The 56370-nt window shown below is 61.8% G+C and carries 54 protein-coding genes and 1 other RNA gene (1 of these 55 only partly in view); 28 read left to right on the forward strand and 27 right to left on the reverse strand.

All coding sequences use genetic code 11. The annotated features are described in order from the left end of the window. From dnaA to FY550_RS00045, 9 genes are all read left to right on the forward strand, one after another. Complete coding sequence (gene dnaA / locus FY550_RS00005) at positions 1-1506, forward strand: chromosomal replication initiator protein DnaA (RefSeq protein ID WP_070980264.1); 1506 nt, start codon at positions 1-3, stop codon at positions 1504-1506. A gap of 83 nt (positions 1507-1589) precedes the next feature. Further along, positions 1590-2693 (forward strand): DNA polymerase III subunit beta, encoded by a 1104-nt coding sequence (gene dnaN / locus FY550_RS00010; protein ID WP_070980267.1) that lies wholly within the window; start codon positions 1590-1592, stop codon positions 2691-2693. Between the two features lie 103 nt (positions 2694-2796). Further along, on the forward strand, positions 2797-3900 hold the full coding sequence (gene recF / locus FY550_RS00015; protein ID WP_149054264.1) for a DNA replication/repair protein RecF: 1104 nt from the start codon (positions 2797-2799) through the stop codon (positions 3898-3900). Between the two features lie 16 nt (positions 3901-3916). Beyond that, entirely contained in the window at positions 3917-6331 is a 2415-nt protein-coding gene (gyrB, locus tag FY550_RS00020) for a DNA topoisomerase (ATP-hydrolyzing) subunit B (RefSeq protein ID WP_149054265.1), read from the forward strand. 133 nt (positions 6332-6464) lie between these two features. Next, positions 6465-6860 (forward strand): MerR family transcriptional regulator, encoded by a 396-nt coding sequence (locus FY550_RS00025; RefSeq protein ID WP_070980269.1) that lies wholly within the window; start codon positions 6465-6467, stop codon positions 6858-6860. Continuing rightward, the gene (locus tag FY550_RS00030) at positions 6832-7251 is read left to right on the forward strand and encodes a carboxymuconolactone decarboxylase family protein (RefSeq protein WP_070980271.1); all 420 of its coding nucleotides are present in this window, start codon (positions 6832-6834) and stop codon (positions 7249-7251) included. The genes FY550_RS00025 and FY550_RS00030 overlap by 29 nt, the downstream gene beginning before the upstream one ends. Positions 7252-7418: 167 nt before the next feature. Continuing rightward, complete coding sequence (locus tag FY550_RS00035) at positions 7419-7646, forward strand: DUF2835 family protein (RefSeq protein ID WP_070980273.1); 228 nt, start codon at positions 7419-7421, stop codon at positions 7644-7646. Between the two features lie 113 nt (positions 7647-7759). Further along, positions 7760-8965: a CaiB/BaiF CoA transferase family protein gene (locus FY550_RS00040; RefSeq protein WP_070980275.1), complete on the forward strand. Its 1206-nt coding sequence runs from the start codon at positions 7760-7762 to the stop codon at positions 8963-8965. Next, entirely contained in the window at positions 8962-9687 is a 726-nt protein-coding gene (locus tag FY550_RS00045; protein ID WP_070980277.1) for a glutathione binding-like protein, read from the forward strand. Before FY550_RS00040 ends, FY550_RS00045 begins: the two co-directional genes overlap by 4 nt. Here FY550_RS00045 and FY550_RS00050 read toward each other — a convergent pair. Continuing rightward, on the reverse strand, positions 9684-10841 hold the full coding sequence (locus FY550_RS00050; protein WP_084388205.1) for an MFS transporter: 1158 nt from the start codon (positions 10839-10841) through the stop codon (positions 9684-9686). The genes FY550_RS00045 and FY550_RS00050 overlap by 4 nt on opposite strands. After that, positions 10838-11404, reverse strand: a complete 567-nt coding sequence (locus tag FY550_RS00055) for a TetR/AcrR family transcriptional regulator (protein WP_070980280.1) — start codon at positions 11402-11404, stop codon at positions 10838-10840. The genes FY550_RS00050 and FY550_RS00055 overlap by 4 nt, the downstream gene beginning before the upstream one ends. 396 nt (positions 11405-11800) lie before the next feature. Here FY550_RS00055 and FY550_RS00060 point away from each other — a divergent pair, with 396 nt between their 5' ends. The 3 genes from FY550_RS00060 to gabT all read left to right on the forward strand — a co-directional run bounded on the left by FY550_RS00060 (position 11801) and on the right by gabT (position 14941). Further along, positions 11801-11995, forward strand: coding sequence for a hypothetical protein (locus FY550_RS00060; protein ID WP_149054266.1), 195 nt, complete (start codon positions 11801-11803; stop codon positions 11993-11995). Between the two features lie 173 nt (positions 11996-12168). Next, positions 12169-13596 (forward strand): APC family permease, encoded by a 1428-nt coding sequence (locus FY550_RS00065; RefSeq protein WP_070980282.1) that lies wholly within the window; start codon positions 12169-12171, stop codon positions 13594-13596. A 73-nt stretch (positions 13597-13669) separates the two neighbouring features. Next, positions 13670-14941, forward strand: a complete 1272-nt coding sequence (gene gabT / locus FY550_RS00070) for a 4-aminobutyrate--2-oxoglutarate transaminase (protein ID WP_149054267.1) — start codon at positions 13670-13672, stop codon at positions 14939-14941. A 68-nt stretch (positions 14942-15009) separates the two neighbouring features. Here the strand turns inward: gabT and FY550_RS00075 are convergent, their stop codons facing one another. The 4 genes from FY550_RS00075 to FY550_RS00090 all read right to left on the reverse strand — a co-directional run bounded on the left by FY550_RS00075 (position 15010) and on the right by FY550_RS00090 (position 17723). Continuing rightward, the gene (locus FY550_RS00075; RefSeq protein WP_070980286.1) at positions 15010-16056 is read right to left on the reverse strand and encodes an oxidoreductase; all 1047 of its coding nucleotides are present in this window, start codon (positions 16054-16056) and stop codon (positions 15010-15012) included. Between the two features lie 97 nt (positions 16057-16153). Then, positions 16154-16570 (reverse strand): carboxymuconolactone decarboxylase family protein, encoded by a 417-nt coding sequence (locus tag FY550_RS00080; protein WP_070980288.1) that lies wholly within the window; start codon positions 16568-16570, stop codon positions 16154-16156. A 140-nt stretch (positions 16571-16710) separates the two neighbouring features. After that, positions 16711-17043, reverse strand: a complete 333-nt coding sequence (locus FY550_RS00085; RefSeq protein ID WP_070980291.1) for a hypothetical protein — start codon at positions 17041-17043, stop codon at positions 16711-16713. Between the two features lie 59 nt (positions 17044-17102). After that, a complete protein-coding gene (locus FY550_RS00090; RefSeq protein WP_070980293.1) occupies positions 17103-17723 on the reverse strand; it encodes a flavin reductase family protein in 621 nt (206 codons plus the stop codon). Between the two features lie 127 nt (positions 17724-17850). On the opposite strand from FY550_RS00090, the gene FY550_RS00095 reads away from it, so the two are divergent. Continuing rightward, entirely contained in the window at positions 17851-18417 is a 567-nt protein-coding gene (locus tag FY550_RS00095; RefSeq protein WP_233350237.1) for a nucleotidyltransferase family protein, read from the forward strand. An 83-nt stretch (positions 18418-18500) separates the two neighbouring features. Next, positions 18501-19238, forward strand: coding sequence for a polyphenol oxidase family protein (locus FY550_RS00100; protein WP_084388207.1), 738 nt, complete (start codon positions 18501-18503; stop codon positions 19236-19238). Between the two features lie 60 nt (positions 19239-19298). Here FY550_RS00100 and FY550_RS00105 read toward each other — a convergent pair whose 3' ends face one another. From FY550_RS00105 to glyQ, 7 genes are all read right to left on the reverse strand, one after another. Then, a complete protein-coding gene (locus FY550_RS00105) occupies positions 19299-19838 on the reverse strand; it encodes a DUF924 family protein (protein ID WP_199287825.1) in 540 nt (179 codons plus the stop codon). Between the two features lie 8 nt (positions 19839-19846). After that, positions 19847-21064 (reverse strand): FAD-dependent monooxygenase, encoded by a 1218-nt coding sequence (locus FY550_RS00110; RefSeq protein ID WP_070980300.1) that lies wholly within the window; start codon positions 21062-21064, stop codon positions 19847-19849. A 38-nt stretch (positions 21065-21102) separates the two neighbouring features. After that, positions 21103-21678 (reverse strand): D-glycero-beta-D-manno-heptose 1,7-bisphosphate 7-phosphatase, encoded by a 576-nt coding sequence (gmhB, locus tag FY550_RS00115; RefSeq protein WP_070980302.1) that lies wholly within the window; start codon positions 21676-21678, stop codon positions 21103-21105. Positions 21679-21791: 113 nt separating this feature from the next. Next, positions 21792-22844: an SDR family oxidoreductase gene (locus FY550_RS00120; protein ID WP_070980304.1), complete on the reverse strand. Its 1053-nt coding sequence runs from the start codon at positions 22842-22844 to the stop codon at positions 21792-21794. A gap of 141 nt (positions 22845-22985) precedes the next feature. Then, entirely contained in the window at positions 22986-23534 is a 549-nt protein-coding gene (locus FY550_RS00125; RefSeq protein WP_070980306.1) for a GNAT family N-acetyltransferase, read from the reverse strand. After that, positions 23531-25609, reverse strand: coding sequence for a glycine--tRNA ligase subunit beta (gene glyS / locus FY550_RS00130; protein WP_070980309.1), 2079 nt, complete (start codon positions 25607-25609; stop codon positions 23531-23533). Before glyS ends, FY550_RS00125 begins: the two co-directional genes overlap by 4 nt. Then, positions 25609-26571: a glycine--tRNA ligase subunit alpha gene (glyQ, locus tag FY550_RS00135; protein ID WP_149054268.1), complete on the reverse strand. Its 963-nt coding sequence runs from the start codon at positions 26569-26571 to the stop codon at positions 25609-25611. Before glyQ ends, glyS begins: the two co-directional genes overlap by 1 nt. Positions 26572-26759: 188 nt before the next feature. On the opposite strand from glyQ, the gene rfaD reads away from it, so the two are divergent. After that, on the forward strand, positions 26760-27713 hold the full coding sequence (rfaD, locus tag FY550_RS00140; RefSeq protein WP_070980311.1) for an ADP-glyceromanno-heptose 6-epimerase: 954 nt from the start codon (positions 26760-26762) through the stop codon (positions 27711-27713). Beyond that, entirely contained in the window at positions 27706-28743 is a 1038-nt protein-coding gene (waaF, locus tag FY550_RS00145; RefSeq protein ID WP_149054269.1) for a lipopolysaccharide heptosyltransferase II, read from the forward strand. Before rfaD ends, waaF begins: the two co-directional genes overlap by 8 nt. Positions 28744-28789: 46 nt before the next feature. Here the strand turns inward: waaF and ddlA are convergent, their stop codons facing one another. From ddlA to FY550_RS00170, 5 genes are all read right to left on the reverse strand, one after another. Further along, entirely contained in the window at positions 28790-29896 is a 1107-nt protein-coding gene (gene ddlA / locus FY550_RS00150) for a D-alanine--D-alanine ligase (RefSeq protein WP_070980480.1), read from the reverse strand. Between the two features lie 107 nt (positions 29897-30003). Further along, positions 30004-31038, reverse strand: coding sequence for a glycosyltransferase family 4 protein (locus FY550_RS00155; RefSeq protein WP_149054678.1), 1035 nt, complete (start codon positions 31036-31038; stop codon positions 30004-30006). A 54-nt stretch (positions 31039-31092) separates the two neighbouring features. Beyond that, the gene (locus FY550_RS00160; RefSeq protein WP_070980313.1) at positions 31093-31902 is read right to left on the reverse strand and encodes a glycosyltransferase family 2 protein; all 810 of its coding nucleotides are present in this window, start codon (positions 31900-31902) and stop codon (positions 31093-31095) included. A gap of 10 nt (positions 31903-31912) precedes the next feature. Further along, positions 31913-33805 (reverse strand): DUF3413 domain-containing protein, encoded by a 1893-nt coding sequence (locus FY550_RS00165; protein WP_084388209.1) that lies wholly within the window; start codon positions 33803-33805, stop codon positions 31913-31915. A 10-nt stretch (positions 33806-33815) separates the two neighbouring features. Continuing rightward, positions 33816-34583 carry a 3-deoxy-D-manno-octulosonic acid kinase gene (locus FY550_RS00170; RefSeq protein WP_325062970.1) on the reverse strand — a complete coding sequence of 256 codons (768 nt, stop codon included), beginning with the start codon at positions 34581-34583 and terminating at the stop codon, positions 33816-33818. On the opposite strand from FY550_RS00170, the gene FY550_RS00175 reads away from it, so the two are divergent. Genes FY550_RS00175 through waaA form a run of 3 tightly spaced genes read left to right on the forward strand, consistent with a single transcriptional unit; the run spans position 34543 to position 38376 of the window. Beyond that, positions 34543-35640 (forward strand): glycosyltransferase family 9 protein, encoded by a 1098-nt coding sequence (locus FY550_RS00175; protein ID WP_149054270.1) that lies wholly within the window; start codon positions 34543-34545, stop codon positions 35638-35640. The genes FY550_RS00170 and FY550_RS00175 overlap by 41 nt on opposite strands. Continuing rightward, complete coding sequence (hldE, locus tag FY550_RS00180; RefSeq protein ID WP_149054271.1) at positions 35637-37067, forward strand: bifunctional D-glycero-beta-D-manno-heptose-7-phosphate kinase/D-glycero-beta-D-manno-heptose 1-phosphate adenylyltransferase HldE; 1431 nt, start codon at positions 35637-35639, stop codon at positions 37065-37067. Before FY550_RS00175 ends, hldE begins: the two co-directional genes overlap by 4 nt. A gap of 4 nt (positions 37068-37071) precedes the next feature. Next, positions 37072-38376 carry a lipid IV(A) 3-deoxy-D-manno-octulosonic acid transferase gene (gene waaA, locus FY550_RS00185; protein ID WP_233350238.1) on the forward strand — a complete coding sequence of 435 codons (1305 nt, stop codon included), beginning with the start codon at positions 37072-37074 and terminating at the stop codon, positions 38374-38376. Between the two features lie 10 nt (positions 38377-38386). Here waaA and FY550_RS00190 read toward each other — a convergent pair whose 3' ends face one another. After that, complete coding sequence (locus FY550_RS00190; RefSeq protein ID WP_139148731.1) at positions 38387-38737, reverse strand: hypothetical protein; 351 nt, start codon at positions 38735-38737, stop codon at positions 38387-38389. Between the two features lie 321 nt (positions 38738-39058). Next, positions 39059-39742, reverse strand: coding sequence for a ribose-5-phosphate isomerase RpiA (gene rpiA / locus FY550_RS00195; protein WP_070980320.1), 684 nt, complete (start codon positions 39740-39742; stop codon positions 39059-39061). Between the two features lie 234 nt (positions 39743-39976). Here rpiA and ilvA point away from each other — a divergent pair, with 234 nt between their 5' ends. Then, the gene (ilvA, locus tag FY550_RS00200; RefSeq protein WP_070980322.1) at positions 39977-41488 is read left to right on the forward strand and encodes a threonine ammonia-lyase, biosynthetic; all 1512 of its coding nucleotides are present in this window, start codon (positions 39977-39979) and stop codon (positions 41486-41488) included. A gap of 235 nt (positions 41489-41723) precedes the next feature. Here the strand turns inward: ilvA and FY550_RS00205 are convergent, their stop codons facing one another. The 3 genes from FY550_RS00205 to FY550_RS00215 all read right to left on the reverse strand — a co-directional run bounded on the left by FY550_RS00205 (position 41724) and on the right by FY550_RS00215 (position 42946). Beyond that, on the reverse strand, positions 41724-42395 hold the full coding sequence (locus FY550_RS00205) for a 5-formyltetrahydrofolate cyclo-ligase (protein WP_084388210.1): 672 nt from the start codon (positions 42393-42395) through the stop codon (positions 41724-41726). 3 nt (positions 42396-42398) lie between these two features. Continuing rightward, positions 42399-42582: non-coding RNA, 6S RNA (gene ssrS / locus FY550_RS00210), on the reverse strand. Between the two features lie 49 nt (positions 42583-42631). Continuing rightward, the gene (locus FY550_RS00215) at positions 42632-42946 is read right to left on the reverse strand and encodes a cell division protein ZapA (protein WP_070980324.1); all 315 of its coding nucleotides are present in this window, start codon (positions 42944-42946) and stop codon (positions 42632-42634) included. Positions 42947-43135: 189 nt separating this feature from the next. On the opposite strand from FY550_RS00215, the gene FY550_RS00220 reads away from it, so the two are divergent. The 3 genes from FY550_RS00220 to FY550_RS00230 all read left to right on the forward strand — a co-directional run bounded on the left by FY550_RS00220 (position 43136) and on the right by FY550_RS00230 (position 46296). After that, complete coding sequence (locus tag FY550_RS00220; protein WP_070980491.1) at positions 43136-43726, forward strand: UPF0149 family protein; 591 nt, start codon at positions 43136-43138, stop codon at positions 43724-43726. Between the two features lie 29 nt (positions 43727-43755). Continuing rightward, complete coding sequence (gene ubiH / locus FY550_RS00225) at positions 43756-44991, forward strand: 2-octaprenyl-6-methoxyphenyl hydroxylase (protein ID WP_070980326.1); 1236 nt, start codon at positions 43756-43758, stop codon at positions 44989-44991. 78 nt (positions 44992-45069) lie between these two features. Next, positions 45070-46296: a UbiH/UbiF/VisC/COQ6 family ubiquinone biosynthesis hydroxylase gene (locus FY550_RS00230; protein WP_149054272.1), complete on the forward strand. Its 1227-nt coding sequence runs from the start codon at positions 45070-45072 to the stop codon at positions 46294-46296. Between the two features lie 35 nt (positions 46297-46331). Here the strand turns inward: FY550_RS00230 and FY550_RS00235 are convergent, their stop codons facing one another. The 3 genes from FY550_RS00235 to gpmI all read right to left on the reverse strand — a co-directional run bounded on the left by FY550_RS00235 (position 46332) and on the right by gpmI (position 50739). Further along, the gene (locus FY550_RS00235; protein ID WP_149054273.1) at positions 46332-47708 is read right to left on the reverse strand and encodes a S41 family peptidase; all 1377 of its coding nucleotides are present in this window, start codon (positions 47706-47708) and stop codon (positions 46332-46334) included. Positions 47709-47808: 100 nt separating this feature from the next. After that, the gene (locus FY550_RS00240) at positions 47809-49056 is read right to left on the reverse strand and encodes a murein hydrolase activator EnvC family protein (RefSeq protein WP_168201471.1); all 1248 of its coding nucleotides are present in this window, start codon (positions 49054-49056) and stop codon (positions 47809-47811) included. 126 nt (positions 49057-49182) lie between these two features. Beyond that, entirely contained in the window at positions 49183-50739 is a 1557-nt protein-coding gene (gene gpmI / locus FY550_RS00245; protein WP_149054275.1) for a 2,3-bisphosphoglycerate-independent phosphoglycerate mutase, read from the reverse strand. Positions 50740-50996: 257 nt separating this feature from the next. Here gpmI and FY550_RS00250 point away from each other — a divergent pair, with 257 nt between their 5' ends. From FY550_RS00250 to poxB, 4 genes are all read left to right on the forward strand, one after another. Next, a complete protein-coding gene (locus tag FY550_RS00250) occupies positions 50997-51419 on the forward strand; it encodes a rhodanese-like domain-containing protein (RefSeq protein WP_070980497.1) in 423 nt (140 codons plus the stop codon). A gap of 54 nt (positions 51420-51473) precedes the next feature. Then, the gene (secB, locus tag FY550_RS00255) at positions 51474-51959 is read left to right on the forward strand and encodes a protein-export chaperone SecB (protein WP_070980329.1); all 486 of its coding nucleotides are present in this window, start codon (positions 51474-51476) and stop codon (positions 51957-51959) included. 4 nt (positions 51960-51963) lie between these two features. Next, entirely contained in the window at positions 51964-52698 is a 735-nt protein-coding gene (locus tag FY550_RS00260) for a 16S rRNA (uracil(1498)-N(3))-methyltransferase (protein ID WP_070980332.1), read from the forward strand. A 140-nt stretch (positions 52699-52838) separates the two neighbouring features. Beyond that, on the forward strand, positions 52839-54575 hold the full coding sequence (poxB, locus tag FY550_RS00265) for a ubiquinone-dependent pyruvate dehydrogenase (protein WP_149054276.1): 1737 nt from the start codon (positions 52839-52841) through the stop codon (positions 54573-54575). A gap of 83 nt (positions 54576-54658) precedes the next feature. Here the strand turns inward: poxB and FY550_RS00270 are convergent, their stop codons facing one another. Continuing rightward, on the reverse strand, positions 54659-55792 hold the full coding sequence (locus tag FY550_RS00270; RefSeq protein WP_070980334.1) for an alkene reductase: 1134 nt from the start codon (positions 55790-55792) through the stop codon (positions 54659-54661). Between the two features lie 198 nt (positions 55793-55990). Here FY550_RS00270 and gshB point away from each other — a divergent pair, with 198 nt between their 5' ends. After that, positions 55991-56370, forward strand: the beginning of a protein-coding gene (gene gshB / locus FY550_RS00275; RefSeq protein ID WP_070980336.1) for a glutathione synthase. 577 nt of this gene lie beyond the right edge of the window; only the first 380 of its 957 coding nucleotides appear in the window; its start codon is at positions 55991-55993; its stop codon lies off the right edge, out of view.

The raw sequence follows: 56370 nt of genomic DNA on the forward strand, positions 1-56370 counted from the left end.
GTGTCGATCGCACTCTGGCAACAATGTCTTGAGTATCTGCAGGACGAAATCAGTTCGCAGCAGTTCAATACCTGGATTCGTCCGCTCCAGGCCGAGGATGGTGAAGACGCCAACGAGCTGTCGTTGCTGGCGCCCAACCGCTTCGTGCGCGACTGGGTCAGCGACAAGTATCTCAAGCGCATCAACGAGCTGATGCGTGAGCTCTCCAGTGGTGGCAAGCCGCCTCGGGTCTCGCTGGGTATCGGCAGTCGGCGGACCGTCTCCAATCCGCGCCTGGCGCCCTCGGCGAAAGAGCGCAGTGCGCCGGCGGAAAATCCGGCTCCCACACCACCCGCTGCGCCGACCGCCCCGCGGGGTGACTATCGCGATGAGCGGGAGATCGATTCCTCGGCCACCCCGCGACGCAGCAGCACGAACACGGCCAGCGCCAACAGCAGCAACGGTAGCGGTGAGCGTCAGGTGCAGGTCGAGGGCAGCCTCAAGCACCAGAGCGGGCTCAACCCCAACTTCACCTTTGATACCTTCGTTGAGGGCAAGTCCAACCAGCTGGCCCGTGCAGCTTCGCGCCAGGTGGCAGAGAACCCCGGTGGCGCCTATAACCCGCTTTTCCTCTATGGCGGGGTAGGTCTGGGCAAGACCCACCTGATGCATGCCGTAGGCAATCAGCTGGCCGGACTGCGCGAAAATGCCCGGGTGGTCTATCTGCATTCCGAGCGCTTTGTCGCGGACATGGTCAAGGCGCTGCAGCTCAACGCCATCAATGACTTCAAGCGCTTTTATCGCAGTGTCGATGCGCTGCTGATCGATGATATCCAGTTCTTTGCCGGCAAGGAGCGCTCCCAGGAGGAGTTCTTCCATACCTTCAATGCCCTGCTGGAAGGCGGTCAGCAGATGATTCTGACCTCCGATCGCTATCCCAAGGAGATCAGCGGTGTCGAGGAGCGGCTCAAGTCCCGCTTCGGCTGGGGGCTGACGGTCGCCATCGAGCCGCCGGAACTGGAAACCCGGGTGGCGATCCTGATGAAAAAGGCCGAGCAGTCGAAGGTTGATCTGCCGCACGATGCCGCCTTCTTCATTGCGCAGAAGATTCGCTCCAACGTGCGTGAACTGGAAGGGGCACTCAAGAAGGTCATCGCCGACTCCCACTTCATGGGGCAGCCGATCAATCAGGAGTTCATTCGCGAGTCGCTCAAGGATCTGCTGGCGCTGCAGGACAAGCAGGTTGGGGTGGACAACATCCAGCGCACCGTAGCCGAGTATTACAAGATCAAGGTGGCCGACCTGCACTCCAAGCGCCGTTCGCGCTCGGTGGCCCGGCCGCGTCAGATTGCCATGTCGCTGGCCAAGGAGCTGACCAATCACAGCCTGCCGGAAATCGGCGACGCCTTCGGCGGGCGCGACCACACCACGGTGTTGCACGCCTGTCGCAAGGTAGGCGAGCTGCAGGAAGAGAATGCCGATATCCGCGAAGACTACAAGAATCTGATGCGGCTGCTGACCAGCTGAGCCGATCGGGCCGGCGCCACCATTGTGCGGCGCCACCGTAGTCACGACAATGAACCGAAGACGTGCCCGAAAGAGTGGAGCCCATGAAACTTGCCATCACGCGTGAAGCCCTGCTGCGCCCGCTGTCCCTGGCAGCAGGCGTGGTCGAGCGCCGTCAGACCCTGCCGGTGCTCTCCAATGTGCTGCTCGAGGTCAGCGGCAACGAGCTGTCACTGACCGGTACCGACCTTGAGGTCGAACTGATCGGGCGCGTCGAGCCGTCGAGCGTCGAGGAAGAAGGCTCGGCTACCGTACCGGCGCGCAAGCTGATGGATATCTGCAAATCGTTGCCGGATCAGTCCGAGATCACGCTTTCTGTCGAGGAAGGGCGGGCCCTGCTGCGCTCCGGGCGTTCGCGTTTCACCCTCTCGACCCTGCCGGCGGCCGAGTTTCCCAACATCGAGGAGAGCGAGCAGCGCAGCGAGCTGACGCTGAACCGCGGGACGCTCAAACATCTGATCGACTCAACCTCCTTTGCCATGGCGCAGCAGGACGTGCGCTACTATCTCAACGGCATGCTGATCGAGCTGCGCGAGGGGCTGGTCCGCACCGTGGCGACCGACGGTCACCGGCTGGCGGTCTGCGAACGCGAGGTCGAGCTCGAAATGAGCGAGCCACAGCGTCTGATCCTGCCGCGCAAGGGGGTGATCGAGCTGTCGCGTCTGCTCGATGATAGCGAGGAGCCGATCACCCTGCGCCTGGGGACCAATCATCTGCGGGCCAGTACCGGTGCCTTCACCTTCACCTCCAAGCTGGTCGATGGCAAGTTCCCCGACTATGAACGGGTGATTCCGAAGGGCGGTGACAAGTTGGTGATTGCCGAGCGCAGCGAGCTGCGTCAGGTCCTTTCGCGTACTGCGATCCTTTCCAACGAGAAGTATCGTGGCGTTCGCCTCAATCTCGAGGCCGGCAACCTGCGTGTACTGGCCAACAATCCCGAGCAGGAAGAAGCCGAGGAGAATGTCGGCGTCAATTATGACGGCGCGGGGCTGGAGATCGGCTTCAATGTCGGCTACCTGGTCGATGTGCTCAATGTGCTCGCCACCGAGCAGGTGCAGATCACCCTGTCGGATGCGTCAAGCAGTGCCCTGCTGGAAGCCCCCGGTGGTGGCGACGCCCGCTACGTGGTCATGCCGATGCGGCTGTGAACCGGCTACCGCCGCCTTCCGAAGCCCGGTGGCCTGAAAAGGCCGCCCGGCGTTTGCTTTCGTGTCACTGGCGCCGGGCCTGAAGCCTGTACTGCGGAGTCGCATGTCGCTCGAACGTCTTCAGCTGGTCAATCTGCGCAATCTTGGACGTCTCGATATGGCGCCCGGTGCCGGGGTCAATCTCGTCACGGGTGCCAACGGCAGCGGCAAGACCAGTCTGCTGGAAGGCATTCATATCCTTGGGCTGGGGCGCTCCTTTCGCACGCGCCAGCTCAAAAACGCCATCGCTCATGAGCACGAAGGACTGACGGTCTTCGGTCGTCTGGCCGGTAATCCGCCGGTACCGCTGGGTGTAGAGCGCCGCCGTGATGCTGATGGCCTGACCATGCGACTGGCCGGTGAACGGGTCGATCGCATTGCCGAGCTTGCGCGCCGCCTGCCGCTGCAGCTGATCAATCCCGATGCCTTTCGACTGATCGAGGGTTCCCCCGCCGCCCGCCGCGAGTTTCTCGATTGGGGCGTGTTTCACATGAAACATGACTTTTTCGATGTCTGGCGCCGCGCCAGACGGGCGCTGAAACATCGGAATGCCCTGCTCAGACATGATAGAATCGAGGATCGAACACTGGCGCTGTGGAGTCATGAGCTGGCGCGCTGGAGCGATATGCTTGATGCCTATCGTCGCGACTACATGGCGCAGTTCGTACCGGTATTTGAAGCCACGCTCGCCGAGCTCATCGATATCCCGGAAATGACGCTGCGCTACCAGCGAGGCTGGGATCGGGAGCGTTCACTGGGCACTCTGCTGGAAGAGAATCTGGCAACCGACCGGCAGATGAAATTTACCCAGCAGGGGCCGCAGCGGGCCGATCTTCGCCTGCGTGTCGGCCGCCATCCCGGTGTCGAGGTGCTCTCACGAGGGCAGCAGAAGCTGGTGGTCAGCGCCATGAAGCTGGCCCAGGGGCGACTGCTGGAGCAGCAGGACGAGCAGCGCTGCATCTATCTGATCGACGACCTTGCCGCCGAGCTGGATGACCAGCATCGTCGGGGATTCTGTCGACTGCTCGAACAAATGAACTGTCAGACCTTTCTGACCAGCATCGACCCGGATGCCCTCGAGGGCTACTGGCACGCTGATACGCCAATCGAAAGGTTTCATGTGAAACAGGGACAGCTGGAACACGCCAACGGCGACCGGCCAACCTGACGACCAGGGGCAAGCAATGAGCGAACACGCCTACGATTCATCGAGTATCAAGGTCCTGAAGGGGCTGGATGCTGTCCGCAAGCGTCCGGGCATGTATATCGGGGATACCGATGATGGTACCGGCTTGCACCACATGGTTTTCGAGATCGTCGACAATTCGATCGACGAAGCGCTGGCAGGGCATTGCAGCGAAATCCGGGTAGTGATTCATCCCGATGAATCGATCACCGTCTCCGATGACGGTCGTGGTATTCCCACCGATATTCACTCGGAGGGGGTTTCGGCGGCCGAGGTGATCATGACCGTGCTGCACGCCGGCGGCAAGTTTGACGATAACTCCTACAAGGTTTCCGGGGGCCTGCACGGCGTTGGGGTGTCGGTGGTCAACGCGCTCTCCGAAGAGCTCAAGCTGACCATCTGGCGCAACAACCAGGTCCATGAGCAGACCTATCACCATGGTGTGCCACAATCACCGCTGTCGGTGGTTGGCGAGACCGAGCAGTCCGGGACCCAGATCAACTTCCGACCCTCCAGTGAAACCTTCGCCAATATCGAATTTCACTACGAAATTCTCGCCAAGCGTCTGCGAGAGCTGTCGTTTCTCAACTCGGGCGTGGCGATCCGGCTGCTGGACGAGCGTGATGGCCGCGAAGAGCTGTTCCACTACGAGGGCGGTCTGCGTGCCTTTGTCGACCATCTGAACAACAACCGTTCGACCATCAACCCGGTTTTCCACTTCAATGTGGAGCGCGATGACGGCATTGCGGTCGAAGTGGCAATGCAGTGGAACGACACCTTCGTCGAGAACATCTACTGCTATACCAACAACATCCCGCAGCGCGATGGCGGTACGCACATGGCGGGCTTTCGCGCCGCGCTGACCCGTAGCCTCAACAGCTATATCGAATCCGAAGAGCTGCAGAAGAAAGCCAAGGTCGCGACTTCCGGTGATGATGCCCGTGAAGGGCTGACGGCCATCATCTCGGTCAAGGTGCCCGATCCCAAGTTCTCCTCGCAGACCAAGGACAAGCTGGTCTCCTCCGAGGTCAAGACGGCGGTCGAGCAGGAGATGAGCCGACAGCTTTCCGATTACCTGCTGGAGAATCCCAACGAGGCCAAGGCGATCGTCAACAAGATGCTTGACGCCGCCCGGGCCCGTGAAGCCGCCCGCAAGGCGCGTGAAATGACGCGACGCAAGGGTGCACTGGACATCGCCGGCCTGCCGGGCAAGCTGGCCGATTGCCAGGAGAAGGACCCGACGCGCTCCGAGCTTTACCTGGTCGAGGGTGATTCCGCTGGCGGTAGCGCCAAGCAGGGGCGGGATCGGCGTACCCAGGCAATCCTGCCGCTCAAGGGCAAGATCCTCAACGTCGAGAAGGCACGCTTTGACAAGATGCTCTCCTCGGCGGAAGTCGGCACCCTGATCACCGCGCTGGGGTGCGGTATCGGCCGGGAAGAATTCAACGCCGACAAGCTGCGCTATCACTCGATCATCATCATGACCGACGCCGATGTCGACGGCTCGCACATTCGCACACTGCTGCTGACCTTCTTCTTCCGTCAGATGCCGGAGCTGATCGAGCGCGGTCACGTGTTCATCGCCCAGCCGCCGCTTTACAAGATCAAGCGCGGCAAGAACGAGATGTATCTCAAGGACGAAAACGCCCTGATCAATCATCTCACCAGCACGGCGCTGGATGGGGCGCGACTGCACGTCAACGAAAACGCCCCGGGTATCGCCGGCGAACAGCTCGAGACCCTGGTCAGTCAGTATCGCGGCGTGATGGATCGCCTTGATCGCCTTGCCCGGGTTTACCCGGTCGAGGTGCTGCGCAAGATGATCTACATCGAGCCGCTCGATGAGGCGAAGCTGGGCGATCGCGAGACCATGACGCGCTGGAGCGAGGAGCTGCAGGGGCAGATGGATGCCCTGGTGGCCTACGAAGGGGGCCCGCGTTATGAGATTTCGCTCACTTTCGATGAGGAGCGCAGCTTCTATCTGCCGAAAGTGGTGCTGACCGCTCACGGCGTCGCGACGGATTACGCGCTGGGCGCCAACTTCTTCCGCTCCGCCGACTATGGCGCCATGCTCGAGCTGGGCAAGCGGCTGAACGGCCTGCTGGAAGAGGGCGCCTATATCGCACGAGGCGAGCGCACCAAAGCCATCAACAACTTCCACGATGCGCTGACCTGGCTGATGAATGAAGCCAGCCGTGGCTTCAGCATTCAGCGCTACAAGGGGCTCGGCGAGATGAACCCCGATCAGCTGTGGGAGACCACCATGGACCCCGATAGCCGCCGCATGCTGCAGGTGACCATCGAGGACGCGATTGCCGCTGACATGATGTTCAACACGCTGATGGGCGATGAAGTTGAGCCGCGGCGCGACTTTATCGAGCAGAACGCGCTGGTGGCCAATCTGGATATCTGATCCGGCCTGTAAGGCAAATGAGAGGAAGGCGGCCTGCGGGCCGCCTTTTTCATGTCGGTACTCTTGAAAGTGCTTGACCTGGAGTGCGCTCCAGGCCGTAACCTGGAGATGATCGGAACATGGAGAGACGACCGTGAGGATTGGAGAACTGGCGCAGTGTACGGGGTTATCGGTACATACCATTCGCTATTACGAGCGAATCGGCCTGCTGCCGAAAGCGCCGCGGGATGGTGCTGGCCAGCGCTTTTACAACGCCTCTGTCCTGAGCTGGATCGAGTTTCTGGGGCGATTGAAAGCCACTGGCATGCCGATTCGGGAGATGGTGCATTATGCCGCCCTGCGTGAGCAGGGCGACAGCACTCTGGCGGAACGGCGTGAAATGCTCGAAGCGCACCGTGAGCAGGTTCGCCAACAGCTGCATGTCCTGCAGGAAGCACTCCATGTTCTGGATACCAAGATTGAAGGTTATGCCGATATGGAAGCGAACAGGAGCCCGACACATGACACACGATCCAGTAAATTGCAGTGAAAGCCGTTTGAGCCGGGGCCGGCGTGCATTGGCCCGCATTGATGGCGAAGCCGGCCAGCATGTGGTTGATGCCTTGAGCGACATTGCACCGGATTTCGCCACCTATCTGCTCGAGTTTCCTTTCGGGGATATTTACTCTCGTCCGGGGCTTTCATTGCGCGATCGTGAACTTGCCACCATTGCAGCGCTTACCGCCATGGGTAATGCCGCACCGCAGTTGAAAGTGCATATCGCAGCGGGCCTGAATGTGGGCGTAACGCGCGAAGAGATCATCGAGGTGATCATGCAGATGGCCGTCTACGCGGGGTTTCCGGCTGCGCTCAATGGCCTGTTTACCGCTCGTGAAGTATTGATCGAGCAGGGGGTGATGCCTGAATCTCGGGCCACCTGATCCTGCGAGGATTGACCGTAACCAGCGGCAATAGACGATTCGCCAGTGAGCCCCGCATCTGCGGAGTTAATCTGGTGATGTTTCACGTGAAACATCAGGCCCCGTCCCTTTGCTGTCACCCAGGACTTCTCATAAGCTGGCATGGCGTTTCACAATTTTCCTTCGCCATGCCTACCATCGATATCGTGCTGAATCTCACTGCGCAGCAGTGCCGCAGTTACTATGCCGGGGAAGCCGAGCATATTCATACCCATAGTCCGGATGGTCGCAAGGTGCTGCTGCCTGCGCGGGCGCTACACCGTATCGTGGGCCCGAGCGGTGTGCAGGGGATTTACCGGATGACGTATGACGACAATGGCCGGTTTGTATCACTTAAGCGTATTGGCGCACTTTGATACGTCATTTCATGGATCATCTGCATCTCGTGTGCATCCGCTGATCAGCAGGCCGTGGCAGCGGGAGACCGGCCCCTGTGCCAGGCTTGCTGCAGTACAGGGAGGCAGGACAGATGACACTACCCATGAGCGGCTTCCGGGTCATTGATCTGACCGCGATGGTTTCCGGCCCGGTGGCGACCATGCAGCTCGCCGATCAGGGCGCTGAAGTGATCAAGGTCGAGCGACCGGACAGCGGCGATCAGACCCGACTGGCGGCCAACCAGCGGCACGGCTTTTCGGCGAACTTTCTCAATAACAATCGTAACAAGCGCTCCGTCGCGCTCGATCTCAAACGGCCCGAGGGTCTGGCGACGCTGAAGCGCCTGTGTGCGAATGCCGATGTACTGGTACAGAATTTTCGTCCCGGCGTGGCCGAGCGCATCGGCATCGGCGAGGCGGCCATTCGCGAGGTGGCGCCGAATATCATTTATGTCTCGATCAGCGGTTTCGGTGAGAGCGGACCTTATACCGGCAAGCCGGTCTATGATCCGCTGATCCAGTCGCTTTCGAGCCTGGCCACTATTCAGGGCGGTTCGGATGAGGCACGGCCCAGGCTGGTGCGCACCATCGTGCCGGACAAGCTCACCGGTTATATCGCCGCCCAGGCGATTACGGCGGCGCTGCTTGCCCGTGAGCGCGGCCAACCCGGTCAGCATGTGCATGTATCAATGCTCGATGCAGTGGTTGATTTCCTGTGGCACTCCGACATGAACAGCCAGACCTTTGTCGGCCATGAGTTCAATCAGGCGCAGGCCGCCAGTTTCATTGATCTGATCTATCAGACCACCACCGGTTACATCAGCGTGGCGGTGCAGAATGATCGCGAGTGGCAGGCGTTGACCGAGGCATTGAATGTACCAGAGTGGCGTGATGACCCACGCTTTGCCACCTTTGCTGATCGCCAGGACAACATCAACGCGCGCCTCGAGCTGACCCAGGAAAAGCTGGCCGAGCAGAGCGCCGAGTATTGGCTCGAGCGACTCAACGAGTTCGGTGTGCCCTGTGCGCCGGTACTGACGCGCTCGCAAATGATCGAACACGAGCAGGTTACGGCCAATGAGCTGCTGGTCGAATATGATCACCCCGAGGCGGGCAGGCTGCGTCAGACGCGCCCGGCGGCGCGTTTCTCCCGGTCGGATGCGTTGCCTCTGAACGGCGCGCCGGCGCTGGGCGCCGGTACCCGGGCAGTACTGGCGGAGAACGGTTTCAGCGATGAGGAGATTGATCGGCTGCTTGATTCAGGTGCAGCTGTCGACGAGGGGGGGAGTGCCTCATGATCGACTTCTACTATTGGCCGACGCCCAACGGCTGGAAGATCGCCATCCTGCTCGAGGAGCTGGCACTCGACTATCGGGTGGTGCCTGTGGATATCAATGCCGGCGATCAGTTTGCCCCCGAATTTCTGGCCATCTCGCCCAACAATCGCATGCCGGCGATCGTCGATCATGCACCGGCTCAGGGGTATGGCGAAGCACCACTGCCCATCTTCGAGTCCGGGGCCATCGCTCGTTATCTGGCGCACAAGGGCGGTACGTTCTATCCGGAAGAGTTTCGGCTACGCAAGGAGATTGATGAGTGGCTGTTCTGGCAGGTGGGCAATCTTGGCCCGATGGGGGGCCAGATGAGTCATTTCGTCAACTATGCCCCCGAGGCGCAGGCGGGCGGCTACGCCGAAACGCGCTATCGGGACGAGTATCACCGCTGCCTTGGCGTGCTGGAACGTCGACTCGAGGGTCGGACATATCTGGTAGGCGAGCACTACAGTATCGCTGACATCGTCAACTGGCCCTGGGTGTTGATTGCCAGGGCCATGGGGCAGCCGCTCGATGAATTCCCGCAGGTGACTGCCTGGCGGCAGCGGGTCAAGGAGCGTCCTGCCGTGCAGCGTGGTGTCGAACTTGGCAGGGAGTGGCGCAGCGGCGGTCAGCCGAAGGACGAGTCGGCGCGCTCGGTACTGTTCAATCAGCGCGCCAATCATGCCAGCAGGGGCCGCGACTAGGTGGCAGGGGCGGGCTGGCGCAGCTGTGGTGCGCGGTAGTGAGCCAGCATGGTCAGCAGAGCGATCACGGCAAACACATTAAAGCAGCCCCCATACCCCAGATGGGCGATCAGACTGCCCGCCAGCGGTGAGCCCATCACCTGACCGATCGCAATCATCAGAAAGGGAAGCCCCAACCCGATGGCGGGGCGATCTTCGAATACCTCGATCCCCCACACCAGATAGATGCCGGTCAGCATGATATAGGAAGCGCCAAACAGTGCCGCGGCCGCAAGCGTTGCGGTGTTGTGACCGGCGGCTGCGACGATCAGCCAGAGTGCGAGCGCCATGGCAGTCAGCGCGAGGCGATGGATGGCGTTCAGCCCGAAGCGCTTGATCAGATCGCCTGTCATGGCGCCTGCCAGCCCGGCGAGTCCCATCACGATCCACGCCAGATTGGCGATCTGCTGCGGTTTGTCGCCGACGTGAGTAATCACTTCACCAGCAAAAGTCCAGAAGGCGGCACTGGCGATGCCCATGCCGGTTGCGGCTGCCATCAGTTTCACCGCGCGCAGGCGCCACAGCGTCGCGCCGTGATCATTGCTTGCGTCAGCGCGGCTGCTCGAGCGTGGCATGACCATCAACAGCCAAAGGGCATTGGCCAGCGCGGCCAGGGCAAAGGCGCCATAGGCAAGGCGCCACTGCCCGGTGGCCAGAAAGGCGGCTGGTCCGGAGATGGCAACCCCCAGACTGGTGCCGGCGTTGATCACGGTATTGGCACGCGCCTGTCTGGCGCGATGGATCCGCACCGAGACCGCCTGTGCCATCGGCGGTGAGGCCAGCCCGGTGCTCATGCCGGCGAATATCATGGCGGCAGCCAGCAGCCAGGCACTGTGGCTGAGGGCCACTACCGCCATGCCGGCAGCGGCGATCAGGGCGGCCCCTACCGCCACCGTCCTTGGCCCGAGCCGTTCGACCAGCAGGGCGCTGACCACGATGGCCATACAGTAGCCCAGATAGGCCCCGCTGCCGATGACGCCGGCAATAGTGGCATCCAGCCCGACATCGGCCCGGATCTGCGGCAGGAAAAGGCCATAAGCGAAGCGGGCCAATCCGTAACAGATGCCGATCAGCAGGGTGCCGGCAGCGATCAGTGGCATATTGTCCTGTTTCATGAGACGACCTCCTTGTCGGTGAAACAGCGGTGTATCTGACGTCTGAGCGACTCACCAATGACTTCGGGTGGCATCAGCTGCGCGTATTGGGTGGCTCCTTCCAGAGCGGTGGCGAGATCGAGGGCGAGCGCTTCGGGCTGGGTGGCGCCTGCGTCGGCCAGCAACCGGGTCAGATAGCGGTGAAGGCTGCGCTTGTGTTCGGTGGCCAGCGCACTGATCGTCGTCGAGTGTGCCTCGTACTCACCCAGCGCCTTGATAAAGAGACAGCCATGCACAGCGCCGTGGAACAGAAATTGGAGATGGGTTTCGGCCACATGCAGCGCCAGTGCCAGCGCGCCTGCCTCGGGGGCGGGGCGCGAGCGATCGATGGCATCGAAGTAAGACCGATCACGCTGACGCAGTACGGCCTCTACCAATGACTCCTTGGAAGTGAAGTTTTGGTAGAAGGTCCGGCGGGTGGTGCCGGCCTGCCTGACGATACGGTCCACCCCGGTGGCAAAGAAGCCTTCCTCGTGGAAGAGGCGCTCTCCGGTATCGATCAGGTCCTGTCGTTTGCTGGACATGAGCTCTCCATATGAAGCTGTCAGAGTAGAACGATTTGTATACTCAGATTGGCCGGGTGCTATCGAAGGGTCAAGTTGAAATCCCATTTATGTCGATATTGGTGGGATTTTCGATCAATAGGTGGAGATGTATCTACATGGGAATATCTTTATATATAGAATGACATGTTTACTTATGTGGCAGCGCTACGTGACCATCGGTTGTCTGATCACTGCTGCTGAAGTCGACGAATGGCGCGGGATGTGCCAGCGTCAACCATGAAGCGCTCTGCGCCGGGGCCGGGGTGTGGGGCGTGCGATGAGCAGGGCGAGTCGCTGCTCGATGAGCCAGGGGACACTCGGGAACCGCGTATCGGGCCGGCGCTCAGGGAATCATTCGATTGACAGGAGAGAGCCATGCCCAATGGACCACCGGCGCCAGAACAGCGCCCTGAAATGTTGCAGGAGCTGGATGAGGTGCGTGATGAGCTGCGCGAGCTGGCCGATGGCGAAGCGGATGGGGCGCGTCGGGCACGGCTCACCCGGCTTGAGCATCGTTTGACCCGGCTCGAAGGCTATGCGCTGGCACTGCTGGATGCCATTGAACGTTGACGTGCGGATCGGGCTCATGGAGGGAGTGAAGGCACTGCGACAGGCGCCATTGAAGAGTTCGTGATGTGTGAATGCGGCGGCTACAGTGAACAGCATGAGGCATCGATTTTGCCCCCGGTCGGGCCGAGGCTTCAGGGTGACGATTCCAGTCAACGCGAAGGTGGATAACAATCATGACGACACAACAACCACGTGAGCTGGTTCGGGTATTGGCCCGGACCGATGTACTGGCCCTGGCGTTCGGTGCCATGATCGGCTGGGGCTGGATCGTGCTGACCGGCACCGCCATTCTCAACGCCGGCAGCGTCGGTGCCATTATTGCTTTTTTGATCGGCGGCGTAGCCATGGCCCTGATCGGGCTGACTTACGCCGAACTCGCCGCAGCGATGCCCAAGGTCGGTGGCGAGCATGTCTACAGCTATCGAGCGCTGGGGCATTTCGCCTCGTTTCTCTGTACCTGGAGCATCGTGCTGGGGTACGTCAGCGTAGTGTCGTTCGAAGCGGTGGCCCTGCCGACCGTGGTCGAGCAATTGGCGCCGGGCTATGACATCGGTCATCTCTGGACTGTCGCCGGCTGGGAGGTCAAGGCGACCTGGGTGGCGGTCGGGGTCGTCGGCTCGATCGTGATGATGGCGATCAACTATGTCGGTATTTCAACGGCGGCGCTGCTGCAGAAGGTCGTCACCGCACTGATTCTGGTGGCCGGCGTCATGTTCATTACCGGCTCCCTGTTTACCGGACATACCGACAACATGAGACCTCTGTTCAATATCGACGGCGGTCTGGTGGGCGGCATCATGTCGGTACTGGTGATGGTGCCGTTTCTGTTCGTCGGCTTTGATGTCATCCCTCAGGCGGCGGAAGAGATCGATCTGCCATTTCGCGATATCGGCAAGGTGCTGATTACTTCGGTGCTGCTGGCGGTGGCGTGGTACTCGCTGATCATCCTGGGGACCAGCCTGATGCTCGATCACGACGCGCTCAGTGGCAGTTCGCTGAGCGTGCCCGATGCCATGACAGCGGTCTTCGGCAGTGCCTGGGGCGGTAACCTGATGGTGCTGGCAGGCATTGCCGGCATTATTACCAGCTGGAATGCCTTCTATATCGGTGGCTCTCGGGCGATCTATGCGCTGGCGCACGCCGGCATGTTGCCGGCCTTTCTGGGTCGTCTGCATCCGCAGCATCGTACCCCTGTCAACGCCATTCTGCTGATCGGGGCACTGTCGACCATTGCCCCCTTTCTTGGCCGGCCGGCGCTGGTCTGGCTGGTGGATGCCGGGGGGCTGGGGATCGTCATCGCCTATCTGATGGTGGCACTATCGTTTCTGGTGCTGCGTCATCGTGAGCCATCGATGTCTCGTCCTTTTCTGGTGGGGAGAGGGAAGTGGGTCGGTGGCATTTCGGTGGCGCTGGCGCTGGGCATGGTCTGTCTCTATCTGCCTGGTAGCCCATCGGCCCTGACCGGCACCGAATGGGTGATCTTCGGGCTCTGGATGCTGGCAGGGCTGGCGATGTACGGCTTTGCGCTTGCCCGCTACGGGCGCGACTACAGCGCCCGCGTAATGCACTCCGAACTGCAGCAGGAGCGCGCCGAAGAGTAAGGGCGCGCAAGGGTATGCGGATCGGCAATCTCGCACCGCAGTCGGCTGCGGTGGCACGACAAGGAGCAGTGAAATGACCAACGCCGAACTCAATGAGCTGAAACAGCGCTATGTGGCCAGTGGTGCTGCAAGCCCGGATCAGCACTTCGCTGAACGAGCCGAGAATGCCGAGCTCTGGGATGCCGATGGCAAGCGGTTCATCGACTTCGCCGGGGGCATCGGGGTGCTCAATATCGGTCATCGCCACCCGAAGGTGGTCGAAGCCGTCAAGGCGCAGCTCGACCGCGTGATGCATACCTGCCAGACGGTCATGCCCTATGAGGGTTATGTGAAGGTGGCCGAACAGCTCAGCCGGATCACGCCGGTGCGTGGTCATGGCAAGGTGATGCTGGCCAATTCCGGTGCCGAGGCGCTGGAAAATGCCGTCAAGGTGGCACGCGCTGCGACCGGCCGCTCCAGCGTGATCTGCTTCTCCGGCGGCTATCATGGCCGGACCTTCATGACGATGGCCATGAACGGCAAGGTGGCGCCCTATCGTACCGATTTCGGGCCCATGCCGGGGCAGGTCTATCGTGCACCCTATCCGATCGATGCCCTCGGGATCAGCGAGGAAGATGCGCTGAATGGTCTGAAAATGACCCTCAAGACCGATGCCAACCCCCGCGATACTGCCGCCATCGTGATCGAGCCGGTGCTGGGCGAGGGCGGTTTCCACGCGGCATCGCCGAGCTTCATGAAGCAGCTGCGCGAGCTCTGTGATGAGCACGGCATTCTGCTGATCGTTGATGAAGTCCAGTCCGGTTTCGGTCGCACCGGCAAGATGTTTGCCATCGAGCACACCGGGGTCGAACCGGATATCATCACCATGGCCAAGAGCATGGGCGATGGTATGCCGATTTCAGCCGTAGTGGGTACTGACAAACATATGGATGCCTCGGGCAGTAATTCGCTGGGCGGCACCTACACCGGTAGCCCGGTCTCCTGTGCTGCAGTACTGGCGGTGCTGGAAGTGTTCGAGCAGGAGCAGATTCTCGAGAAGAGTCAGGCACTGGGCGAAAAGCTGGGCGAGCGCTTCGAGCGCTGGGAGCACTCCTTCTCCTGCGTGCGCAATTCGCGGCATCTGGGGGCCATGGCGGCGTTTGATGTGGTCGGTGCCGATGGTGAGCCGGATGCCCAGCTGACCGGAGCACTGTGCAAGCAGGCCCGTGAGCGCGGCCTGATCCTGCTATCCTGTGGTCTCTATGGCAACACCATCCGGTTTTTGATGCCGGTCACCATCAGCGACGAGGTTCTGAACGAGGGGCTCGATATCATTGAATCGCTGCTCTCGGAACTGGCCCGCTGATATTGGTAAGCCAAAACGAGAAAGGCCCCATTCGGGGCCTTTTTCATGCTCGCCTGTCAGGCAATCGATCACTGATCGAGTACGATCTCGCGGCGCTCACGGGCACTCTGGTGGGCGGCCTCGATGACCCGCACGACGTCATGGGCCTGCTCGGCCGTGACCGGAAGTGGTGCACCCTCCAGTACAGCAGCGGCAATGCCGGCATAGAAAGCCTCATAACGGCCACGCTCGGTGGCCATCGTGCGCTGATGGCCTTCTCCGTCGGTATAAAGCCCTCGTTGTGCCTCCGGCTCCTCACCCCAACCCGGCTGGCCGGGCCACTGACCGGCCTTGAGCTGGGACTCCTGCACATCCAGGCCGTACTTGATGAAGCTGCCACGATCGCCGTGTACGGCAAAGTGAGGGCCTGGCCCGGCCATCAGGCAGGAGGCGCCGAGAATGACCCGAAGGCGGCCGTAACGCAGCACAAGATGGAACCAGTCATCGACGCTGGCCTGAGGCCGCTGGGTCTGTACATCGGCCGTGATCGCCTCGGGCAAGCCGAACAGTTGTACGGCCTGGTCGATCAAATGGGCGCCCAGGTCGTAAAGTACCCCGGCGCCCGGCGACGTGGTTTCCCGCCAGCCCGTTTTGGGCACAGGGCGGAAACGGTCGAAATGCGCTTCGTAGTGCAGCACTTCACCGAGTCGGTGAGCGTCAATAAGCTGGCGCAGGGTTAGAAAATCGCCATCCCAGCGGCGATTCTGAAAGACGCTGAGTAGCCGGTCGTGCTTTTGGGCCAGGGCGATCAGTGCCCGGGACTCTTCCGAGGTTACGGTGAAGGGCTTGTCGATTACGACATGCTTGCCGGCACGCAGCGCCTGTTCAGCCAGTGGGGCATGGCTGTCGTTGGGCGTGGCAATCACCACCAGATCGATGGCGGGATCTTCGATCAGGGTCGTCGGATCGGTGCGGGTTGCGCTGGGCAGATCATGAGCAATCTGCGCGGCCCGGCTACTGGCCACAGCGGTCAGCTCCAACCGGGGTTCGGCGCTGATCAGCGGGGCATGGAAGGCGGCACCAGCCGTCCCGTAACCGATCAGTCCTGTCTTCAATCGGTAGGTCGAGGCCGTCATGCCATCCTCCCTGTTCGAGTTGCAAATCCCGTTATGAAAGCCGTTTCAGGTTTGCAAGTGGTTGCTTACATGCCTGCCACGATAAGAAGAAGCCTGTTTATGCGTCGTTGACGACGCGATCGGAGACGCGATCCAGCGTGCCGGTCAACTCGATGGCCAGCGTCAGATCCGCCAGCTCGCGAGGGCTGAACTGGCGGATCGCCAGCAGACGGCTCTGATTGTCGCGAGGACGAAAATGGGTGAAGGCTTCACACCAGGCCAGGGCGGCACGCTCACGCTCACTGTATTTGTCGGAGGCCGACCAGTCGGCCAGCGCATCGATCTTTTCCCGGGAAACCCCCATGTCAATCGCTTCGGCAATGCGAAGATGCTGGCAATTTTCGCAGCCATTGATCTGCGAGGCGCGCAGTTCCGCGAGACAGCGAATGGACGGATCAAGACTGCAGGTGCGGATCGAACGGGTATTGTAATAGACCTCATGAAGGTCGATGCGGGCATCCCGAGCGGTAGCCATGACAGGGTCTCTCCGTGGCGTGGAAAGCAGACGCTTCCCGTGTGCAATGAGTACCACATTGGTACTGTATGGTGTTATGGAAGTCGATCCATCGGCAATTTGCAACAACCGGCCTTGCAATGATTGACCCCGGTTGCAAATCAGACGTCACGGCCTTTGGCTGCGGCACGCTCTCGGCCCAGCAGATATTCGGCAATCTCGTGCCACTCCTCATCCAGCGAAGTGGTTGCGACCGGACGCTGGGCACGCCGATACCAGTAACCGGCATTACCCAGATCGCCCTCCCGACGGTGCAGGTGAGCATGCACCCAGGCCTCGTCCAGACCGGTGGCGGTATCGACCTGATCGTGAGCCTGGTGCCAATCGGGTTTGCCGGCCCACCAGAGGGCGCGCAGCGGTGTGCTGAGGGTCTCCGGCGGCACATCCTCGTCGAGGCTGTCGATAAAGCGCTGCACTGCCCGTTGCACGTCCATGAGATCTCCCGTTATCCGCTGTCATGATCCGGGTGGCCGGGTCATTGGTCTCACGCCGCTCAGTCGGGACGCTTCATGCGAAAGCGCTGGGTATCGCTCACGCTGAAGTAGTCTGCCGGCCCACCGGCGCGCATGATCGGCTCCGCCCGCGCGGTATCGTAGATGCCGTCGACCAGCATGTCTTGTGCTATATGGACTCCGACCACCTCACCGATGATCAGCCAGTTGTTGGTGGGTGTGCCATCGGCGCTATCAAGACGCAGGATATGGCAGAGTCGGCATTCAAAGGAGACAGGGGTCTCCGCCACCCGCGGAACGCTGATCACCCGTGAGGGAGCCGGGGTCAAACCGGCCAGCGCGAATTCATCGGTCATTGCATCAACCGATGCCGAACTGGCATTCATGGCCTCGGCCAGTTCCCGGGTGGCCAGATTCCAGCAGAACTCGCCTGTCTGCTCGATATTGGTGACGCTATCCTTGTAGCCGTAGCTGGAGAAGCCAATCATCGGTGGCTCGGCGTTGAGCGCGTTGAAAAAGCTGTAAGGTGCCAGATTGAGTGTGCCGCTCTGGTCCATCGATGACACCCAGCCGATCAGGCGCGGCGCCACGATCGCCTTGAAGGGATCGTGTGGCAGGCCATGGCCCTGAGCAGGTTCATAAAAGTGAAAAGTGTCGGTCATGGAACAATTCCGTGATCAGAGGCGTAATGGCTGCCTGGAACATGTCTGTCTCCAGACTAAAACAGTCGCGCCAGATTGCCAGTACTCAGTGTCGAAGTGTCGCAGGGGGTGGGGTATGACAGCAGACGTGACACAGACCCCATCCGGGGTGCGTATTCGGCAGTGGCTGCGCGAGGATGAGGCGCGCATGGCTGCCTTGCAGGTGTTGGCTACCGTTGCACCGCCGGATGCCTGGCTGGCGGCGGGGTTCGTGCGCAATCTCGTCTGGGATCGGTTGCACGGCTATTCGGTGCCCACGCCGCTCAATGATCTGGACGTGATCTACTTCGATGCGGTTGATGTATCGCGCCCCACCGAGCAGGCGTTCGAGGTGGCATTACGGGCGCGACTCGATCACCCCTGGTCAGTGCGCAACCAGGCCCGTATGCATCGACGCAACGGGGACAGGCCCTATCAGGACAGCATCGATGCCATGTGTTACTGGGTGGAAGTGGAAACCGCCGTCGCCGTTCGCCTGACAAGGGCGGATACGCTGCAGCTCGCGGCACCGTTCGGCCTGGAATCGCTGATGGCAGGGCGGGTGACGCCGAATCCTTATCGCCCCCGACCGGAGGCCTTCGCGCGGCGATGGCACGAGAAAGGCTGGCTACAGCAATGGCCCCTGTTAAGTGAGTACTCACCCACATCGAGCTGAGTGATATCAGGCTTGCCATACCGTCGATAGCTCGCTCGACTTGCGCACCGATACCTGCCTCCACTGCGCCACAGGAGACGACCATGATAGCCCGGATCATGACGCACGCTCGACTGGATGATATTGCAGCTATCGAGCATGGGTTTGGCACTCGACACTCTCTCGTGCCACCGGTACTGGCCGAGCGTCCCTCGGCCCGACCGCAATGTCGGCAGGTTCATGGCACCACCGTGGTGACTGTGACCCGGCCAGGCCAGGCATGTGGTGAAGCGGATGGCTTGCTGACCACTCGGGCCGGCATACCGCTCGGGATTGCGACCGCCGACTGTCTGCCGATACTGCTGGCACATCGCAATGGACAGGCAGTCGCTGCCCTGCACGCCGGGTGGCGTGGGCTGCTGGCGGGCATTATCGAGCGGATGATCGAGTGCATGCAGACCCTGGCGCCCCCCGAGGAGTGGGTAGCTGTCATTGGACCGGCTGCCAGCATGCAGGCCTATGAAGTCAGTGAGACTCTGGTGGCACGTTTCTGTCAGGAGTTGAGCATTCCCGAGTCCATCATCTCACCACAGTGGCGCAGGCTCGATCTGGCCGGTATGGCTCGTCACAAATTATCCATCGAAGGTGTAGGAACCGTCGCTGATCTTGATCAGTGCACCATGACTACCCTGCAGGATGGCCGGCGCGGCACGATTGATGGCTTCGATAGTGATGCCTATCGCTACAACAGCTATCGTCGCCATTGCCTGAACCATCCGGACGCCAGCACTCGCCCCCGGCTCGGCAATCAGCAGGCGGGCATCATGATTCGCGAGCGCTGAACCCTGGCGTCAGAAGCGATGGGAAAGCTGAAAGGATGTGACGTGTTTCACGTGAAACAGTCATTGGCTGCCGGGCGTTTCAAGGTAGCTCTGCTCTTCGGGCCGGGTCTCTCTTCCCAGAGCAGCATTGCGCCAGGGGAAGCGGCCGAAGCGTTCGATGATGTCATGATGGCGCCGGGCCTCGGGGAGATGGCGCTCCAGTGCCGGCTGTTCGAACAGACGGAGCGCCTGGCGCTGAATGATCAGGGATTCGCTGTGCATCAGCGGCATGTAGAGAAAAGGACGTCGAACAGGATCAAGCCGGTGATCGACAGCTCGGTCGATGGCTTCCTGAGCGAGTATCAGTGCCAGAGCATCCTGTTGCCAGGCTCGCGGGTCATCGCGAAAGAGATTACGGGAGAACTGATCGAGCACGATGATTTCTGCCAGACGGCCCTCATCGCTGTCGCGCCAGTGCCAGAGCTCCCCGGCCGCAGCGCTGGCATGCAACGCTGAAAAGCACTCGCGGATGATGTGATCCACCTGCTCATCGCGGCGAAACCACTGGCGCGGACGCAATCGAACAAACCAGAAATCGAGGACTTCGGCTGGTGAGATCATCGCCGCAGTCATGTCGGCCCGACGGCCATCTTCATCATCAGTCGCTTGACCGGCGTAATGTGATTGGCGCCTCCGAGACCTCGCCCGAAAAGATCGGCCATGGGTGAACGGAAAATATCGTAGAGCTGATCAACGGCGGTCAGCATGGCGGCATTACGGGGCCACTGATGGCGCTGATAATGCTTCAGTGCTCGCTGGTCACCGAGATCACGGCCATATCGCAGCGCCCGATCCAGCTGATCGCCGAGAATTTCAACATCTGCCAGGCCCAGGTTGACGCCCTGACCTGCCATGGGATGAATGACGTGTGCGGCGTCACCGATCAGGGCCAGTCGCGGCGCAATATAGCGCTGGGCATGCTGACGGGCGATCGGGAACTGGCCCCGTTCGATAATGGTCTCGATTTCGGGCAGCCGAGGCGGAAAGTGCTGACGGATCGTGGCCTTCAGCATTTCGTCATCCATGGCCATGCGGCTCTGTACGGTGCCGGGGCGGTCATACCAGATCAGCGAGGCCTGACGATCATGCAGCGGCAGCAGTGCCAGTGGTCCTTCGGGAGCGAACACCTGCCAGGTCGTGTGAATGTCACGATGCTCGGCGAGACGCACATTGATGACCTGGGCATTCTGCGCATAATCGCGGGAGCGTGCATCGATCCCGGCATCCCGACGTACCATCGAGCGGGCGCCATCGGCACCGATCAGCAGCGCGCCTTCGATGATGTCACCATTGTCCAGTATGAGCCGCTGGCGGTCCGGCAGCACTTCGCGTGTGCGCACCCGGCTCTCTGCCAGCAGCGAGACGCGCTCGCGCTGTTTGAGCAACTGCCACAATGCATATCGCAGCCGATCATTCTCGACGAACACGCCGAACCGGGGGAGCTGGATATCGGAAGCATCAAAACTCAGGGCTACCGGTCTGGTGCGATCGCCCACCTCCAAACGGTCGAAAGTGGTCAGAAACCACTCCGGTAGATGTGCCAGTACGCCGTTGCGTTCGAGCAGGTTGATGGCCCCGGCATTGAGTGACGTGGTACGCAGGGCAAGGGTGTCTTCCGACAGTGCTTCCGGTGCCTGATCGGCATCGATGACGGCGATGGTCAGCCCGGGATGTCCATCAATGGGGGAGCGGGCTTCGATCTCGCCCAGCCGGGCCGCCATGGCAAGCCCCACGATGCCGCCCCCCTGAATCACTACATCGAAGCGCTGAAGGTCCGTGTCTGCCATGGTGTCGTCCGCCATTGTATAAGGGGAGGGTGCGAGGGTCAGGGCGCAACATTGCGCAGTTCGCCGGCCAGCAGTCGGCGCGCAAAATCGAGCAGGGAATCGGCCACAACCACGTCTTCGGGACGCTCCACCTGTTCGAGATCGCTCAGGGTAATGCGTCCCTTGCCGGTCAGTACCAGAGCCACGCGACAGCCGGCGTTACGACCCGCCTGAAGGTCACGGAGACTATCACCGACCATCCAGGCGCCATCGAGTGATGATAATCCAAGCGTATCGCGAATCTCGAAGAGCATGCCGGGTCGAGGCTTGCGGCTGTCGCTGGCATCATCCGGGCCATGGGGACACCAGGCCACATGGACCAGCTCGCCGCCGCGGGCTCGTACCTCACGACACATCTTGTCATGCATGGCCGTCAGTACGGACTCGTCAAAGTAGCCACGAGCAATGCCTGACTGGTTGGTCGCTACGGCGACCTGCCAGCCTGCCTGATGCAGCAGAGCGATCGCTTCCAGTGCCTGAGGAAAGGCCACCCACTGCTCGGGAGAGCGAATGAAAACCTCCGAATCCTCATTGATGACGCCATCGCGATCAAGAATGACCAGTCCTTCGCTCATTATGCCTGTCCCATCGGGTGCAAGTTTCAAGTGTAAGGTGCGGTCTGGGGTGGAGCAACCGGGGCGCCATGGCCCCGGGGAATGTTTCACGTGAAACATCGATCAAAGAGTGATCACGGAATGATGCGATTGGCTCGCAGGTCGTCCAGCGCCTGAAGCAGGGTATCACCAGCCGGCAGCGTTTCACCGAATCCGGCCTGATGTATCTTGTTGACGTCGGAGATGACATCCGTCTCGGTATTGAAAACGAAATTGCCGAAACCCCAGCCGACCAGGCGTTCCAGATCGGGTTCGACGAGATCATGTCGCTCGGCCAGACGGCGCCACACCTCACCCTTGTCAGCCATGTGAGTCGGCAGATCAAGCGGTACCGGTGAGGCCGTCTCCATACCCAGATGCCCGGCCACGTCCTGCCAGAGCCGCTCCCAGCGAAACACATCGCCGTTGGTGATGTTATAGGCTTGACCGGCAATATTCGGGGTGGTAGCCGCCCAGACACTGGCCCGCCCCAGCAGCCCCGCATCGGTGAACTGCATCAGCACCCGGTAGGCACGCTCGCTACCAGGAAAGCGCAGCGGAATGCCGAGCTCCTTCGAGATGGCAGCAAACACGCCGATGACCAGCGCAATATTCATGGGGTTGCCATGGACATGGCCATCAACCATCACATCGGGGCGCAGTGCCACATAATCCCAGCTGGCGCGCTCGGCACGCGCGGCCAATTGTGTTTCCTGCGCCTGGTAGATGTTGGGTGGCATATGCCCCGGGTCGCTCTCCCGGGCAGGGGTCGGCACATCGGCACCAAGATGAATGCCGTAGATCTTGAAACCCTGATAGATCACCACACGCTCGAGTGGCGCTCCGGCCGCTTCGAGGGCGTCGAGCAGATTGGCCAGCATCTGCCCATTACGCTCGGCCTCGACGGAGAGATTCCCATCCGGGGAGAGGGCGGCATAAAAGAGATGAGTCGTGTCAGCCGCCTGTTCGGCAATGACGCGTGCCGTTGCCTCGGCATCAGTCAGATCGGCCCGAATGGTGGTCATGCCTTCGATGTCATGCCGGGCAAGCCCTCTGACATCAGCTCCGTAGGCTTCAAGCTCCCGGGCTGCGCCGTGACCGATAATGCCGCTGGCGCCGGCAATGAGTGCCTTCATGTGTTCTGCCATGCCTGCTCCTTGCCATGAAATGAGACGCCGTACCATTGCAGGCAGGACGCCCTGTCAGTCAGGGAAGGATAGGACATATGGCAAAAGGACGTGGCGTGACAAGCAGTTGTTTCACATGAAACAACCGCTTGTGACCTCAACTCAATCGCCGGAAAGCGTTTTTTCCAGCACCGTGAACTGCAGGTCATCGCGTTTCGGTGTACCAAAGCGCGTGTCACCGTAGGGGAAGGGATGGCTTTCGCCGGTCTTTCGGTAGCCACGCCGCTCATACCAGGCAATCAGCTCATGGCGTACATCGATGACGGTCATGCGGATACGGTGCCGCTTCAGTTCATCACGACTGACACGCTCGGCCTCGGCCAGCAGGGCGCGCCCTGCACCGGCGCCCTGGCAGTCGGGAAGCACGGCAAACATGCCGAAATAGGCAGCCTTCTCGACGGCCTCCAGATGCGCACAGGCGACCAGCTCGCCGCTGCTGCGATCCTCGCCGATCAAAACCCGGCTATCAGGCCGGGCGAGATCGTCGGCGAGTACTTCCGGCACGATACGCGTGCCATCGAGCAGATCGGCCTCGGTGGTCCAGCCGGCTCGACTGGCCTCTCCCCGGTAGGCGGTGGTGACCAGCTCAACCAGCGCCGGAATATCCTCCGACGTGGCAGTGCGGAACTGTAGAAGCGGTACGCGGCTCATGAGACATCCAGCAGTGAAATGTCGGCAACGGCAAGGAAAAGCGCCTGCAAACGGGCCAGCAGGGCCAGTCGATTGCGTCGCAGCGCTTCGTCATCACTCATCACCATGACCTGATCGAAGAAAGTGTCGACCGGTTCCTTGAGTCCCGCCAGCGAATCCAGCGCCTGCTGATACTGCTGAGCTTCGATCAGTGGCGCCGTTTCCTGCTGTCTGCCTTCAAGTGCCTCGAACAGAGCGCGTTCGGCGTCATCGACCAGCCGGGAAGCATCGATGGCATCAGGGATATCGTCGCTCTGACGGGCGAGGATATTGGCCACACGCTTGTTGGCGGCGGCCAGTGCCTGAGCCTCGGGCCGATGGGTGAAGAGATGCACCGCACGCAGACGGCGCTCGAAGTCAAACGGTCGGGTGACCGGTCGAGCGCGCACGGCCAGATAGGTCTCGGTGGCCATGCCTTCACTGTCGGCCCAGGCGCGGAAGCGATCAAGCATGTAATCGAGTACTTCCTCGACCACCTGCTCAGGATGCTCGATGACGGCATGCCGATGAGCGGCCGCACTCAGCAACTGACGCAGATCGAGATCGAGCCGGGCACCGATCAGGATGGACAGCACGCCGATGGCTGCGCGGCGCAGGGCAAACGGGTCACGGGTACCCGAAGGTTTCTGGCCGATGCCGAAGATACCGGTCAGGGTGTCCAGTCGATCGGCCAGTGCCACGGCCAGGGCGGGGCCCTGCTCGGGAATCTCGTCCCCGGCGAAGCGTGGCAGGTACTGCTGGTGCAGTGCCCGGGCGACGGCTTCCGGTTCGCCATCAAAACGAGCGTAATGTGCTCCCATGATGCCCTGTAGTTCAGGGAACTCCAGCACCATTTCAGTGACCAGATCGCACTTGGCGAGATGGGCCGCACGGCGACTCTGCTCGATATCGAGTCCGCTCTGCTCGGCAATGGTCGCAGCCAGCTCGGTCACGCGCCGGGTCTTGTCGGCCAGGGTGCCCAGCTGCTGCTGAAAGACCACCTGTTCGAGCGCCTCGAAACGCTCGTCGAGACGCTGCTTGCGGTCGGTCTCGAAGAAAAAGGCGGCATCGGCCAGCCGGGGGCGGATCACGCGCTCATTGCCCTCGATGACCTGTTGCGGGTCATGGCTTTCGAGGTTGGCGATGGTGATGAAGGCCGGCAGCAGCTGGTCGTTGTCGCCCAGCAGGTGGAAGTATTTCTGATTGCCTTTCATCGACGAGATCAGGCATTCCGCCGGCACTTCGAGAAAGCGCTCATCGAAGCGACCGGTGAGTGCGACCGGCCATTCCACCAGGCCGGTGACTTCATCGAGCAGGGCTTCGTCGACCACGGCTGTGGCATCCAGCAGGGCGGCCTCGGCACGGACCTGCTCGAGAATCATGTTGCGCCGTCGTGGCAGATCGGCGATGACCCGGCCCGGGGATTCCAGGCGAGCAAGGTAGTCATCGGCGTGAGCGAGCTCGATCGGGTCCGGATGATGGAACCGATGGCCACGGGTGAAGCGGTCGGCCTTCACACCCAGCACTTCGGCGTCGATGACGTCGTTGCCATAAAGCAGCACCAGCCAGTGCACCGGCCGTGAGAATTCGACCCGGGAAGCGCCCCAGCGCATGCGTTTGGGCACCGGCAGGCTATCCACGGCGCTACGTACCATGGCAGGCAGCAGGGCCGCGGTCATTTCGCCTGCCTGGGTAAAGCGATGCCCCAGTCGTAGCCCCTTGTCGCTCTCGATATGGCTGAGCTGATCAACCTCGAGGCCCAGCGAGCGGGCAAAGCCGGTGGCAGCCCTGGTGGGCTGCCCCTCGGCATCGAAAGCCGCACTGACGGCCGGGCCGAGACGTTCGATATCGCGATCGGGCTGGCGATCGGCCAGGTGGGTAATGGTCACGGCCAGGCGGCGTGGGGTGGCGTGGGGGTGAATCTCACCGAAGCTGATGTCGGCCTCGATCAGCCCCTGGCGCAGACCACTGGCGAGCGCATCGGCCAGCGGCGCCAGGGCTTCCGGGGGCAGCTCTTCGCAGCCCAGTTCTACCAGCAGGGTATTGTCGGCTGCCATCAGCTCGCTTCCTTCTGACCGATCAGTTCATTGCGCAGCGCTTCGGGCGCCATGGGGAAACCGGCGGCCTCACGCGAGGCGTAGTAGGCCTGAGCCACGTTGCGGGCGAGGGTGCGCACACGCAGGATGTAGCGGGCGCGCTCGGTCACCGAAATGGCATGGCGGGCATCGAGCAGGTTGAAGGTGTGGGATGCCTTCAGCACCTTCTCATAGGCCGGCAGCGGCAGCCCCGCTTCCAGCAGGGTGGCGCAGTCACGCTCGCAATGCTCGAAGTCGGCCAGCAACGTGGGCACATCAGCGTGCTCGAAATTGTAGGCGGACTGTTCGCGTTCATTCTGCAGATAGACATCGCCATAGGTCACTTCGCTACCGTCCGGCCCGCGCGCCCAGATCAGATCGTAGACACTGTCGACGTTCTGCAGGTACATGGCGATGCGTTCCAGTCCGTAGGTCAGCTCGCCCATGACCGGATAGCACTCGATGCCGCCGGCCTGCTGAAAGTAGGTGAACTGGGTGACTTCCATGCCGTTGAGCCAGACCTCCCAGCCCAGCCCCCAGGCACCAAGGGTGGGAGATTCCCAGTTATCCTCGACAAAGCGTACATCGTGAACCAGCAGGTCCAGCCCGAGTCGTTCGAGCGACCCCAGATAGAGCGCCTGCAGATTCTCGGGGGAGGGCTTCATCACTACCTGGAACTGATAGTAGTGCTGCAGCCGGTTGGGATTCTCGCCATAGCGGCCGTCGGTCGGGCGGCGCGATGGCTGCACGTAGGCGGCATTCCAGCTTTCCGGGCCGATCGAGCGCAGGAAGGTGGCAGGGTGAAAGGTACCGGCGCCGACCTCCATGTCGAGCGGCTGCATGATCACGCATCCCTGCTCGGCCCAGTACTGCTGAAGGGCGAGAATCAGGCCCTGAAAGGTGCTCACGTCGGGCGTCGACGCGGTCGTCGCTTGAGCAGTCATCGAAAGGTACCGTTGGCCCATGAATTCATCGACCGGCAAGTATACAATCAGCGACCATTGGGTTATAGGGCCGCAGCCGGTGTCAGTGCGCCCGCGGGCCGGGGCAGCGTGTGCCGCATCGGCGGTGTTACGCTGTGTCGCTCCGCCATTGGCGGCCTTTCGGATACGGCAGTTGCAGGAGAGTATCAATGATCGTGGTCACAGGGGGTGCCGGTTTCATCGGCGCCAATATCGTCAGGGCACTCAACGAGCGCGGCCGCAGTGACATCATGGTCGTCGATGACCTGTCCGACGGACGTCGCTTCGTCAATCTTGCCGACTGCCGGATTGCCGATTATCTCGACAAGGATGATTTCCTGACCCGGATACGCCACGAGTCGCGGCTACCGGCCATCGAGGCGATCTTCCACGAGGGGGCCTGTTCGGATACCACCGAGTGGGATGGTCGTTACATGATGGCCAACAACTTCGAATACTCGAAGGTGTTGCTCGATTACTGCCAGGCCCATCAGATTCCCTTCCTGTATGCCTCGTCGGCGGCCGTTTATGGTGGCAGTGACGTGTTCAGCGAGGCTCCGGAACACGAGCGACCGCTCAACGTTTACGGGTACTCCAAGCTGGCCTTCGATCAGCACGTTCGTGCGCGCTGGGACCGGCTGACTACCCAGGTGGCCGGTTTCCGCTACTTCAACGTTTACGGCCCGCGTGAGCAGCACAAGGACAGCATGGCCAGCGTTGCCTACCACCATTACAGCCAGATGGAACGTGGCCAGAATCCGAAGTTGTTCGGCGCTCACGAGGGCTATGAGGCCGGCATGCAGAGCCGTGACTTTATCCACGTTGATGACGTGGTCGATGTCAATCTGTGGTTTCTCGAACATCCCGAGTGCTCGGGCATCTTCAACCTGGGGACCGGGCGCGCTGAACCCTTTCAGGCGATTGCCGATGCGGTCATCGAGTTTTATGGCCGAGGCCAGGTGGATTACATCGATTTCCCCGAGCACCTCAAGGGGCGTTATCAGAGCTTTACCCGAGCCGATATCAGCCGGCTGAGGGCCATCGGCTACGAGCGTGAGTTTCGCACGGTGCATACCGGCGTCACCGAATACCTGCAGTGGCTGACGCGCGCTGATCATGGGTGAGGCGGGTATTCTCTCTCCCTCGGCAGTACGTGGCGAACGTATTCTGGTTGTTGGACCCGCCTGGGTCGGCGATATGGTGATGGCGCAGAGCCTGTTCATGGTCCTGCGCCGGCGTGATCCCGAAGCGGTGATCGATGTCATCGGGCCGAAATGGTCGACGCCGATTCTCGAGCGCATGCCCGAAGTGCGCCGGTCCATTACCCTCGATGTCGGTCATGGCGATGTCGATCTGCTCTCCCGCTGGCGGCTGGGGCGCTCGCTGCAGGGGCAGTATGATCGTGCCATTGTCCTGCCCCGGTCCTGGAAGTCGGCGCTGGTGCCCTTTGCTGCCGGTGTGCCACACCGCACCGGGTTTACCGGCGAGCAGCGTTATGTGCTGCTCAACGACCGTCGGCAGCGCAATCGGGACGTGCTCGATCAGACCGTCAAGCGTTTCGTCGCGCTGGGCGTCCCCGCTGACGAGTCCGCACCACTGCCCCAGGTGCCGCATCCGCAGCTGACGCTGAATGCCGATAGTCAGCGCCGGTTGCTGAGCGAGCATGAGCTGCACCAGCCCCTGATCGGGCTGATGCCTGGTGCGGAGTATGGTCCTGCCAAGCAGTGGCCGCTTGCTTACTTTCGCCGTGTGGCGCAGCAGATGGTGGATCGTGGCTATCAGGTGGTCGTGCTGGGGGGGCCAAAGGATCGCCCGGCGGGTGACACCATCAGTGAGCGCCTCGCGGGGGTGGTCAATCTCTGTGGTCGGACCACGCTGGCGGATGCCGTGGATCTGCTGGGCTGCTGTGAACAGGTAGTGACCAACGATTCCGGCCTGATGCATGTCGCCGCCGCGGTGGGTACTCACTTACAGGCCATCTACGGCTCTTCCAGCCCACGCTATACGCCGCCACTGACCGGGCGGGCCGATATCCACTGGCTGGAACTCTCCTGCTCGCCCTGCTTCGAGCGCACCTGTCCGCTGGGGCACACCAACTGTCTTAATCAGCTGGACCCTGCCAGAGTGATTGCTCGCTTATCGTCCGAGTCCTGACATACGTGGCATGGCCGAACCCATCAGGGACGGCCATGTCGTCGGATCAGTCGTCGTGGCGTGAGCTTTTCAGCTGCATGTCCTGACCGTGACGCGCCAGCGCCAGATCGATCAGTCGCCCGACCAGTGCCGAATAACTCAGACCGCTGGCCTGCCACAGCTTGGGATACATGCTGATGCGGGTGAAGCCGGGCAGGGTGTTGACCTCATTGACGACCACCTGCCCCTGTGGCGTAAGAAAGACATCCACGCGTGCCAGCCCGGCGCACTCCAGCGTTTGAAAGGCGCGCACCGCGACCCGGCGAATCTCGTCACTGCTCGCCTGATCGATATCTGCCGGCACGGCGATGGTAGCGCCATCATCGCTGATGTACTTGGTGTCGTAGGAGTAGAAGCTGTCGCCGCTGACCACGATTTCGCCGCAGACGCTCGCCTCGGGCGTCTCGTTGCCGAGAATGGCGCATTCGATCTCTCGACCCTGCACCGCCGCTTCGACCAGTACCTTGTGATCGAACGACAGGGCCAGTTCGAGTGCCTGCGCAAGGCCTGCGGCGTCATCGACCCGACTCACGCCTACCGAAGAGCCCTGATTGGCCGGCTTGACGAACAGAGGGGTACCCAGCCGGGCGGCGAGGGCGTCGAAGTCGGCACGCTCGACATCATGGCGATGAAAGGTTGCGAAAGGCGCCACGTTAAGCCCGGCATCACGCAGCAGGCGCTTGGTCATGTCCTTGTCCATGCCCACGGCAGAGCCGAGCACGCCGGAGCCGACAAAGGGCAGATTGGCCGTTCGCAGCAGCCCCTGCAGTGAGCCATCCTCGCCCAGGGTGCCGTGGACGATGGGAAAAATGACATCGAGCTGATTGAGGTGGGTGGCCCGTTCGGGTTCGATCAGCTGCTCACGTTCGCGACCCGGTACCAGGGCGACGTCGCGCTGTGAACGATTGAGGGCAATGCGCGCCGGATCATCGGCATTGAGCAGGAAATCCGAGGCCTCGTTGATGTGCCACTGTCCCTGTTTGTCGATACCGATCAGGGTGACCTCGAAGCGTTCCCGGTCGAGTGCATCGACGATATTGCGGGCCGACTGCAGGGATACTTCGTGCTCGGCCGACTTGCCGCCGAAGATAACGCCGACTCTGATCCTGCCCATGGGGTGCTCCTTCTGATCGTACTGGCCATGATTGCGTGGGCGCATGATGCCATGTTCACCGGCCCCTGTCGGCTGCGACACCGCCCATGCAATGGCGGGTACGCCAATCAGGCTTTTGCGAGCAGCCGTTGATACAGCGTCAGGTAGGTCTCACCCATCGCTTCGGGCGTGAATTCGGCCAATCGCTGCCGGGCACCGCCCACCAGTCGGGTGCGGCGCGCCGGATCATGGCGCAGGTCCACGATGGCCTCGCTCAGGGCGCGGGCATCATCGGGGGGAATCAGGACGCCGCTGCGGCCATCGATAACGATATCGGGGATGCCATCGACCCGGCTGGCGATGATCGGCACGCCAGCATCCATGGCATCGAGCAGGGTCGAGCCCAGACCTTCGTTGCGTGAAGGAAAGACAAACAGATCGAAGGCGGCCAGATAGTCGCCCACGTGAGGCTGAAACCCCTCCCAGAGCACATTGTCGAGATCGCGACTCTCCTCGCGCAGTGCTTCACCATCCTCGCCCTCTCCGAGCAGAACGAACAGCAGATCAGGATGCTCATGGCGCAGTTGTCGGGCAGCCTCGATGATCAGGCGCTGCCCCTTGTGGCGATCGACCAGTGCGCCGACATGACCGACCACGAAGCGGCCGCTGAAACGCTCCTGCAGCGTCTCACCGATAACGGCATGGCGCGGCAGGTGGGAGAGGGCGCTGGGAATACGCTCGACCGGGCACCAGTGGCGTTCACGCAGATGGCTTTCGATCGGGGAAGAGATCGCCACCGCTGTCGCGGCATCGCCATAGGTACGGCGATTGAAGGGCTTGTCGCGTACCGGTTGAGGCACCCTGCGGGTGAGCAGATAGGGGGTCCGTCGCAGCTGACGATGCAGCCAGGCCCAGTGCACCGCCCGGGCCTCATGGGCATGTACCAGGTCGGCACGTCGCCCGCAAAAGTGGCCGGCCAGAGGGTGGGTCGTAGAAATGAAAGTGAGTGTTTGCAAACCGTTCAGCTCTTCGCGCATGGGCGAGTCAGGCCGGCAGACCAGACTCTGCTCGATGCCATGGGCGGCCAGTGCAAGGATCAGCAGCACGGTCTGGCGTTCGCCCCCGCGAAACCCCCGAGCGAGATTGACGTGTCGAATATGCAAGTGAGTACTCACCTTGTCTGCAGTGGCTGTAAGCGGCGCAGGCAGTGCCGCATGTTACCAGATGCGATCGAAATCCTCGGCGTCCCGGACCTTTGCGTCGCGCTGAAACTCCAGCAGCTTGGCATATTTCAGATAGGCATTGAGTGCCGCCGACAGCGCCACCGACAGCCCATCAACGCCGGCAGTGAACCCGCGCTGAAAGAGGTACTTGCGTACGAAGGCGTTACTACCATGCAACCAGGGTGAGCAAGCGTTCACTTTCTTTCCCTTGAGATACATGATCTTGGCGGCACGATTGGAGAAACGACCGCTGGCCTTGGTAAACAGTTCGCCAAGATTGGCAAAGGAGTAGTGTTCCAGATCGGCGTCAAGGTGGACTGCCTGTCCTGCCTGGACCGAAGCGTGCTGCCGGGTTTCGGAAAAGGCGGTGCGATCACGATCAAACAGGCGGATGCAGTAATCCGGGTACCAGCCACAGGCCCTGACCCAGCGCGAACCGATGAAGTTGCGGCGACGCAGGGCATAGCCGTCCGGCCCGTCTTCGGCAAGAACGAGTGCCCTGATGACGCTGACGGCCTGCTCGGTGAGTCGTTCGTCAGCGTCCAGCGAAAGTACCCAGCGATGGGCAGCATGACGAGGACCCACATTTTTCTGCAGGCCGTCACCGAGGTAGGGCTGATGGATCACCCGAGCGCCCATCGCCCGGGCGCGCTCGCAGGTATCGTCCGACGAGCCGGAGTCGACCACGATCAGTTCACTGCAGACCTGTGACAGCGAGGTCAGACAGCCCTCGATGTTGTCGGCTTCATCAAGCGTGATGACCACCCCGCTGATCGGCAGGGTGGTTTTTGGAGTGTCGTTCATGAGCGGCGTCTCATCGGAAGAACCGTTTCATGGACTGAACGGCATCAAAAACCGCCGGCGAGAAATCCTGCTCGGGCAGCGGGTTCATCTGCCGATCATAGACGGTCCAGTCCCCGCTCTGATCGATCTCGGTAATGCGATCCGATTCGATGATCCCGTACTCGGTATAGCTGCCGGCCTCGACCCAGTTACGGTCGATATTCTGACCCAGCAGATCCTGACCGAGACTGTAGTCGCCTGGTGGGTTGCTGCAGTTCAGGGCATGCGTCATCAGGGTTGGCGCCAGGCTGAAATGGCTGGTCCGACCGTTGTGGACTTCGTCAGGCACCCCCGGGCCGTGGATCACCAGCGGGACTCCGGTCTGCCAGCGAGTGAAGTTGCTGTTGTGGCCCCAGTAGTTGTGTCCTGAGTCGTTGAACTCCTGACCATGATCGGAAGTGAAGACCACGATCGTATTGTCCCACTCTCCGTGCGCCTTGAGATCCGCGATGACCTTGCCGATCAGGCGGTCATCATAGTGGGCAGCATTGCGGTGCAGATTGCGAATCGGGATCGGGTCGGTGTCCGGACCCAGACGTGCATACTCCATTTCCCGGGCCGAAGGCTGCCAGGGCATATCGGCATCCTGCGGTACGCTATAGCCATGGGGGGCATCGTAGAACAGGAAGCCGAACCAGGGCTTGTCAGGCCGGGTCTGGCGACGCTGCTGTTGCCAGTTCAGCCAGTCTTTGGTCATGTTGGCATCGCGGGCGGCCGGTGTGGCGCCTTCATGAGTACGCAGGCGCAGATCGGGCACCGAGGCGAAGGCGGTGCGATCAAGGCCGACGCCATCGAGACTGGCAGAAGAGAAAATACCCAGCGGATAGTCGTGTTGTTGCAGGGTGCGGATCAGCAGGCTGGGTGTCTGGGAGTTCTCCATGAACTGCCAGTAGTTGCCCGAAAGCCCGTAGAGCAGACTGAATGTGCCGGTGCGGGTGCCGTTGCCGCCACTGTAGTGATGAGTAAAGCGAGCGCCATCACGCGCGACCGAGAACATGTTGGGAGTTGTTTTGTCATCGAGCTCATCGAAGCGCCAGGAGTCGAGTAGCACGATCAGTACATTGGGCGCATCCGGCCCCGGCGAACAATTCAGTGGTGCCTTCGGCCAGTCGAGATTGGCGTTGTCATGATGGCCATCCATCTTCAGGCCCTGCTCGCGGGCGGCGCGCGGGTCCAGCCAGCCGTGCTTCTCCATGAATCCCTTGGCCGTCGCAGGGTAGAAAAGCGGATAGATGCTGGTCTGCTGGGTCACCGAGCGGTCGTAGCGTGCGTCACCAATGAGATGAATGACATGACTGGCGATGGCCATTACCAGCAGCACGATAAAACTCTTCCAGACCGGGAAGCGTACCTCGCGAGCGCGGGCAAAGAGTCGCCAGGCAAGCCATAGCTCGATCAGTGCAAGGCCGACGCCGACACCAATGGCAATCAGCCAGGAGTACAGCGAGAAGCTGAAGGTGTCGCCATTGCTGTCATGCAGGAACATCGCCAGCATGAAGCGGTTGATATGAAAACGGTACTGGGCAAATACCACGGTATCCAGTGCCAGCACCCACAGCCCGGCAGTGGCGATCACGGCGGCGGGCCAGATCATCCAGCGGCGGCGCAGGAACAGACTGAACAGGCCCATCGGCAGCCAGCCGAGCATGGCCAGCATACCGAAGTGGCCCAGCCAGGTGGTGATCAGAAATACCCAGCCCAGTCCGGTATCCGGCACATTGAGCCAGGGCAGGTAACGCAGCGCCACCAGCCAGACAATGACCAGATTGATCAGGGTGAAGAAGGCACTGGCGCGCAGCCGGAAGCTGCGCGAATCGTGCGATGTTCGGGGAGGTGTGCGCGAAGACGAGGTAGTGGATGCCATGAGCGAAGCTTCAGACCTGTTGCGTAGCCGTGGAGAATTCAGCGTGATATCCCTCGAGAATACCGGCCATCAGTGAGTCGGCACGCTCGGGAGCGAAACGTTGTAATGACCGCTGCAGGCGGTCGAGATTGCGCTGCTGCCAGCGCCCTTGTGCGCGCAGGCGACAGCGATCAAGATCGATAACCCATGCCTGTGGCTCGGGTGACTCGCTGATGAGCAGGTTGCGGGCATTGAGATCGACATGGTCGAGACCGGCGGCGTGACAGCGTCGAATGGCGCGCCCGGTCACCTCCAGCAACGCCGGGTTGACGTCAGGGGCATCGATCACGCTGGCCAGAGCCTGGGTGCCGATCAGGCGCTCGGTCATCAGCGCCCCTTCATACAGTCCACCGAAACGCCAGACACAGGCGCCAATCGGCCGGGGGACCGGCAGTTGAGCATCGTGTAGCGTGGCGGTCAGACAGCACTCGCGAAAGGGGCGGCTGCGCTCCACGCCCTGCCAGAAATAGCGCTGGCGCGAGAGATGAGCGATCAGACCGCCACGCCGATAGTGGCGTAGTACCCAGTTCTGGCCCGCATGAGCAATGAACAGGCTGGCGCCGCGGCCGGGGGCTTCACCGGTGACGGCATCCCTGTATCGCCAGTATTCACTCCGGAACCAGTCGGCGTTCATTTGTGGCGCCGATTCAGGGTCATATAGAATGTGCGCATTCGCTTTTCGGGACGTTGCCATCCGCATGAAGCATCCTCTGCCCGCCCACCCGGCACATCTTTGCATACTGCGCCTGTCCGCGCTGGGTGATGTCTGCAATCTGGTTCCTGCCGTGCGTGCGCTACAGCGTCAATGGCCCCAGGTGCGGATCACCTGGATTATCGGCCGGGGGGAGCACAGTTTACTGACCGGCCTCTCCGGGGTCGAGTTCGTGGTGTATGACAAGGACACCGGTCTGGCCGGTATGCGCCGCATCTGGCGAGAGCTGCGCGATGTGCGCTTCGATGCGCTGCTGCACATGCAGCAATCGATTCGCGCCAGCATGCTCTCGCTGGGTCTTCACGCCAATGTCCGGCTGGGCTTCGATCAGGCCCGCGCCAAGGACTGGCAGACCCTGTTTACCCAGCGTCAGCTCGACCCTCATCCACGGGCCCATGTACTGGAATCCTTCATGGATTTTGCCCGTGCCATGGGGGTCGAGGACACCCGGCTTGAATGGGATATTCCGCTCCCCGCCGAGGCAGTAGCCGAGGCCGAGCAGTGGATTGATGGCCGTCGCGTGCTGGTCATCAGTCCCTGTGCCAATCCTCGCCTGCGCAATTTCCGCAACTGGTCGGCCGCCGGCTATGCCGCCGTCATCGAGCATGCGTGGGCTCAGCATGGTCTGACGACCCTGTTGACCGGTGGAGGCAGCGCTCAGGAGCGTGAAATGGGCGCCGAGATACTGCGTCACTGCAGCACCGCCGAACCTGTCGATGCCATTGGGGCCACTTCGCTCAAGGGGCTGCTGGCCCTGATCGATCGTGCGGCGGCGGTTATTGCGCCCGATTCCGGCCCGGTGCACATGGCCAATGCCATGGGAACGCCGGTCGTCGGCCTCTATGCCACGACCAACCCCGAACGGGCGGCGCCATACTGCTGGCGTCAACACGTGGTCAACCGCTACCCCGATGCGGTAAGTACCTACATGCACAAATCCCCCGAGGCCATTGTCTGGGGGAGTCGGGTTCGTCATGCCGATGCCATGTCACTGATTACCTTCGAGGATGTAATCGGTGCACTCGATCGACTGATGGACGCCCCCGAACCCCTTGATGATGCTCGTCAGGAGGCTGGCTCATGAAGCTCGATCTTGCAGCGCTGGAGCGCGCTCGGGTACTGGTGGTGGGTGACGTGATGCTTGATCGCTACTGGCATGGGCCGACCTCTCGTATTTCTCCGGAGGCGCCGGTGCCGGTGGTCCGGGTGGATGAAACCGAGGATCGACCCGGCGGGGCGGCCAACGTGGCGCTCAATATCGCGGCCCTGGGGGCCCGGGTCGGACTGGTCGGACTGGTGGGCAATGACGACAATGCGGCCATTCTGCGCGAGCGACTCGCTGTCGTGGGCATCGAGAGCGATTTTCAGGTCAGCGAGACGGTACCCACCATTACCAAGCTGAGGGTGATGAGCCGCAATCAGCAGCTGATCCGGCTCGATTTCGAATCGCCGCTGGCTGATGTTGATACCACGCCACTGGAGGCGTGCGTGGAGCGTCAGCTCGAAGGTAGTGAGCTGATGATCGTCTCCGATTACGGCAAGGGCACGCTCTCGCGGGTGCAGGCGCTGATTGACGCCGGGCGCCGCGCCGGACGTCGGGTGCTGGTTGATCCCAAGGGGCGCGATTTTACCCGTTATCGTGGCGCCAGTGTTATCACCCCCAATCTGGCCGAGTTCGAAGCCGTGGTCGGTCCCTGCCCGGATGATGACACACTGGCAGCAAAGGGCGAGCAGCTGCGTCTCGAGCTGGGGCTTGAAGCGTTGCTGGTGACTCGTAGCGAACGGGGCATGACCCTGATCAGGGAAGGCCGCTCGCCGCTGCATCTGCCCACCCGAGCGCGCGAGGTATATGACGTCACCGGTGCCGGCGATACGGTTATCGGGATACTGGGCCTGGCGCTGGCAGCCGGGCACGACCTGGCCGAAGGTGTGGTGCTGGCCAACCTTGCCGCCGGGCTGGTGGTGGCCAAGCCGGGGACTGCCACACTCTCCGTAGCCGAGCTTTACAGCGCCTTGCAGAGCGATCATCTGGCCGAGTACGGCATAACCGGCGAGCGGGCCCTGATCGATGCGGTGCGCGCCGCTCAGGCCCGTGGTGAACGCGTGGTCATGACCAATGGCTGTTTCGATATCCTGCATGCCGGCCATGTCGCCTATCTCGAGCAGGCTGCGGCACTGGGCGATCGATTGATCGTGGCGGTCAATGATGATGCCTCGGTGGCTCGACTGAAGGGGGCCGGGCGGCCGATCAATCCGCTGGAGCGTCGTATGGCAGTGCTCTCCGGCCTGCGGGCCGTCGACTGGGTGGTTGCCTTCAGCGAGGACACACCACAGCGGCTGATCGAAACGGTCCTGCCTGATGTGCTGGTCAAGGGCGGTGACTATCAGCCCGAACAGATCGCCGGAGGAGAAGCCGTAAGACGCGCCGGTGGCGAGGTGCGAGTGCTCGGCTTCGAGGATGGCGTGTCGACCACGGCCATGATTGCTACCATTCTGGATCGGGAACGCTGATCGCGTGGGACGCAGACTTTACAGCACGACACTCTATGCGCTGATGCCGCTGATCTGGCAGCGGGTCTGGCGTGAATCGTTACCCGAACGCTCGCGACGTGAACGGCTCGGCCACATCCCTGACTATCGCGAGGAGCGTGTGCTCTGGGTACATGCTGCCTCGGTGGGTGAGGTCACCACGGCCCGTAGCCTGATCCGTTCACTGATTGATGATTATCCCGAACACCGGGTGGTGGTGACGACCATGACGGCCACCGGCGCAAGACAGCTGGTGACCCTGTTTGCCGATCTGGTGACCCATCACTTTCTGCCGCTGGATTTTCCCGGCGCTGCCCACCGCTTCATCGAGCGGTTACAGCCGGAACTGGGGCTGATTGTGGATACCGAGCTATGGCCCAATCTGATTCATGCTGCCAGTGATGCCGGTACCCCGCTGGCCGTGGTCAATGGACGTATCACGCCCAAAGCCTTCAGGCGTTATCGTCGCTTCGATGCCCTGATGCGCGAATCGCTGAGTCGGTTGGTCTGGGTGGGGGCCAAATCCGGTGAGGATGCCAAACGCTTTCGGACGCTGGGCGTGGAGGCGCGCAATCTGACCGTGACCGGCGCACTGAAATTCGATCTCGATATCGATGAAACCCGGCTCGGCGCTGGTGAGGCGCTGCGAGCCTCCTGGGGGGATCGACCGGTCTGGATTGCCGCTTCGACTCACGATGGGGAGGAGCAGGCCATCCTTGAAGCCCATCGCCAGGTGCTGAGTCAGCTTCCCGATGCGCTGCTGATTCTGGTGCCGCGTCACCCGCAGCGCTTCGATACCGTATACGAAACGTGTCTGGCCGAGGCCATGACCACGGTACGTCGCTCCCGACAGGAGGGTGTCAGGCCTGAAACGCAGGTCTATCTGGGTGACACCATGGGTGAGCTGATGCTGCTTTATGCCTGCGCTGACATGGCTTTTGTGGGCGGCAGCTGGCTTGAGGATGTGGGTGGGCACAACCTGCTCGAGCCCGCGGCCCTGGGCGTGCCGGTACTCAGCGGCCCCTGTCTGGAAAGCCTGCGCGAGGTCGCCGATGCCCTGGTCGTGGAGGAAGCCCGCCGGGAAGTGGCCGATGGCCATGCCCTTGGCAGGGTGCTGCTGGAACTGTTCGACAACCCGGCCGAGCGGGAGCGCCTGGGCACTGTAGCCCGCTCGCTCGTGGATGCTCATCGTGGCGCGCTGGCACTGACACGGCGTCATGTGGCGCGGCTGATAGAAGCCAGGCGTCTCGCTTACCTGATGGAAGAGGAGGGCGTTGAGCCGCCCTCCTGATACCTGCCGTTCAGCGGCCGTCTACCTGCTGCCAGCCGTGATGACGGCACTGAATACGAATGTGCTGCTCAAGCTGTGCCCGAATCTTCTTCAGAGACATGGTCTGCTGGGTAGGTGGGGCGCAGGGATCGTCCACCGGGCGATCAAAGCGCACCACGAAAACCTGACAGTTCTCGACATTGAGCCAGACGGAAATTTCGGTACGCCGGGTTGCGTGTGGCGAGGGGGCGAGCCGAAAGCGAACTTCCTGCTCGCGTGCCTGAATGCGCAGTGCTTCGGCTGGTAGCGGGGCCCGACACAGGGCATCGATGAGAGGGCCGGGGGCCGATCTGCCACGACTGGCATGACCGATGCCGAACAAGGCTCCGAAATCAAAGCGCTGGAGAAGGCGTAATGTGAGCGGAGTCTTTCCAGGGTGCACAGGCATATCCCAATGATGCGCTGGGCCAGGAGTGGCCGATTGATCGAAATCAGGCTGTTCATCGCTACAGCCTTTCGCACGTTCGGGCTTGGGCATGTTCCGGTTACCTGACAGAGGCTGAATGCTGGCATTCGCGGAAACCGTTGACCACTACGACGGGTTGCCGAGCGTGAGAAACGGTTAACTCAGGTTATCATGCATAAGTCTTAGCCATGATGACAAACCTGTTTCACGTGAAACAATCCTTGTCATTATCGGGCTTCAAAGCCTGACATGACGTTCAACGCCCAGTTCGGTCCCCAGTAACAGGGTGTCGGCACCACGATGAGCAAAAATGCCGTTGGTGACCAGGCCAGTGATGTCATTGAGTCGGGTTTCCATGGCGCCCGGGTCTTCAATCATGAGGCTGTGTAAATCGAGAATCTGATTGCCGTTATCCGTGATCACGCCTTCCCGATAAACCGGATCGAAACCGAGTAGAACTGTCTGGCGGGCAACATGTGAGCGCGCCATGGGGATCACCTCGATGGGAAGAGGGAAGGTGCCCAGCTGGGGGACACGTTTGGTCTGATCGGCAATACAGATGAAATGCTCGGAGCAGGCGGCCACGATCTTTTCCCGGGTCAGCGCTGCGCCGCCCCCCTTGATCATGCAAAAATCATCGTCGATCTCGTCGGCACCATCGATATACAGCGGCAGTGGTCCGACGCTGTTGAGGTCCAGTACCGTGATGCCATTGCGTCGTAGCCGCTCGGCAGACGCCTCCGAGCTGGCCACGGCCCCATCAAAGTAGTGACGGTAATCGCCCAGCAGATCGATGAAATGGTTGACCGTGGAACCCGAGCCCACGCCGAGTACGGTTTGCCGGTCGAGCTGCGCGCGAATCTCGTCGAGGGCCGCCTGGGCCACGGCGCGCTTCATTTCATCCTGATGGCGGGAAGTCATGGAAGAGATCTCCAGGGCGTCGAAGCGGGGTGTCGAAATGAACCTTTTGGTTCCTGCACGGCATTATAAGCAACCTGTCAGCGCCTGTAGACGCCGATGGGGCGCTTTGCCGACAATGAGTACGTTACAGCAGTGCATGTTTCACGTGAAACAGTAGCATCCTGCTCCGATCGATCCATCGATCGTCCGACCAGTGCACTGCTTCGGTATTTACCTTATTTTCAGGACACGAGCATGCTGGAAGCATACGCCAAGAAGATCCTTCAGGCGCGGGTCTATGATGCGGCCATTGAAACGCCGCTGTCAGCCGCCCCCTTTCTGTCCCGGCGGCTCAACAACCAGGTCTGGATCAAGCGTGAAGATCTGCAGCCGGTTTACTCCTTCAAGCTGCGAGGTGCCTACAATCGCATGGCACAGCTGACGCCGGATCAGCGAGCGGTGGGGGTCATTACTGCCTCGGCCGGCAACCATGCCCAGGGGGTCTCTCTGGCGGCCCAGCGCATGGGCGTGCATGCGGTTATCGTCATGCCGCGCATTACCCCGGAGATCAAGGTGCAATCGGCACGGGCCCGGGGGGCCGAGGTGATCCTGCATGGTGATGCCTTCAGCGAGGCCCTGGCACGAGCCCGTGAGCTGATGGAAGAACAAGGCTATAGCTGGATTCCACCCTTCGACGACCCCGATATCATTGCCGGTCAGGGCACCATCGCCATGGAGCTCCTGCGTCAGCATCCCGAACCGATCGAGGCGATCTTCGTACCGGTCGGCGGCGGAGGACTGGCCGCGGGGGTGGTGGCCTATGTGAAATATTTAAGGCCTGATATTCGTGTGTATGGCGTCGAGCCCGAGGATGCGGCCTGTCTCAAGCTGGCACTGGAAACGGGTGAGCGTCGAACGCTGCCGCAGGTAGGGTTGTTCGCGGAAGGGGTGGCCGTGGCCCAGATTGGTGAGGCGCCCTTCGAGATTCTGCGCGAGTACATCGATGGTGTGGTGACCGTGACCACCGATGAGATGTGTGCCGCAGTCAAGGATATCTTCGAGGATACCCGGGCAGTCTCGGAAACCTCCGGTGCACTCTCGCTGGCAGGACTGAAGAAGTATGTGCAGCAGCAGGGTGTTGAAGGCAAATCCCTGATTTGCATCAACTCGGGGGCCAACATCAATTTCGATCGGCTGCAGCATATTGCCGAACGCACAGAGCTGGGCGAGCAGCGCGAGGCCATCCTGGCCGTGACCATTCCCGAGCAGCCGGGCAGCTTCAAGCGCTTCTGTCAGGTGATCGGCGAACGCATGGTGACCGAGTTCAACTATCGCTATGCCGATGGTGAGCGAGCGCACATCTTTGTCGGTTTGCGGGTACGACCGGGCGGCAGTGATCGGATAGCGGTGATCGAGCAGTTACGAGCCGCGGATTATCCGGTGGAAGATCTCACCGACAATGAACTCGCCAAGCTGCATATTCGCCATCTGGGCGGTGGCCGTACGCCCTGGACGGCCAATGAACAGCTCTATCGTTTCGAATTTCCCGAGCGCCCGGGTGCGCTGATGAACTTCCTCGATCATATGCCTGAGGGCTGGAACATCTCACTGTTTCATTATCGCAATCACGGTGCCGCCTATGGCCGGGTACTGATCGGCATGCAGGTTACCGAGGATCAAGCGGGCCTCGAGCATCACCTGGATACCATCGGGTATCGCTACTGGCGCGAAACCGATAATCCGGCCTATCGGCTGTTCATGACCTGAAATAACGCCTGATAACCGGGATAATTGTCGCTTTGGCGTGTTGTCGATGAATCGGGAGCGTCCTATGATCGGCGACGCCGTCGCTGGAGACGGCTTTTCCCCGATGGAGCCGTAATGAAACGCAAGCCTGATCTGGTGCTGACTCTGGTCTTTATCTTTGGTATCGGCATGGTAGCCACCGGCTATGCTCAGACCCTGATGGGCTCCTGAGTACCGCGAGGCAGGTGTCAGCGGCCTAGCGCTGCGCTCGAATGATGGCGCGATCGCTGACCACGGCGTCGAGCGGGACATCCCACTCGGCGGCCGGCAGACTGTCGACCTGCTGACAGCCGTGTGCCAGGCCGATCAGGGTGGGTCGGGTACTGCGATGACGCGTAAATGCCAGAGTGCGATCGTAGAAGCCTCCCCCCATGCCCAGGCGGTTCCCGCGGGCATCAAACCCCACCAGTGGCATCAGGATCGTATCCAGAGCCCAGGCCGGCAGCCGACGGTGACGCTGGGCACTCTGCTGCAGCGCTGGCTCGGCGATGCCGAAGCGATTGGAAACCAGCCGCGTGTCCTGGCGCAGTTCGACAAACCATAGCCGGTTATGGACCAGAGGCCGCAGCACCGGCAGGTAGACGTGAATACCACGGCGGCGCAGGGTGGCGATGAGGGGGCCGGGGTCGATCTCGCCATCGTTGGGCAGATAGAAGGCCAGATGGGTGGCCCGCATGATTTCCGGCATGCGCAACAGCTGCTGACGCAGAGCCAGGGCAGCCTGGCGCTGTTCGCCCGGGGCAAGCGTACGACGACGATGACGCAGCATCCGACGCAGAGCGCGGCGATCGTGACCGGCGGTTACGGGCGCTATGGTGACGTTGGATCGGGATGTGCGAAGGGGTGAGGGCTCATTGCGCAGTGGCATGAGGAGTTCTCCGGGCTGCCGCTGTTGTTGTGGCCCTGAACCTATTGGTTCAGGTGGGTGGCCGCAGACGGGTCATCAGGCTTTCCGACGCGCGGACATGCACACAGACCCGCCTAGCGTTTGGCCTCCCTGGAGGTCAGTATAGGCTCGAGGGTCTATAAACAACTGGCGAACAACCCAGAGAACGATTCCATTCTAACAGATCGTGACCGCAGCGGCGAAAGTCTGATGAAGTTTCAGTCGTTGTCGTTCCGCTGCCGGGCCGGTTGATCAAGCGCCTGTTCGAGCCGTTCGGCAAGACCGGCAAGACGCTCTTCCAGCGCCTTGCGTGCGGCAATTTCGCGGATCAGCTCGTGCGTGATATTGAGGCCGGCCATCATCGCCACCTTGTCGATGCTGATGGTGCGCCCCCGGGACTGGATACCATTCATGGCCTGATTGAGATAACGGGCAGCCTGGGCGAGTTCCTCTTCCTCGCCGGGCGCACAGCTGACCACATAGGTCTGACCCATGAGGGTAATTTCGGCGGTCTGACGTGGTCCCTCGGACATGACATCACTTCCGGTACGGGCCAAGTGGTGGCCGTTGCGCTAAGATGGTGAACGCTGACGTGATGACGGTTCTCCGCGATCAGGACGCCGTGAACACCCGTCGTCGCCACTATAGAGAGCCGCTCGATGGCGGTCAACGCGACCGCTGGCCGGGTGGCAGCTGTACTCCTTACCGTAATCGAGGTCCGGATGTCGACCGATCAGCCGCCGGTGGATTTTGCCACCGTCGCCGATGTTTTTCTGGCTCATGGCAGCCTGCAGTCTCCCGCCTTTCTCGACGGTCAGCTCAGCGCCCGACTGGCACTGGCGGATATCGATGCCGAAGCATGGCTGACCCTGGTCTGTGAGTCGCTGGGGGTGGAAGAGCCCCGCTCCCGTGATGAGGCACAGGTGCTGCTGGCCTGGCGAGCCCAGGCACGAGAACGCCTGAGTGCTGCCGAGATGAGCTTCGAGCCGTTACTGCCCGATGAGCTGTTTTCACTCTCGGAACGTGCCCAGGCCCTGAGAGAGTGGTGTCAGGGCTTCAATGAAGTGGTCGAAGACGTGGATGAAGAGCAGCGCGGACAGTGGCCGGCCATGTTGACCGAGGCGCTCGGGGATCTGGGACAGATGACGGCCATCGAGACCGATCTGGCTGATACCCGGGAGAACGAGAACGATCTGTTTGCGCTGACCGATCATGCCCGCATGGCGGCCCTGATGCTGTATACCGAGCAGCATCCGGGGCGTCCACAGGTCGAGCAGCCTGAAGATGACAGTCATTCCGCCACTCGCCATTAGGGCGATGAAGGTGTCGTCCGGGAGTCCACATGCGTAATGCCCTGGCAGATCGTGATGAAACACAAACGGTCGATGTTGCCATTATCGGTGGCGGGCTGGTCGGTGCCAGCCTGGCGCTGGCGCTGGCGCCACTGATCGAGCGCTTTGATCTGAAGGTCGCCGTGATCGAGGCGGCTGCACTTGATGGCAGTGACACCCGCAGTTATCAGCCCAGTTTCGATGAACGCGCCAGCGCCATTGCCTATGGCTCGCGTCGTCATTTCGAAGCCATGGGGATCTGGTCACAGCTGGCCGAACGTGCCGGCAATATTCACCATATTCACATCAGTCAGCGTGGCCATCTCGGGACCACCCGACTCTCCCGGGACGATGTCCATCTTCCGGCATTGGGTCATGTGCTCCCCAATGCCTGGCTGGGGCGAGTGCTGCATGAGCGGCTGGCGACGCTGTCGCTTCAATGGCACTGTCCGACCCGCGTCGACCGGATCGAGCCGCAGCCGGGCGGCCATCAGCTGACGCTGGATTCCGGTATCGTGCTGAATGCCGGCCTGACCGTGCTGGCCGATGGTGGACGTTCGCCGTTGAAGCAGCAGCTGGGCATCGAAACCGATGTTCATCACTTCGGTCAGCATGCGTTGATCGCCAATGTCGAAACCGGGCGCGACCACCAGGGCTGGGCGTTCGAACGATTCACGCCGGAAGGGCCGATGGCGCTACTGCCGCTGACCTCAAGGCGCATGGCGCTGATCTGGACGCGTGAACCCGAAGCGGCCGAACAGCTGGCCCGGATGGCGCCCAGCCCTTTTCTGCATACCCTTCAACAGCAGTTCGGTGATCGGCTGGGCCGCTTTCGAAAGCTGGGGACGCGTCAGCTCTATCCCCTGTCAACCGCCCGGGCACGCGAGCAGTCGCGCCCGCATCTGGCCATTCTCGGCAATGCGGCCCATGCGCTGCATCCGGTCGCCGGTCAGGGCTTCAACCTTGCCCTGCGCGGGGCCATGACCCTGCGCGATACCTTGACTGACCATCTGGCCGAAGGGAAAGCGCCCGGCAGTGCCGCCATGATGCGCGAATTCGAACGCCGACGCGGTGCCGACCGCGATCTGATCATGCCGGCCAGCAATTCTCTGGTCACCCTGTTCGAGCATCAGTGGCCGGGACTGGGGCATCTGCGGGGTGCCGGCCTGGCAGGGCTGGAAGTGAGTGCGCCGCTCAAGCGGCTGGTCACCCGACGTGCCATGGGGTTGTTCCACCGGCGCGGGTGATCAGGCCCGGGATGAGCAGATCATGAATGAATCGAGGCGAGCCGCCATCAGAGCGGCGCGTCATGAGGCGAGGAAGCAATGGATTTCGACGTGGTGGTCGTCGGTGGCGGCCTGGTGGGGGCCAGTCAGGCCCTGATCCTGGCTGAGGCAGGCATGAGCGTGGCGCTGATCGAGGCCGGACAGCTCGGTGGCAACTGGACACCGGCGCGGATCGATCCGCGGGTCAGTGCCATTACACCCGCTTCTCAGGCGCTTTTCGAGTCGCTTGGTGTCTGGTCGGCCATGGCCGGGCGTCGGATCAGCCCCTATCGCCTCATGGAAGTCTGGGAGTCCGAGGGCACCGGTCGGATCACGTTCGAAGCCGAAGCCCTGGGTGTGTCGGCGCTGGGTCATATCGTCGAGAATGGCGTGATGCTGGCCGCGCTGGGCGAGCGGCTGCACACGCATCCCGGGGTGACGCTCTTCGAACACGCCACGCCGCAGGCGCTCAGCCGCGACAATGGGCGGACGACATTAACCCTGACGGAAGATCGTCAGCTGACGGCCGAGCTGGTAGTGGCTGCCGATGGCGCGAATTCGACCACTCGAGCGCTGGCAGGGATTCGCCGACGCGAGTTTGCCACCGGGCAGCGCGCCATCGTCACTACGGTGCATCATCGTCATGATCATCATGCGAGTGCCCGTCAATGCTTCCTGCCGACCGGCCCTCTGGCCTTCCTGCCGCTGAGTCCCGATGGCGCGCGCCACTGCTCTTCAATCGTCTGGTCGTGTCAGATCGATGAAGCCCATCGGCTGATGGCTCTCGATGACGATGCCTTTCAAAGGGCGCTGACGCATGCCTTCGAGCTGCCAGCCGATGATATCGAGGCGATCGAAACACGTTACGATTTCTCGCTGGTACAGCATCACGCACGGCGTTATACCGCTGATGGTGTCGTGCTTGTCGGGGATGCGGCCCACCGCCTGCATCCGCTCGCCGGGCAGGGCGTCAATCTCGGTCTGCTGGATGTAGCAGTGCTTGGCGAGGAGCTTGAGCGGGCCCGGCAGCGCGGTGCCCCGCTGGCAGATGAGCGCATACTGGCGCGCTATACGCGTCGCCGACGGGGTGACAACGCCACCATGCTGATGCTGATGGATGCCTTCAGGGTGGGGTTTGGCAGCCGTCTGCCGGCCCTGCGCCTGTTACGCAATCGTGGTCTTGCGCTGGCGGATGCCGGCGGACCGCTCAAGGATATGATGATGCGTCAGGCCATGGGAGCGCGTGACGATCTGCCGGGGCGTTTGCGCGCCTGCTGGCCGTACTGACCTGTTCGAGCCCCGGCTGGAAGCACGTCACTGTATTACTCGGGCCTCTTCGCCCGGCTGCCGGGTGCCTCCCGGGAGCTGGTTTGATCGCGCTGGCCGATGGCGTTCAGCCCGCGCAGCAGATTGAGCGCTTCACCAAGCTGGTAGTCACTTCCGGCGGCCGGGCTGTCCTGTGCAGCCTCGCCCTGGCCGGCCCCGGCAGCATTCTGCAGATGGCCGCTCAGATCCGACTCCCTGACCTGCCAGTCACTTCCCTGGGCAACTTCAAGGTGTCCCTGACGAACATCGACATCGGGGACAATACCCTCCGCCTGAATGGAGCGGCCGGCCGGGGTGTAATAGAGCGCCGTGGTGAGCTTCAGACCGGTGCCATCATTAAGCGGCATGACCGATTGCACCGAGCCCTTGCCGAAACTTTCGCTGCCCATCACGATTGCCCGATGCTGGTCCTGCAGGGCCCCGGAGACAATCTCCGCAGCCGAGGCCGTTCCTCCGTTGATCAGTACCACCATGGGGGTGCTTTCCAGGGCGGTTTCGGCATGGGCGGAGAACGACATTCTTGAATCCGGCAGGCGCCCCCGCGTGTAAACGATCAGGCCGTGATCCAGGAACAGATCGGCGACATCCACGGCGCCATCGAGCAGGCCGCCTGGGTTGTTGCGCAGATCGAGAATGACGCCGCGCAGCGGGTTCCGGCTATCGTCCTTGAGCGCTTTAATGGCGCTGCGTGCCTGCTCGGCTGTGCGCGTCTGGAACTGACTGATGCGCAAATAGCCATAGCCCGGCGCCAGCATGCGAGAGCTGACGCTCTGGCTCGAAATTTCGGCGCGCTCCAGCGTCACTTCGCGTGGCTGGGTAGCGCCTTCATGGCGGATGGTCAGCGTTACCGAGGTGCCGGCTTCGCCACGCAGCCGATCCACCGACTCTTCGAGCGACATGCCCTCGGTGGGTGTTCCGTCGATGGCAAGAATGCGGTCGTGTGGCTGCAGGCCGGCGCGTGCGGCCGGGGTATCATCAATCGGGGCAATGATGGTGAGCTGGCCATTTTCCTCGCCGATCTGAATGCCGATACCACTGAATTCGCCTTCTGTCGCTTCCTGTAGCTGCTCGAACTCATCCTGATCGAGATAGGCCGAGTGCGGATCCAGCCCGGAGAGCATGCCGCGCATCGCATTGCGCAGCAGCGTGGCGTCATCTACCTGATCGACGTAGGTGCGCTTGATACGCTCGAAGACCTCGGCAAAGGTCTGAACCTCCTCGATATCGATCTCGGGCGCCGACTGTGACGCCGGTGCAGATGACGACTCGGCAGGCATCTCGGCGGGCGTATCGGCTTCGGCCCACACTGGCGCCTGTAGCGTTAAGGGAGCAAGGCTCAGCATTAACAGCAGCGGAGTGCGACGCACGCGCATGGCGTCTCCTGAATGGTTCGGCAACGACGGTGACCTGAGGGCCACTGAGTCAGCATAGTCCGATCCGTATCGGGCATGCCATGGGTTGAGGGTCGGGCGTTCAGCGCCGAGCCAGCCAATGGTCGGGGTCAATCGGCCGACCGCCGCGACGAACCTCGAAATAGAGCGCCGGACGATGCCGACCGCCGCTGTCACCAACATGGGCAATGACCGCGCCACGATCGACCCGATCACCGGCCGAGACGGTCAGGCTCTGGTTGTGAGCGTAGAGCGTCAGTACACCGTCATGCTCGATGATGACCAGGTTACCGAAGCTGCGCATCCAGTGGGCAAACACCACCTGACCGGCGGCGACTGCCCGCACCGGCGTGCCGGCGCTGGCGGCAATCAGTACACCATTGCGGTCGATGCCGTCTCCCTGACCGAAGCGCGCCAGCAGACGGCCATCGACCGGCCATTTCGAGTGCTGTCCCCCGCTGGCACGGTGGTGAGTCGTCGCAGGTTCGGCGGCCAGCTCACTCTGGGTCAGTCCGGATTCGCCGGCTTTTGATGTTGATGATTTCGCTGATGCCTGCTGTTGGCGTCGCGCCTCGGCTTCGCGCTCGCGTCGGGCCTGGGCCAGCTGCTGCTGTAGCTGATCAACCATTGATTCGGCTTCTTCGCGCTCCGATTTCAGGTCGCTCAAGCGGGACTGCTGACTCTGATAGCGCTGATCGAGTTTGGCCAGCGCCTTTTGACGCTGCTGACGCTGCTCGGTCAACTGCTGTTGGCGCTGCTGCAGATTGGCGAGCAGCTCGCTGAGCTGCTGCTGCTGTTTGCGGGTGTCGCGTTGGTTGTCGGCGAGCTGCTGGTTGAGTGTCTCGAGTCTGGCGAGCTGTTTGGCGCGCGCTTCGTTGAGACTGTCGAGATAGCGCTGAAAGCGTTCCAGTTCAGTGGGATCATCGCCATTGAGCAGCATCTTGAAACGCGGCTGACGCCCCATCTCATAGAGGGCGCGCATCTGTTCGCCAAGCGCCTTTTGCTGGGCGTGACGTTGCGCTTCAAGGGCCTTTTGCCGCTGGCCGAGCTGTTTGAGCTGCTGACGGGTCTGCTGTTGCTGTTGCTGTAGCTGATCGATGCGCTGATGGGTGTCGGCCAGTGCCTGTTCCGCCTTGCGCAGGGTGCGCTGAGCTTCGCCACGTTCGCTGCCGGTACTGTCCAGACGCTGCTGGGTATTGCTGATACGCTGCTGGATCGATTTGAGCTGCGCCTTTGACGCCTCCAGCTCGGCAGCATGCGCCCGACCGGATAGAGGGAGCAGTGCACTCAGCAGTAGCGCCGTTGCCATGGCAGTCCATCGGCCTCGCATGGCCGAGCACTGCTTACCGCGGCCGCTGGAGGACCGCAATCCGAAACACGACACTGGCCTGACATCTCCCTCGTGCTGCTCATCATCCGACCGGGCTCGCCGGGCCATTGCCCGGCGAGTCGGCACTCAGCTGAAATCCACCAGACTGTGGCCGGTCATTTCCTGCGGTGGCTGCTCGCCCATCATGCTCAACAGCGAGGGCGCCAGGTCACATAGCCGCCCGTGATCGCGCAGCTGCGCCGGGCGCTGACCGACATAGACCAGCGGCACCAGGAAGGTGGTATGGGCGGTATGCGGCTTGCCGGTCTCCGGATCGACCATCTGCTCGGCATTGCCGTGATCGGCCGTCACCAGCGCACTACCGCCGGCACGCTCGATGGCTTCCAGCACACGGCCCAGACCGGTATCAACGGCCTCCACAGCGCCGATGGCGGCCTGCAGATCGCCGGTATGACCGACCATGTCACAGTTGGCATAGTTGCAGATGACCAGATCGAAACGGCCGGAATCGATTGCTTCGACCAGACGGTCGGTCACTTCACCGGCGCTCATTTCCGGCTTCTCGTCGTAGGTTTTCACGTCCTTGGGCGAATTCACCAGGATACGCTCTTCGCCTTCGAAGGGCTCTTCGCGTCCGCCGGAGAAGAAGAAGGTGACGTGGGCGTACTTCTCGGTCTCGGCGATGCGCAGCTGAGTGAGGCCGCGAGCGCTGGTGAACTCGCCCAGGGTGTTGGGCAGATCCTGTGGTGGGAAGGCGACCGGAGCATCAAGGCCATCGCTGTACTGCGTCATCATCACGAAATCAACCTGCGGCCGGCGCTCGCGGGCAAAACCGTCGAAGTCATTATCGACGAAGACCCGAGCCAGTTCGCGGGCGCGGTCGGCGCGGAAGTTGGCGAACAGCACGGCGTCGCCATCCTCGATGGTGACCGGGGCATCCTCGGGGCGCAGGCTGGTCGCTTCGACGAACTCATCGGTTTCGCCCCGCTCATAGGCGGCCTCGAGGCCGGCCTCGGCGGTCGTGGCGGTATGGGTGCCCTGGCCATCGACCACCACGCGCCAGGCCTGCTCGACCCGCTCCCAGCGGTTGTCACGATCCATGGCGTAGAAGCGACCCACCATTGAAGCGACATGGCCGACACCCAGCTGCTGGAGCTTTTCGTCAGCACGCACCAGCGATTCGTGGGCGCTTTGTGGCGGGGTATCGCGGCCGTCGAGAAACGCGTGAATGTAGACCCGCTTTGCACCCCGGGCGGCCGCCAGCTCAGCCAGTGCCAGAATATGATCCTCATGGCTGTGGACGCCACCCGGTGAGAGCAGGCCCAGCAGATGTACGGCGCGACCGCGCTCGATGGCGGCATCGATGGCGCCGGTCAGCGCGGTGTTGTCGGCCAGTTCGCCATCGCTGATGGCATTGGAGATACGGGTCAGACTCTGGAAGACCACACGGCCGGCACCGATGTTCATGTGCCCTACCTCGGAGTTGCCCATCTGCCCCTCTGGTAGACCTACATGCCCGCCATCCGTATGAATCAGGGTGTGTGGGCGCTCACTAAGCAGTCGATCCATGACGGGCGTGTTCGCCAGGGCGACCGCATTGTCGTCGGTGTTCGGGTTACGACCGTAGCCGTCGAGGATGATCAGGGCGACCGGACGGGGCCGATCGGTCCGTTCCTGTGACATGGAAAGCCTCGCTAACGGTGAAGGAGCAGGCGTGCCGACGTGAGAATGCGTCATCAAGCAGAGTCGGCGGCTGGCGTCATCATAACGCAGCCGATGGGCAGTGCGCATGATCGTATGCTTCCCCGGATGATCCATGCGCCTGCTCATGTATACTGGGCCCCTCCGGAATCCGGTCACCGGAGCGGCGCGTACGGCAGGCCCTGCCGGGTGCGTCGATGCAGACCCTTGCCGGGACACGCAACGAGTACGAGTTTGTCATGATTGATCAGCTTCTGGAGTTCGTGAGCCATCACCCTCTGCTGGTGGGTGCCTTTGTGGTAGTGGGTGTGGCCTTCATGGCCTATGAAGCCCGACGTAACGCTGCCGGGGGAGTCTCTTCCGGTGAGGCGACCGCCCTGATCAACCGCGAGGATGGTGTGATCGTCGATCTGCGTGACAAGAGCGAGTTCCGCAAGGCGCATATCCCCGGCTCGCGCAATATTCCCAATGATCGTCTCGACGATCGCATGCAGGAACTCGATGAGCACAAGGACAAGCCGATCATCGTGGTTTGCAAGATGGGACAGCAGTCCGGGGCCGCGGTCGAGAAGCTCAAAAAGGCCGGCTTTACGCGGGCAGTTCGCCTCAAGGGCGGCATCTCGCAGTGGCAGGCCGACAATCTGCCCACCGCTCGTCGCTGATCCACCGCCTCTGCACAGCGTCGAATTCAACCGTCACCGCAGGAAATCGCTACCATGTCCGAGAATAACGCCACCGACAGCACAGCCGAGAACGGTCAGGGCGAAGTCCAGTTCGCACTGCAGCGTATTTACGTCAAGGATATCTCCTTCGAAGCGCCCAATTCGCCGCAGATCTTCCAGCAGCAGTTTCAGCCGCGCGTGAAGCTGGACGTCGATACCGAGCACACCATGCTGGGCGAGTCGATGTATGAGGTCACCGTGCGAGTAACGGCGCATGTCTATAATGGCGATGAGCAGTCCACCGCCTTTCTTGCCGAAGTCGAGCAGGCCGGGCTGTTCACCATTGCCGGGCTGAGCGACGAGCAGCTTGGCCATACACTGGGTGCCTTCTGCCCCAATGTACTCTTCCCCTATGCGCGCGAGTGCATCGACAACATGGTCGGACGTGGCAGCTTCCCGGCGCTGATGCTGGCACCGGTCAACTTCGATGCCATGTATGCTCAGAAGCAGGAGCAGCGCCAGCAGCAGATGGACAGCTGATCCCTTGGCCGCCGGTGCACCACGCCTGTACGTCGATGCCGCGCTGACGCCGGCCAGTGAGCTGATCCTGCCAGAACGGGTGGCCCATCATCTCACCCGAGTGCTCAGACGCGGCGTGGGCGATGAAATTCGCCTGTTTGATGGTCTGGGTACCGAAGTAAGCGCTCACATTGCACGCAGTGAGCGCAAACAGGTGGCAGTCCATATCGATGCGCTACTGACACCGGTGGCAGAGTCGTCGCTGACAGTGCATCTCGGCCAGGCGATCTCCAAGGGGGATCGCATGGATTACGCCATCCAGAAAGCGGTCGAACTGGGTGTGGCGGCGATCACACCGCTTTATACCGAACACGGCGATGTCGCCCTGAAGGGTGAGCGGGCGGCGAAGAAACTGGCCCACTGGCAGGGCGTGGCAATCAGCGCCTGCGAACAGTGCGGCCGAGCAACCGTGCCGGTCATTGCCCCGGCCATGAAGCTTGCCGAATGGCTGGCGATGCGTGACGAGCCGGTGCGCTGGATGCTTCATCCGGGTGAGGCGAGGCTGGAAAGCACCACGACGATCGCGCGCGCTGCGCTGCTGATCGGCCCCGAGGGTGGGCTCAGCGAGGCCGACATGGCTGGCGCCCGCACTCATGGCTTTGCCCCACTGAGCCTTGGGCCGCGCATTCTGCGCACCGAAACGGCGCCGGTGGTGGCGCTGTCACTGCTGCAGTATCTCCATGGTGATCTGAGCCGCTAGCTTCCCTCCCTGGTCCGCTTTCAGGGCCATTGATGGTCCTGATGACACCTCATGTCCGCGCTTCTTGACTAAAGTGGTAGAGCGCACTGGCAGCATGTTCATTGGCCAGTGTTCCGTTCTTTGCCGACAAGGAGGTGCCCGTGGCTGACCCGACCGTAGCCGATATTCTGGTTGAAACCCTGTCCCAGGCCGGTGTGCAGAACATCTGGGGACTGCCGGGCGACTCTCTCAATGGCCTGACCGAAAGCCTGCGCCGTCAGGAGCGCATCCGCTGGCGTGGTGTGCGCCACGAGGAAGTGGCCGCGCTGGCGGCAGGCGCCGAGGCGGATGCCACGAAGAGACTCTCGGTCTGTGCCGGTTCCTGTGGTCCCGGTAATCTGCATCTGATCAATGGTCTGTTCGAGGCCCAGCGTGCCAACGTGCCGATGCTGGCCATTGCCGCCCAGATTCCTTCCAGCGAGGTGGGGCTGGGCTATTTCCAGGAGACCCACCCCGAGCAGCTTTTCCGCGAGTGCAGTGACTACTGTGAGCTGGTCTCTTCGCCCGAGCAGATGCCGCGTGTGCTGGAAACTGCGATGAATACCGCCATCACCCAGCGCAGCGTGGCCGTCATCGTACTGCCCGGCGATGTCGCCCTGCAGCCGGCACCGGTGAAGCGAGTGCAGTGGTCGAACCCGGTACGTGCGGTGCCGGTCCCCCCGCCGGAAGCGTTGGACGAGCTGGCTGGCATGCTCAACGAGCAGGGGCGTGTGGCGCTGTTGTGCGGCTATGGCTGTGATGGCTATCACGACCAGGTGGTGGCGCTTGCCGAACGGCTCAAGGCGCCTGTCATTCATGCCTTGCGGGGCAAGCAGTCGCTGGAGTACGACAATCCCTATGATGTCGGCATGACTGGGCTGATCGGTTTCAGTTCGGGTTATCACGCGCTCAAGGAGTGCGATTTTCTGCTGATGCTGGGGACCAACTTCCCGTATCGCGATTTCTTCCCCGAGCATGGGCGGATCGTGCAGATCGACGAGCGCGGGGCCCATCTCGGCCGGCGCAGTCCTCTGCTGCGCGGGCTGGTCGGCGATGTTGGCGCGACCCTCGAGGCGCTGCTGCCACGTCTGGAAGAGAAACAGGATCGCGACTTTCTCGATGACTCCCAGCAGCACTACCGCAAGGCCCGCCGCGGACTCGATGAGCTTGCCACCCCACGGGAAGCCGGCGAGCCGCTGCACCCCCAGTATCTGACAGCGCGGGTCAGCGCACATGCCGCCGCGGATACCGTGTTTACCTGTGATGTTGGCACGCCCACGGTCTGGGCGGCGCGCTATCTGGAGATGAACGGTCGGCGCCGGCTGACCGGCTCGTTCATGCACGGCTCGATGGCAACCGCCGTGCCCCAGGCGATGGGCTGGCAGGCGGCCTGCCCGGGGCGTCAGATAGTGGCGTTGGCCGGCGATGGCGGGATCACCATGCTGATGGGCGATCTGCTGACCATGGTGGAACAGCAGCTGCCGGTGAAGGTGGTGGTCTACAACAACGAGACGCTGGGTTTTGTGGCGCTGGAGATGAAGGCCGCCGGTTTTGTTGATACCACGACCAATCTTTCCGCGGCCAACTTTGCCGAGCTGGCCAATGCGCTGGGCATTCGCGGCATCCGGGTGGAGTCCTCGGAGCGGCTCGATGAGGCGCTGGAAGATGCTTTTGCCCACGATGGGCCGGTGATCGTCGATGTGCGCACTGCCAAACAGGAGCTCTCGATCCCCCCGCGGATCGAGGCCGAGCAGGCGAAGGGCTTCAGTCTCTACACCGTACGCGCGGTGATGAGCGGTCGTGGCGACGAAGTCATCGATCTGGCGAAGACCAACTGGCCGTTTCGGCGCAAAAAGTAAGTACTTGCCAGGCTGCAAATGCAACGCCCCGGCCTGATGGCCGGGGCGTTTTTGATCGCGCAGTGGGCCAGAGCCCGTGGCGTTCAGGATTTCTCGTCGATCAGGCGCTGCCGGGCCTGGCGCTCCTGCTCTTCGGCGTAGGAGGGGAAGTCGACATAGCCCCGCGCATCGCCGCCATAGAAGGTATTCGGATCGTACTCCGCCAGCGGCCAGTCGTTTTTCATCCGCTCGACCAGGTCGGGATTGGAGGTGAACAACCGTCCGAAGACCGGCAGGTCGATGGTGCCGTCATTGACCAGCTTCTCGGCCTCGGTCTTGTCCAGGTTACCGGCGAACAGCAGGTTGCCGTGGTAGGTATCACGGAACTGCTTGAGATAGTCGCGCGGCAGCGGTGGCATGCCCTGTCCGCCCTGATCGTGCAGATGCACATAGGCCAGATTGCGCTTGTTGAACTCCCGGGCGAGATAGAGATAAGTCTCGCCGTTGTCGTCGTACTCCGGCATATCGAACAGCTGACCGTGGGGCGAGAGGCGCACGCCAACGCGGTGGCTGCCGATCAGCGCGCAGACCTCGTCGACCACTTCGATCAGCAGTCGGCAGCGGTTCTCGCGCGAGCCGCCATACTCGTCATCACGATCATTGACCACGGCGTTGAGGAACTGCTCGAAGAGATAGCCGTTGGCACCGTGAATCTCCACGCCATCAAAACCGACATTACGAGCGTTGACCGCGGCCTGGGCAAAGTCGCGGACAATTTCGCGGACTTCACGGGTGGCCAGCCGGCGTGGCGTGCTTGCCGGCAGCATATCGGGGATGCCCTGCTCGTTATAGCCAAACGCCATGCCGCCCTGCTGTTCACTGGGGCCGACTGGTGCGGCACCGGCGATCTGTACCGAGGTGTGCGAGACTCGGCCGACGTGCCAGATCTGGGCAAAGAAGACACCTCCGCGCTCATGTACCGCCCGGGTCGCCTTGGCCCAGCCGTCCAGCTGATCGGGGCCGTAAATGCCGGGATTGTAGAGATAGCCCGTGCCCTGACGGGAGACCGGTGTCCCTTCGGAAATGATCAGTCCGGCACTGGCGCGCTGACGATAGTAGAGGGCGCCCATTTCATTGGGGATATCGTTCGGCGCCCGCGAGCGGGTCATCGGCGCCATGATGATGCGGTTGTCGAGTTGAATGCCGGCCAGGTCATAGGGCTCGAAGAGTGTACTCATGCCATCCTCCATCGGTGACTGGAACAGGCCGCGCGCAGAAGACGCCGGCCCTCGGTGTGAGGCAAGCCTGGCAAGCCGTTAGCATTCGAACAATAGTTTTCGTAAATGCCCATGATGGGGTCGTGCCTGGTCGCGACCGAAGGGTTGCGCCATACTGGCGCCGTTTATCACCGGGATGCCGGTCAGCAGGAGTCGAACATGAGTGCACGTACGCTGGATATGGCAGTGGTCATGGACCCCATTGCCGATGTTGCCTACAAGAAGGACACCACCCTGGCCATGCTGTGGGCGGCGCAAAAGCGAGGTCATCGGTTATGGTATCTGCAGCCGGAAGATCTCTATCTGAAGGAGGGGCGCGCCATGGGGAGACTGCGCCGGCTGGAAGCGTTCGAGGATCCGGCACACTGGTATCGGCTGGGTGATGTCGAAGCCGGACCGCTGGCGGAAATGGATGTCATCCTGATGCGTCAGGATCCGCCGGTGGACAGTAACTTCATCAATGCCGTACATCTGCTTGGCTTTGCCGAGCGTGAAGGCGTACTGGTGGTCAATCCCACAAAGGCCCTGCTGACCTGCAA

Source organism: Kushneria phosphatilytica, from assembly GCF_008247605.1.
GTDB lineage: Bacteria > Pseudomonadota > Gammaproteobacteria > Pseudomonadales > Halomonadaceae > Kushneria > Kushneria phosphatilytica.

What these genes read in the sequence shown, in the direction of transcription:
- dnaN (WP_070980267.1), top strand. Translation starts at nt 1,590, where the DNA reads ATGAAACTTGCCATCACGCGTGAAGCCCTGCTGCGCCCGCTGTCCCTG.
- recF (WP_149054264.1), top strand. Translation starts at nt 2,797, where the DNA reads ATGTCGCTCGAACGTCTTCAGCTGGTCAATCTGCGCAATCTTGGACGT.
- gyrB (WP_149054265.1), top strand. Translation starts at nt 3,917, where the DNA reads ATGAGCGAACACGCCTACGATTCATCGAGTATCAAGGTCCTGAAGGGG.
- FY550_RS00030 (WP_070980271.1), top strand. Translation starts at nt 6,832, where the DNA reads ATGACACACGATCCAGTAAATTGCAGTGAAAGCCGTTTGAGCCGGGGC.
- FY550_RS00035 (WP_070980273.1), top strand. Translation starts at nt 7,419, where the DNA reads ATGCCTACCATCGATATCGTGCTGAATCTCACTGCGCAGCAGTGCCGC.
- FY550_RS00040 (WP_070980275.1), top strand. Translation starts at nt 7,760, where the DNA reads ATGACACTACCCATGAGCGGCTTCCGGGTCATTGATCTGACCGCGATG.
- FY550_RS00045 (WP_070980277.1), top strand. Translation starts at nt 8,962, where the DNA reads ATGATCGACTTCTACTATTGGCCGACGCCCAACGGCTGGAAGATCGCC.
- FY550_RS00050 (WP_084388205.1), bottom strand. Translation starts at nt 10,841, where the DNA reads ATGAAACAGGACAATATGCCACTGATCGCTGCCGGCACCCTGCTGATC.
- FY550_RS00055 (WP_070980280.1), bottom strand. Translation starts at nt 11,404, where the DNA reads ATGTCCAGCAAACGACAGGACCTGATCGATACCGGAGAGCGCCTCTTC.
- FY550_RS00060 (WP_149054266.1), top strand. Translation starts at nt 11,801, where the DNA reads ATGCCCAATGGACCACCGGCGCCAGAACAGCGCCCTGAAATGTTGCAG.
- FY550_RS00065 (WP_070980282.1), top strand. Translation starts at nt 12,169, where the DNA reads ATGACGACACAACAACCACGTGAGCTGGTTCGGGTATTGGCCCGGACC.
- gabT (WP_149054267.1), top strand. Translation starts at nt 13,670, where the DNA reads ATGACCAACGCCGAACTCAATGAGCTGAAACAGCGCTATGTGGCCAGT.
- FY550_RS00075 (WP_070980286.1), bottom strand. Translation starts at nt 16,056, where the DNA reads ATGACGGCCTCGACCTACCGATTGAAGACAGGACTGATCGGTTACGGG.
- FY550_RS00080 (WP_070980288.1), bottom strand. Translation starts at nt 16,570, where the DNA reads ATGGCTACCGCTCGGGATGCCCGCATCGACCTTCATGAGGTCTATTAC.
- FY550_RS00085 (WP_070980291.1), bottom strand. Translation starts at nt 17,043, where the DNA reads ATGGACGTGCAACGGGCAGTGCAGCGCTTTATCGACAGCCTCGACGAG.
- FY550_RS00090 (WP_070980293.1), bottom strand. Translation starts at nt 17,723, where the DNA reads ATGACCGACACTTTTCACTTTTATGAACCTGCTCAGGGCCATGGCCTG.
- FY550_RS00100 (WP_084388207.1), top strand. Translation starts at nt 18,501, where the DNA reads ATGATAGCCCGGATCATGACGCACGCTCGACTGGATGATATTGCAGCT.
- FY550_RS00105 (WP_199287825.1), bottom strand. Translation starts at nt 19,838, where the DNA reads ATGATCTCACCAGCCGAAGTCCTCGATTTCTGGTTTGTTCGATTGCGT.
- FY550_RS00110 (WP_070980300.1), bottom strand. Translation starts at nt 21,064, where the DNA reads ATGGCAGACACGGACCTTCAGCGCTTCGATGTAGTGATTCAGGGGGGC.
- gmhB (WP_070980302.1), bottom strand. Translation starts at nt 21,678, where the DNA reads ATGAGCGAAGGACTGGTCATTCTTGATCGCGATGGCGTCATCAATGAG.
- FY550_RS00120 (WP_070980304.1), bottom strand. Translation starts at nt 22,844, where the DNA reads ATGGCAGAACACATGAAGGCACTCATTGCCGGCGCCAGCGGCATTATC.
- FY550_RS00125 (WP_070980306.1), bottom strand. Translation starts at nt 23,534, where the DNA reads ATGAGCCGCGTACCGCTTCTACAGTTCCGCACTGCCACGTCGGAGGAT.
- glyS (WP_070980309.1), bottom strand. Translation starts at nt 25,609, where the DNA reads ATGGCAGCCGACAATACCCTGCTGGTAGAACTGGGCTGCGAAGAGCTG.
- glyQ (WP_149054268.1), bottom strand. Translation starts at nt 26,571, where the DNA reads ATGACTGCTCAAGCGACGACCGCGTCGACGCCCGACGTGAGCACCTTT.
- rfaD (WP_070980311.1), top strand. Translation starts at nt 26,760, where the DNA reads ATGATCGTGGTCACAGGGGGTGCCGGTTTCATCGGCGCCAATATCGTC.
- waaF (WP_149054269.1), top strand. Translation starts at nt 27,706, where the DNA reads ATGGGTGAGGCGGGTATTCTCTCTCCCTCGGCAGTACGTGGCGAACGT.
- ddlA (WP_070980480.1), bottom strand. Translation starts at nt 29,896, where the DNA reads ATGGGCAGGATCAGAGTCGGCGTTATCTTCGGCGGCAAGTCGGCCGAG.
- FY550_RS00160 (WP_070980313.1), bottom strand. Translation starts at nt 31,902, where the DNA reads ATGAACGACACTCCAAAAACCACCCTGCCGATCAGCGGGGTGGTCATC.
- FY550_RS00165 (WP_084388209.1), bottom strand. Translation starts at nt 33,805, where the DNA reads ATGGCATCCACTACCTCGTCTTCGCGCACACCTCCCCGAACATCGCAC.
- FY550_RS00175 (WP_149054270.1), top strand. Translation starts at nt 34,543, where the DNA reads ATGAAGCATCCTCTGCCCGCCCACCCGGCACATCTTTGCATACTGCGC.
- FY550_RS00170 (WP_325062970.1), bottom strand. Translation starts at nt 34,583, where the DNA reads ATGCAAAGATGTGCCGGGTGGGCGGGCAGAGGATGCTTCATGCGGATG.
- hldE (WP_149054271.1), top strand. Translation starts at nt 35,637, where the DNA reads ATGAAGCTCGATCTTGCAGCGCTGGAGCGCGCTCGGGTACTGGTGGTG.
- rpiA (WP_070980320.1), bottom strand. Translation starts at nt 39,742, where the DNA reads ATGACTTCCCGCCATCAGGATGAAATGAAGCGCGCCGTGGCCCAGGCG.
- ilvA (WP_070980322.1), top strand. Translation starts at nt 39,977, where the DNA reads ATGCTGGAAGCATACGCCAAGAAGATCCTTCAGGCGCGGGTCTATGAT.
- FY550_RS00205 (WP_084388210.1), bottom strand. Translation starts at nt 42,395, where the DNA reads ATGCCACTGCGCAATGAGCCCTCACCCCTTCGCACATCCCGATCCAAC.
- FY550_RS00215 (WP_070980324.1), bottom strand. Translation starts at nt 42,946, where the DNA reads ATGTCCGAGGGACCACGTCAGACCGCCGAAATTACCCTCATGGGTCAG.
- FY550_RS00220 (WP_070980491.1), top strand. Translation starts at nt 43,136, where the DNA reads ATGTCGACCGATCAGCCGCCGGTGGATTTTGCCACCGTCGCCGATGTT.
- ubiH (WP_070980326.1), top strand. Translation starts at nt 43,756, where the DNA reads ATGCGTAATGCCCTGGCAGATCGTGATGAAACACAAACGGTCGATGTT.
- FY550_RS00230 (WP_149054272.1), top strand. Translation starts at nt 45,070, where the DNA reads ATGGATTTCGACGTGGTGGTCGTCGGTGGCGGCCTGGTGGGGGCCAGT.
- FY550_RS00235 (WP_149054273.1), bottom strand. Translation starts at nt 47,708, where the DNA reads ATGCGCGTGCGTCGCACTCCGCTGCTGTTAATGCTGAGCCTTGCTCCC.
- FY550_RS00240 (WP_168201471.1), bottom strand. Translation starts at nt 49,056, where the DNA reads ATGCGAGGCCGATGGACTGCCATGGCAACGGCGCTACTGCTGAGTGCA.
- gpmI (WP_149054275.1), bottom strand. Translation starts at nt 50,739, where the DNA reads ATGTCACAGGAACGGACCGATCGGCCCCGTCCGGTCGCCCTGATCATC.
- FY550_RS00250 (WP_070980497.1), top strand. Translation starts at nt 50,997, where the DNA reads ATGATTGATCAGCTTCTGGAGTTCGTGAGCCATCACCCTCTGCTGGTG.
- secB (WP_070980329.1), top strand. Translation starts at nt 51,474, where the DNA reads ATGTCCGAGAATAACGCCACCGACAGCACAGCCGAGAACGGTCAGGGC.
- FY550_RS00270 (WP_070980334.1), bottom strand. Translation starts at nt 55,792, where the DNA reads ATGAGTACACTCTTCGAGCCCTATGACCTGGCCGGCATTCAACTCGAC.